Source organism: Kribbella flavida DSM 17836, assembly GCF_000024345.1.
Taxonomy (GTDB): domain Bacteria; phylum Actinomycetota; class Actinomycetes; order Propionibacteriales; family Kribbellaceae; genus Kribbella; species Kribbella flavida.
The window spans coordinates 3,210,183-3,267,482 of the sequence record NC_013729.1 but is presented as its reverse complement, the minus strand read 5'-3'; the positions used below and the strand labels follow the sequence as shown (position 1 = coordinate 3,267,482).

Below are 57,300 nucleotides of genomic sequence, written 5' to 3'. Positions count from 1 at the left end.
TCCAGGCGCGGCCGGCGGTGTAGCCGGCGACGTACAGGGCGAAGGCGCGGCCGTGGCCGAGCCGGAACCGGCGGTCGGCGAGAACGACCAGCGCGACCACGCCGAGGTTCCAGAGCATCTCGTACAGGAACGTCGGGTGGAAGGTGGCGAACTGCTCGAAGCCGGCGACCCGGTGAGCGGGGTCGATCTCCAGGCCGAACCACTGGTCGGTCGGCCGCCCGTACAGCTCCTGGTTCCAGTAGTTGCCGAACCGGCCGAGCACCTGCGCCAGCGCGATGCCCGGCGCCATCGCGTCGGCGACCGCCAGGAACGGAACCTTGTGCCGGCGGCAGGCCAGCCACGCGCCGAGCGCGCCGAACGCGATCGCGCCCCAGATGCCGAGCCCGCCGTTCCAGATCTTCAGCGCGTCGACCGGGTCGGCGCCCTCACCGAAGTACCGCTTCCAGTCGGTCAGCACGTGGTAGATGCGGGCGCCGACCAGGCCGAACGGAACCGCCCACATGATGATGTCGCCCAGCACCTCGGGCGAACCGCCGCGAGCGACCCAGCGTTTCCGGCCGAGCCAGTAGCCGGCGAAGATACCTGCCAGGATGCACAGCGCGTAGGCCCGCAGCGGCAGACCGAACACGTGCCAGACACCCTGGCTGGGACTGGGAATGAAGGCCGGCACGATCACGGCGGGCAGCAGACTAGACATGGCAAGCACGAACGCTACTCGACCGCCCCCACCGCGACCACAAACCCGGGGTCACGATGGGGACTCGGTCGCAGCGGCAGGCACCGGGAATCAGCCGGCCGCGTCGACCGCGGCGGTGATGCCGGCCGGGTTCAGCTGGTCCTCGGGCAGCATCTTGCCGTCGACGAAGACCGCCGGGGTGCCCTCGACCTTGCGATTGGCGGCTTCCTTGCCGACCGACTCCAGCCAGCCGGCGTAGGTGTTGTCCTTCACCGCGGTCTCGAACGCCGCGTCGTCGATGCCGAGCTTCTTGCCCAGCTCGACCAGCTGGTCGGTGGTCCAGGACTTCGCGAAGTCGGCGTACATCTCGTCGGCGTAGCTGCGGGCCTTGCCCTCCGCGGCTGCGGCGGCGAACGCGTTGCCCAGCCGGGGCGAGGCGTCCGCGACGAACGTCAGCGGCCAGTACGTCACCGTCGCGGTGCCGTCGTCGACCAGCTTGTTGATGGCCTCGCCGGACTGGTCCTCGAACTCCTTGCAGTGCGGGCAGCGGAAGTCCAGGAACAGGTCGATGTTCGTCTTCGCGCCGGCCTTGCCGACCGTGACGCCCTTGCCGGCGGTCCCCGGCCCGGTGATCACCGCCGGCTCCGTGCCGCCGGTCGAGGTGACCTCGACGCCGGAGTTGCTGCGCCAGTACTGCACGCCCACGCCCGCGGCGAGGGCGAGCAGCAGGATCGCGACGATGACGACGCCGGGCCCGATCCGGCGCTTCTTCGGCTCCAGCAGCGGGTTCACCCGGGTTTTGTTCTTGCTCACGACGCCGTAACTCCTGTCGATGGATCCGATTCCAGAGGGAACTTACCGAGCGGGCGGACCTGCACCACAGCTCCCGGCACCAGCCGGGTCGCGGTCGAGGCCCACCGGGGCCCGGACCGCTGGTTCACCGGTTCTGCTCCACGAGCTTGCCGAAGTCGTGGGCCAGATCGCCGATGGCGGCGTTCGACAGCCACAGCACGGTGGCCTTGTCGTCCTTGCCGAAGCCGAGCACCTGCGCGCCGTGGCCGACCTCGTAACCGCCCGACGGCAGCTTCTTCATGCCCTCCACCGGTACGCCGACCGCCTTGGCGATGTCCTTGATCGACGTCAGCGAGCCGGTCAGTCCGGTGAACGCCGGGTCGAACCGGTCCAGGTACTTGCGGATCACCGGACCGGTGTCGCGCGCCGGGTCGGTGGTGACGAACAGCAGCTGGACGTCGTCGCGCACGCCCTGGTCGAGCTTGGTCAGCGCCGAGGCGACGTCGGCCATCACGGTCGAGCAGACGTCCGGGCAGTTGGTGTAGCCGAAGAAGACCAGGGTGACCGGCTTCTTGGTCGAGGTCCGCAGGTTGAACTCGTTGCCGCCGGTGTCGGTCAACGATGCCGCCGGCAACGCGTACGGCCGGTCCAGCACCGCGCCGCGCAACCCGTTCGGGTCGGCGGCGGTGGTGCGGATCACGGCGCCGCCGGGGTTGTCGGCCTCCTGCTTGGCTCCGTTGCCGCAGCCCGCGAGGGCCAGCAGCCCCACCGCGGCGAGCAGGACGGCCGCGTTCCTGGTTCGACTCACGGGCGTACTAACGACCGGCGACGGCCGTCGGTTCCCGTCGTACGCCCTCGGCCAGACTTTCGGTCAGCGTCCGGACGCCGGTCGGCCCGCCGTCGCCCATCGCCTTCACCAGCGCCGCTCCGACGATCACCGCGTCCGCGAACGCCGCGATGCCGGCGGCCTGGTCGGCGTTGGAGACGCCGAGGCCGACACCGACCGGCAGCGCGGTGGTCGCCTTGGTCCGGGCGACCAGCGGCGCGGCCAGGTCGGAGGCCTGCTCGCGGGCACCGGTGACCCCCATCACCGCGGTCGCGTAGACGAAGCCCCGGCAGTTCGCCGTGGTCAGCGCGATCCGGGAGTCGGTGGACGACGGTGAGACCAGGAACACCTTGTCCAGGTCCAGCTTGTCGGCCGCCGCGATCCACTCCGCGCCTTCCTCGGGGATCAGGTCGGGCGTGATCAGCCCCGCTCCCCCGGCCGCGGCCAGATCGGTGGCGAACCGGTCGACGCCGTACCGCTCGATCGGGTTCCAGTACGTCATCACCAGCACCGGTACGTCGGAGTACGCCGCGACCTGCTCGACCGTGGCGAGCACGTCGCGGGTGCGCAGGCCACCGGCCAGGGCGGTCTCGGTGGCGCGCTGGATCGTCACGCCGTCCATCACCGGGTCGCTGTACGGCAGGCCGATCTCGAGCACGTCGGCTCCACCGTCGACCAGCGCCTTCAGCCCGTCCACCCCGTCACCGAGCGTCGGGTAGCCGGCCGGCAGGTAGCCGACCAGCGCGGCGCGGCCCTCGTCGCGGGCCTTCCGGATCGCGCGCCCCGCGTTGCCGAGGGCAATCACCTCGTTCATGCCTGCAGGTCCTTCGCGTCGATCAGGCCGAACCACTCGCCGGCGGTGTCCATGTCCTTGTCGCCGCGGCCGGACAGGTTCACCAGCAGCACAGCCTCCGGACCGAGCTCGCGGGCGACCTCCAGCGCACCGGCGATGGCGTGCGCGGACTCGATCGCGGGAATGATGCCCTCGGTCCGGGCCAGCAGCCGCAGCGCCTCCATCGCGGCCGCGTCCGTCACCGGCCGGTACGCCGCCCGGCCGGTCTCGGCCAGCCAGGCGTGCTCCGGGCCGACGCCGGGGTAGTCCAGCCCGGCCGAGATCGAGTGCGACTCGATGGTCTGCCCGTCGTCGTCCTGCAGCAGGTAGGACCGGGCGCCGTGCAGCACGCCGATCTGGCCGGCCGTGATCGTCGCCGCGTGCCGGCCGGTGTCGTAGCCGTCGCCGCCGGCCTCGATGCCGTACAGCTTGACGTCGGTGTCCGGTACGAAGGCGGCGAACAGGCCGATCGCGTTCGAGCCGCCGCCGACGCAGGCGATCGCGGCGTCGGGCAGCCGGCCGAGCAGCTCCAGCGACTGGGCCCGGGCCTCGTCGCCGATGCCGCGGACGAAGTCGCGCACCATCGCCGGGAACGGGTGGCCGCCGGCCGCCGTCCCGAGCAGGTAGTGGGTGTTGTCGACGCTGGCGACCCAGTCGCGCAGCGCCTCGTTGATGGCGTCCTTCAGCGTCCGGCTGCCGGTCTTGACCGGGATCACCTCGGCGCCGAGCAGCTTCATCCGGGCGACGTTGAGGGCCTGCCGCTCGGTGTCGACCTCGCCCATGTAGACCACGCACTCGAGGTCGAGGTAGGCGCAGGCGGTCGCGGTGGCGACGCCGTGCTGACCGGCGCCGGTCTCGGCGATCACCCGGGACTTGCCCATCCGCTTGGTCAGCAGCGCCTGGCCGAGCACGTTGCGGATCTTGTGGGCGCCGGTGTGGTTGAGGTCCTCGCGCTTGAGCAGGATCCGGGCGCCGGCGACGTCGGACAGCCGGGTCGCGTCGTACAGCAGGCTCGGGGTGCCGGCGTACTCGCGCAGCATCCGCTCGAACTCGTCGGTGAAGGTCTTGTCGGCCATCGCGTTCTGCCAGGCGGCCGTCAGCTCGTCCAGCGGGCCGATCAGAGCCTCCGGCATGAACCGGCCGCCGAAACGGCCGAAGTGCCCGAGCTGGTCGGGCAGCAGTGTGGTCATCTCTTCGCCTTCCGATCCCGGCCGGCCCAGGCCCGAAAACCGGTCCGCGGGCCCAACCTGAGTTGAACCCGCGGGACGATCCGGACCCTGCCGAGCAGGGTTCTCCGTCTCAGTGACGCTGCTGGATGGCGGGGTGCGATCCGGCAGCGACCAGATCGGCGACCGAGGAGCGGGGATCGCTGCCGGTCACCAGGGTTTCACCGACGAGGACGACATCGGCCCCGGCGCGCGCGAACTCGATTACATCATGCGGGCCGCGCACGCCCGACTCCGCCACCCGGACCAGGTTGGACGGGATCACCGGCGCCACCCGGGCGAACGTGCTGCGGTCGACCGCGAGCGTCTTCAGGTTGCGGTTGTTCACGCCGATCAGCTGGGCGCCGGCGTCGACCGCGCGCCGGGTCTCCTCCTCGTCGTGCACCTCGACCAGCGGGCACAGGCCGATCGAGTGGGCCCGCTCGATCAGCGAGACCAGCGCCTCCTGCTCCAGCGCCGCCACGATCAGCAGCACCATGTCGGCACCGGCCGCGCGGGCCTCCCACAACTGGTAGGAAGACACCACGAAGTCCTTGCGCAGCACCGGCACGTCGACCTGGCCGCGCACCGCGCGCAGGTCCTCCAGGCTGCCGCCGAAGCGCCGCTTCTCGGTCAGCACCGAGATCGCGGCCGCCCCGCCCTGCTCGTACTCCGAGGCCAGCGCGGCCGGGTCGGAGATCTCGGCCAGCTCGCCCTTGGACGGGCTGGACCGCTTCACCTCGGCGATCACCGCGATCCCGTCGCCACGGAACACCGGCATCGGGTCCTTCGCGTCGGGCTTGCGCTGCGCCTCCAGCTTCAGGTCGTCCAGGCTGACCAGCGCCTGGCGCTCCGCGAGGTCCTCCCGGACCCCGGCGAGAATGTCGTCAAGCACAGTCATGTCGTGGTCCTGTCGTCAGGAACGGTCGCTGGACTTGGCGCCGAAGCCGAGCAGCTGCATGACCTTGCCGACCAGACCGCCCGCTACCGCGATCGCGGCGGAGATCCAGAACAGCACCCAGTTCGGGCCCATCACCATGGCGATGGCTCCGAGGGTGAAGCCCACCAGCACGATGACCACGGCGGTCCAGGCCGCCGGAGTGCTGCCGTGCAGGCCGCCTGCGTGAGCGTCTTCGCTCTCGTACGTCGCCGGTTGATCCGTGCTCGTCTTGTCCATCGCCTGTGCACTCCCTGTCGTCGTCCGTCCTATTGTGGCGGTAGCCCGCCGCGATCAGATCGTCGGGTCCTCACCCGCGTCGATCGCCTTCCACTGATCCGCGGGCGTGGCGGCCGGATCACGTTCGTAACGCCGGGTCGGGCGACGCCAGCGGTGGGCCGTGGCCAGCCCGGTCAGGCCGGCCGCGACGAGCGCGACTCCTCCGGCCAGCGCCAGCCACGGAGCCGGTCCGGTGCTCAGTGCGACGGTGTCGGTCACGGCCTGGCTCAGCTCCGGCCGCAGCCGCCCCAGCTCCTGCAGATCCGGCCGGACCTGCAGGGCGACACCGACGGCGGCGACGCCCATGAGCAGGACCAAGGCCGACAGCACCCGGCGCAGCGCCGTACCGGCGAGCTTGGTGACCACCACGGCCACCAGCGACGCCAGCGCGAGCGTGACCGGCGCGCGGGTGACGCTGTAGCCGGTGAAGCTGACCGCCGGCCGGCCGCTGCCCGGATCCGCCGTCGACCAGGTCAGGTACGCAGACAGCGCGAGCAGCACGAGCGCCACCACGGCGAGCAGGTCGACCAAGCGTTGGGAACGCACTCCCTACACCTCGGTGAAGGTGCCGGCGACGGCGATCGCGTTGAGCACCGCGGCGGCCTTGGTCCGGCACTCGGCGTCCTCGGCGGCCGGGTCGGAGTCCGCGACGATGCCGGCGCCGGCCTGGACGTAGGCGGTCGTGCCGCGCAGCACGGCGGTCCGGATCGCGATCGCGGTGTCCGCGTCGCCGGCGAAGTCGAGGTAGCCGACCACGCCGCCGTACACCCCGCGCCGGGTGACCTCCAGCTTGTCGATGATCTCCATCGCGCGGGGCTTCGGCGCGCCGGACAGCGTGCCCGCCGGGAAGGCCGCGGTGAGCGCGTCGAACGCGGTCTTGCCGGCCGCGAGCCGCCCGGTCACGGTCGACTCCAGGTGCATCACGTGGCTGTAGCGGCGGACGTCCATGAAGTCGACCACCTCGACGGTGCCCGGCGCGCAGACCCGGCCGACGTCGTTGCGGCCGAGGTCGACCAGCATCAGGTGCTCGGCGCGCTCCTTGGCGTCGGCCCGCAGCTCCTCCTCCAGCGCGTGGTCCTCCTCCGGCGTCGAACCGCGGCGACGGGTGCCGGCGATCGGGTGCAGGATCACCTTGTTGTCGGTGACCTTGACCAGCGCCTCGGGGCTGGAGCCGACGATGTCGAAGCCGTCCAGCCGGACCAGGTACATGTACGGGCTCGGGTTCGACCGGCGCAGCACCCGGTAGATGTCCAGCGCGCTCGCGGTGCTCTCCAGCTCGAACCGCTGCGACACCACGATCTGGAACGCCTCGCCCGCCCGGATCTCCTCCTTGGCGTGCTCGACGGCCTCCTGGTACTCCGCGCTGGACCGCTGCCGGTGCGGCTCCGGCTGCGCGTCCCGGTCCGCCCGCACCACGTACGACGGGGTCGGCCGGGCCAGGTCGCGCTCCATCGCGTCCAGCCGGCGGACGGCGTCGGCGTACGACTCGTCCACCCGCTCGTCGGAGTCGTCCCAGTTCACCGCGTTCGCGATCAGCCAGATCTCGCCGGTCTCGTGGTCGAGCGCGGCCAGGTCGGTGGCGAACAGGAAGGTCAGCTCGGGCAGCCCGAGATCGTCGACGGTTGTGTCCGGCAACTTCTCCAGCCGGCGCACGGCGTCGTACCCGAGAAAGCCGACCATGCCGCCGGTCAGCGGGGGCAGGTCGGGCAGCCGCGGGGTGTGCAGGATCTCCAGCGTCTCGCGCAGCGCCCGCAGCGGGTCACCGGTCTGCGGCAGCCCGACCGGCGGGTTGCCGGTCCAGACGGCCTCGCCGTTGCGCTCGGTCAGCGTCGCGGCGCTGCCGACCCCGATGAAGGAGTAGCGCGCCCAGACGCCGCCGTTCTCCGCCGACTCCAGCAGGAAGGTGCCTTCACGCTCGGCCGCGAGCTTGCCGTAGACACCGATCGGCGTCTCCGCGTCGGCCAGCAGCCGCCGGGTGACCGGAATGACCCGGCGGTCCTTCGCGTACTCGCGAAAGGTCTCGAGGTCCGGGGTCGCGCTCATACTGCTACCTCGATCTCGCCGTGCTCGAAGCAGCTGCGGGTGCCGGTGTGGCAGGCCGGGCCCTCCTGGTCGACGAGCACGAGCAGGGTGTCGGCGTCGCAGTCGACGAGGATCTGCTGCACGTGCTGGCGATGACCGCTGGTCTCGCCCTTCACCCAGTACTCCTGCCGGCTGCGCGACCAGAACGTGCTCCGCCCGGTCGCGGCGGTACGGCGGACGGCCTCGGCGTTCATCCAGCCGACCATCAGCACCTCGCGGGTGTCGTACTGCTGCACCACCGCCGGGATCAGCCCGGCTGCGTCGAAGGTCAGCTCCTCGATACTCACCGGCCCATTGTCCCCCAGCCCGGGGACAGAGCTGACCAGCAGGGCCGTCTGCGGACCCGGGCGGGGGCACGGTTTCCCGGCGCGCCGCCGGCCCGGGCCTGACAGGATGTGGGGATGACGACGAGTGTGGCGCGCGTGCAGGCGCTGTTGCAGGAGAATCCGCTGATCGACGGCCACAACGACCTGCCGATCGCGTTCTGGGAGCTGTGCGGCTACGACCTCGACGCCCACGACCTGAGCGTGTCGGTGCCGCAGCTCAACACCGACCTGCCGCGGCTGCGGCTCGGCCAGGTCGCGGCGCAGTTCTGGTCGCTGTGGGTCCCGCAGGACGACGACGCGGTCCGCCGGACCTTCGAGCAGATCGACTTCGTGCACCGGCTGGTCGAGCGGTTCGGGGAGTCGATGGCGCTGACGCCCACCGCGGACGACGTCGAGGCGGCCTTCAAGGAGCGCCGGATCGCGTCGCTGATGGGCATGGAGGGCGGCCACTCGATCGGCGAGTCGCTCGGCGTGCTGCGGATCATGCGCGCGCTCGGTGTGCGTTACATGACCCTGACGCACAACAACAACGTCTCCTGGGCCGACTCCGCCACCGACGAGCCGGTGCTCGGCGGACTGAACGACTTCGGCGAGCAGGTCGTGGCGGAGATGAACCGGATCGGCATGCTGGTCGACCTGTCGCACGTGTCGGCCGACACCATGCGGCACGCGCTGCGGGTCACCTCCGCGCCGGTCATCTTCAGCCACTCCTCCGCGCGCGCCGTGTGCGACGTGCCGCGCAACGTGCCGGACGACGTACTGCAGACCCTGGCCGGCAACGGCGGCGTCTGCATGGTCACCTTCGTCCCGTACTTCGTCTCGCAGGCCTTCGTCGACTGGGTCGCCGGCGCGCGCGAGGCCGCGGCGGACCAGGGGCTCGACCCGTTGAAGCCGGCCGACCGGAAGAAGCTGCGCGAGGCGTACGCCGTACCGGCGCCGAAGGTCACGCTGGACGACGTGGTGACGCACGTCGAGCACGTTCGCGAGGTGGCCGGGATCGACCACGTCGGCATCGGCGGGGACTACGACGGCTGCCCGGAGTTCCCGGTCGGGCTGCCCGACGTCGCGTCGTACCCGTCGCTGTTCTACGCCCTCGCGGACCGCGGGTGGTCCGACCAGGATCTGGCGAAGCTTGCTGGCGGCAACATCCTGCGCGTGCTCCGGGCGGCCGACGAGGCCGGTCCCGCGCGGGCGCGCTGACGCTCCGGGCGCCGAGCGTCAACGGGCCGGTCGCCGCCGATCAGTAGGCCGTCGCCCGCTCGTCGCTTGGCCCCTCGTCGGTGGGCCGCTCGCCGGTCAGCGGGCGGCCGTCGCCGCCTGCCACGGCGCGTGCCACCGGAGGGCGGCGGGCGTCGTACACGGTGAGCGCGCCGAGCAGGAGCAGGATCCAGCCCCCGCCCACCGGTTCCAGGACGGTGTCCAGCCCGCCGATGCCGACCATCCACCACCCCAGCACGGCCGGCAGGGTCCCGGTCACTCGGACCGACCAGCGCGCAACCGCGGCGATCATCAGGGTGGCGAGTCCGCCGATGAAGAACCAGGTCACGTAGTCGCGGTGGATGTCGCTCGACGCGTTCACCACCCCGGCCGTGACCATGTCGCGCATGATGCCGGGCGACTCGACCACGGCGTACACCACGTGGACCACCCCCAGGCCGAAAACCAACCGCGGTACCCACCGGCTCAGCGTCGACATCGCCGTCCCCTTTCGTCGTTCTTCACCCAAACCATACTGTTTGGTATGGTACGCCTCGGCAAGTCACCCGCTGCAGTGGGGGTACGGCGCGCTCAGGTGGTCGCGAGGATGCGGGTCCAGAGCCGCTCGACGTCCTTCAGCGGGACAGGCGGCAGGACGTGGTAGCTGCCCAGCAGCACCAGGTAGACGATTCGGGCCAGATCGGCTGCCTCCGCCCGGCGGCCGGTGATCTCGACCAGGAGCTGCTGCAGATAACCGATTCGGCGGGCGTCGATCCGCTCCAGCGCCTCGCGGGCGACACCGTCCTGGGCGGCCCAGGCGCGTACGGCCCGTTCCAGCGCGGCGCTGTCGTCGGAACCGGCCACCAGCGCCTTCAGGTGGTCCAGCCGGGCCCGGGCGTCGCCGGCCGGCACGGCCTCGGCGGCGGCGACGTAGCGGGCGGTCTCGCGCTCCTCGAAGTACGCGAGCAGCGCCGTGTGATAGCCGCCCGCGCCGCCGAAGTGGTGGTAGAAGCTGCCCTTGCTCAAGCCGATGTCGTCGCAGAGCCGCTCGATCGTGACCGCCTTGATGCCCTCGTCGGCCAGAACGGCGAGCCCGGTCTCCAGCCAACGGTCACGCGACGACATGCGCCATTCCTACCAGAGTCGCCGGGCGGCCGACGGCACGAACCCCGTCGTCGCCCGGCTGACCTCGGAGCCTTCGTCGCCCGGCTGACCTCGGAGCCGTCGTCGCCCGGTTCACCTCGGAGCCGTCGCCGTTCCGGCTACACCGCGTCCGTCGTCCGGTCCGTGGACCGGGCGCGGATCTCGGCCAGCGGCTCGAAGCCCGCGGCGCGGTAGGTGGCGACGGCTCCGACGTTGAAACTGGGCGTGCACACCATCGCCCTCGACGCACCCAGCTCCCGCAGCGCCGCGGCCGCCGCGACGGTGATCGCCTGGCCGTAGCCGCGGCCGCGGTGGTCGCGGTGCACGCCCATCGGCTCGATCAGTCCGATCCGCCCCTCCCCCGCCGACCACACCGTGACCGCCGCCACGGCCTCCCCCTGCGCGTCCCGGCCGAGCAGGCACCGCGCCCGCGCGTACGGCGTACCGGCGGCCATCGTGTGCCAGCGTTCGTCGGTGAAAGTCGACCCGTCGAACGACGCCCGCTGCACCGCGGTCCGCACCGCCGCCGACTCCGCCGTCACCACCTCGACCGCGATGCCCGGGTCCTCCACCGGCGCGGCGAGATCCCGGACCAGCGGCTGCCACGGGTCGTCCGCCTCCCAGCCTGCCGCGGACAGCAACTCCTGCACCCGCGACTCCATCGGCGCGTCCAGGTACACCTTGCCCTCGATCAGTACGCCGCGCGCCGGGTCAGCCGCGTCCGCCACGACCGCCTGCGCCAGGTCGTCGTCCCGCAGCGCGTCCGGCGCGACCGCCAGCCGGAGCATGTCCGGCTCGTCCAGCAGCCCGATCGCGAGGATCTCCCCGTCCCGCTGCCAGGTCCGCACCGCACCCGCCGTGTGCTCCACCCCGAACCGCCAGAACCACCCGAGGTCCCCCGGGTGCAGCTGCACCACACCGTCCACGCCCTGCCACTGCCCCAGCCGCTCCACCACCCGGTCCAGCCCGGCAACGTCCGGCGTACCCGTCTCGATCGTCATGCCCCGATCACACACCACCGACCCGCGATCCGCACCCGACTTACCCGCCCACCACGCCGAGTTCGGTCTAGCCCGACTTTCGGGCCATCAGCCAGAAGCGCTTGCGGGTCACCAGGAGGGGCTCGCCGGCGGCTGGACCTCGGGCGTGCAGGGCGAGAAGAGTGTCGGCGTACCGGTCCACACTGAAGTCGTCCGGCACCTCCCACGGTACGAGCTGCAGATAGGCCACCAACGCCGCGACGTCCGTGAAGACGTAGTGGTCGATGCTCTCCGCGCCATGGAGGACATCGAGGCCTGCTGCGGCCAGAGCGCTGCGGAACCGGGTGTACTGAACGTGCGCCGCGGCCGCCGGTACGCCGAACGCTTCGCGTACCTCGCCGAACTCGTCACCACCGACCTGCTGGGTGAGGAACACCCCGCCCGCTGCGAGGACGCGGGCGACCTCGTCCGGGTGGTACGACTCGTGGCGGTTGACCACCAGATCGAAGCGGCCGGCGGCGAACGGCATCGGCACGGGCCGAGGCTCGTCGTCCGGCTGCCCGAACGCCACCACCTCGATCCCGTACGGCGCCAGTGCTTCCCGGGCGATCGGGAGGTTCGGTGGCCAGCCTTCGGTCGCCGTGGTGTCCGACGGCAACAGCTCGCTGAACCGGAGCAGCCGCTCGCCGCCCCCGGTCCCCATGTCCAGCACCGCGCTCGCCTGCGCAAGGCACTCCCGGGTCACCGCGTCGAAGTCCCACGGCAGCTCCGGCTCCCGCACCCGCCCGTCGAGCGCCGAGAAGTCCCAACCCCCGGGCGGTCCGGTCTCCTCGGCCCGCCAGCGCCGCACCAACTCCTCGGTGTCGTCCATCGCCCGATCCTAGAACCGCCCACGCGGCGGTGAAACGCATTTCCCGGGCGGTCCGGGCGCGACCTGCGCGGCGGGATGTTTGTTGATTCGGGCATCGGGCACGGGGCGGATTCATCGTGTTGTCGATACGAGGAGTTTGTGGTGCTGACCTTGACGGAGAACGCCACCCTGGTCATCAAGACCATCACGGGCGTCGACGGGGCCCCCGAGGGCGCCGGCGTGCGGATCTCCCAGGAGAACCCGACCGACCCCTCCCTGGCGGTGACGACGACCGAGGCGCCGAAGCCGGGTGACCAGGTGCTGGAGGAGAGCGGTGCGCGGGTGTTCCTGGAAGGGAACGCGGCGAACACGCTGGACGACAAGATCCTGGACGCGGCGGTCGACGAGCAGGGCGGGGTCGAGTTCCTGCTGGTGCCGCAGGCGGGCGCCGGACCGGCCTGATCCGAACTGACCGAGGAAGCGGGCCGGAGTCCCGTCCGGCCCGCTTCGTCATGTCCGGGATCCCTCCGGCACCCGTCGGCGTGCCCGCCGCTCCCCTCCGGCACCCGTCCGCGTGCCCGCCGCTCCCCTCCGGCACCCGTCCGCGTGCCCGCCGCTCCCCTCCGGCACCCGTCCGCGTGCCCGCCGCTCCCCTCCGGCACCCGTCCGCGTGCCCGCCGTTCCCCTCCGGTACCCGTCGTCGTGCCCGCGGTTTCCCCGGCACCCGTCGGCGTGCCCGGCTCTGTCCGGCGCGCTTCGTCGTGCCCGGTGGTCAGCCGGCGGAGCGTTGGGCGATCCAGCTGGCGTGCAGGCGGGTGTAGACGCCGCCCAGGGCGACCAGCTCGGCGTGCGCACCGCGCTCGACGACCCGGCCCTGGTCGAAGACGAGCACCTCGTCCGCGGCTTCGGCCGTGGACAGCCGGTGCGCGATCGTCACCGACGTACGACCGGCCATCAACCGCTCGAGGGCCGCGTTGACCCGCACCTCGGTGCCGGGGTCGACCGCGGAGGTCGCCTCGTCCAGCACCAGCAGGTCCGGGTCGGCGATGTTCGCGCGGACCAGCGCGACCAGCTGCCGCTCACCGGCCGACAGAGACTCGCCTCGCTGCCCCACCGGGGAGTTCAGCCCGTCCGGCAACGACTCCAGCCAGTCGGTCAGCCCGAGCGACTCGAACGCGTCCAGCAACTGCTCGTCGGTGACGTCGGGCCGGCCGAACCGCACGTTCTCCGCGAGCGTGGAGTCGAACAGGTACCCGTCCTGCGGCACCATCACGACCCGCTCGCGCAACGAGCTGAACGAGATCGTCCGCGCGTCGGCCCCGTCCAGCAGTACGGCGCCGGAGGTCGGATCCATCAACCGGGTCAGCAGTTTTGCGAACGTCGTCTTGCCGGAGCCGGTCTCGCCGACCACCGCGACCCGCCGGTGCGGCTCCAGCCGGACGTCGACGTCGCGCAGTACGAGCTCGCCCTCGGGATAGGCGAAGTTCACGTCCCGGAACTCGACCGTGATCGGGCCGCGCTGCTGGACCACCCCGTTGTCGCCCGGGTCGACCACGTCGGCCGGGGTGGCGATCACGCCGAGCACCCGGCGCCAGCCGGCGAAGGCGCTCTGCGCGTCGGTCAGCACCTGGGTCGCGATCTGGACCGGGTCGGAGAACAGCGCGACCAGGAACATGAAGGCGAGGATCTCGCCGAGCGTCGCGTCGCCGTCGACGCCGAGCAGCACGCCGGCGGTCAGCACGCCCGCGTTCGCCAGGCCGGCGGCCAGACCACCGATGGAGAAGGTGATACCGGTGATCGCCTGCGCCCGGGTCGCGGTCCGCCGGTAGTCCTCGATCGAGGCGTCGATGCGCTGCTGGGTCCGCCGCTCGATCGCGTACGCGCGCACCACCTGCGCGCCGACGACCGGCTCGGCGATCGCCGACAGCATCTCGCCCACCTTGGACCGGACCACGCCGTACGCCGCGGACATCAGCCGCTGCAGCGACTTGAGACTGGCGAACAGCGGGATGAAGCAGATCAGCACGACCAGCGCGAGCTGCCAGGAGTACACGAACATCACCACGGTCGCGAGCAGCATCTGCCCGAGGCTGACCAGGAAGATGAAGCCACCGAACTGCAGGAACTGCGACACCGTGTCGACGTCGGAGGTCACCCGGCTGACCAGCGCGCCGCGACGCTCCGTGCTTTGGGTCAGCACCGGCAGGTCGTGCACGTGCCGGAAGGCCTTGATCCGCATCGTGGCCAGGCCGCTCTCGGAGTTCACCGCGAGCCGCACCGTGGTCAGGTACGACGCGACGCCGGTGAGCAGGATGCCGCCGGCGCAGACCACGCACATCCAGGCCACGAACGACATGTCCGGGCCGCCGGGACCCGACAGGCCCCTGTCGATGGTCTGCTGGACCGCGATCGGAACGACGATCCGCCCGGCGGTCATGGTCAGCGCCAGCAGGCCGGTGACCCACCAGCCGCGGGCCAGCTCCGGTGAGACCCGGATGCCCTGACGCAGCGTCGCCATCCCACCGGCGTTGTCCCCGTGGTCGACCCTGGTGGCCTCGGCGGCACTCACGCGCTTGCTCCTTCGGTGTCCAGATCGTTCGCTTCGGCCGCGAGCTCGGCCTCTTCCTCACGCCGGGCGGCGTCCTTCTCGTAGGCGTCCACCAGCTCCCGGTACGCCGCGGACTTCTCCTGCAACTCCAGGTGCGTGCCGTGCTCGGTGATCCGGCCGTCGTCCAGGAACAGCACCTCGTCGGCGAGCGAGATCGTCGCCTTCCGGTAGGCGATCACCAGCACGGTGGTGTCCGCGCGGCCACCCTGGACGGCGTTGCGCAGGCCGGCCAGGATCCGCGCCTCGACCTGCGGGTCGACCGCGCTGGTGGCGTCGTCGAGGATCAGCAGCCGCGGCCGGCGGACCAGTGCCCGGGCCAGCGCGATCCGCTGCCGCTGGCCGCCGGACAACGTCGTACCGCGTTCGCCGACCAAGCTGTCGAGGCCGTCGGGCAGCGAGCGGATGAAGCCGTCGCCCTGCGCGATCCGCAGCGCGTCCCAGATGTCGTCGTCGGCGTAGTCGCCGCCGAGTGTGATGTTGCCGCGGATCGTGTCGTCGAACAGGAACGCGGTCTGCGGGACCAGCGCGACCGAGCCGGCGAGCTCGTCGCGGGCCAGCTCGCGCAGGTCGATGCCGTCGATCCGGACCGAGCCCTCCTCGGGGTCGACCAGCCGGGTGAGCAGTGTGGTCAGCGTCGACTTGCCGGCGCCGGTCGGACCGACCACGGCGACCGTACGGCCGGGCTCGACGCTGAAGTCGACACCGGCGAGCACGTCGCGCTCCGGCAGGTAGCCGAAGCGCACGTCGCGGACGTCGAGCCGGGCCGCCTGCACCGACGTCAGTTTCCGGTCGCCGTACTCCATGCCGCCCTCGGCGGTGAGCACCCGCTGGACCCGGTCCCAGCCGACGACCGAGCGCGGCAGCTCACCGAGCACCCAGCCGAGCGCCCGGATCGGGAAGCCGATCAGCATGAACAGGAACGCCACCTGGACCACGTCGCCGGCGTCCGCGGCGCCGGAGCGGACCCGGCCGACGCCGACCAGCAGCACCGCCAGGACACCGACCCGGGGCAGGCCCTCGATCACCGGGTCGAACGCGCCGCGGGCCTTGTTGACCGCGATGTTGGCGTCGCGCAGCGCGTTCGTCGGGCCGGTGAAACGCTCGGTCTCGGCCGCCTCCCGGCCCAGCGTCTTCACCACCAGCGCGCCGTCGAACGACTCGTGCGCGACCTCGGACACGTCGGCGCGCAACTCCTGGGCGCGGGTGGCCAGCGGCTGCAGGACCCGCTGGAAGATCACGTTCGCGACGAAGACCAGCGGGAAGACCAGGCAGCCGACCAGCGCCAGCCAGAAGTCGGCGGCGAACATCGCCGCGATGGCGAAGGCCAGCATCGCGATCACACCGACCGCCATCGGCAGCGGGGCGATCGGGTACCAGGTCGACTCGACGTCGGCGTTCGCGTTGGACAGCAGCTGGCCGGTCGGGTGCCGGTGGTGCCACTCCAGCGGCAGCTTCAGGTACTGCCGGGTGACCCGGCGCCGGTACGTCGCCTGCAGCCGGAACTGCATCACGCCGGCCCCGATCCGGCGGCCGACCACGCCGATCGCGCGCAGCACGGCGATGCCGAGGAACAGCGACACCAGCGACGCGATCGCGCCGACGGTGGTGTCGCCGCGCTCCAGCGCGGGCCGGATCACGTGGTCGGTGGCCCAGCCGAGCGCCCAGCCGTCGGCCACCGTCATCGCGCCGTACAGCATGCTGGCGAGCACCGACAGCGCGAAGACCCAGGGCTCCTCGTGGATCGCGACGCGCAGGACCGCGAACCCGCGCCGGGTCACGCTCCCCTTGCTGGGGACTCTCGGCAACGGCACGGCACATCCTTCGTCGACGACGACACTGTCACGGGCCCCGGCAGCAGCACCGTCAGGGGCGTAGCCAGCCTTGAAGCTGACAACGATCGCCATTCTGCCATTGGGAGCCGACAACTACGATCGAGATGTGACCGACTACAGCCGGGTGGAACGAGTGGCTCTGTGTGACCTCTTCGACCAGCTCGGCCCCGACCGGCCGACGCTGTGCGCGGGCTGGACGACGCACGACCTCGCCGTCCACCTGTACGTGCGGGAGTCGGACCCGATCGCCGGTCCCGGCATCATGATCCCGGCGCTGTCCGACACCACCGAGCGGCGGATGGCCCAGGCGAAGAGCCGCTACAGCTTCGCCGAGGTCGTCGCCAAGGTGCGCTCCGGGCCGCCGACGGTCTCGATCTACTCGCTGCCCAAGATCGGCCGTCAGCTGAACACCACCGAGTACTTCGTGCACCACGAGGACGTCCGCCGGGCGCTGCCCGACTTCCAGGTCCGGGCGCTGCCGGCCGAGCAGCAGGAAGGTCTGTGGAAGCAGGTCCGGCTCGGCGCGAAGTCGATGACGCGCAAAGCCCCCAGCGGCATCGTGCTCCGGCTGCCGGACGGCCGCGAGTCGGTCGCGAAGAAGCCGACGGCGGCCGGTTCGGTCACGGTGACCGGCGAGGCGGCCGAGCTGGTCCTGTTCTGCTTCGGTCGCCAGGCCGTCGCCCAGGTCGACCTGGACGGCGACCCGGAGCTCTCCCGCCGGCTGCTCAGCGCGCGATTCGGAGTCTGAGCCCGCTTCAGTCTGCCGGCGAGGGCTCCGGTCCGGTATCGGTTCCCGGCTGAAACCCGTCCTCGACCGCCTTCTTCCGGCGGTGCCGCTGGACCAGGCTGCTGATCACCGTGGTCAGCACCACCAGCACGATCGCCGCCAGCACGCCCTGCCACGGCTCGTCGAACAGCGCGTAGCCCAGCAGTCCGATCGCCATGTAGACCGCCGCCCACAGCGACGACGCGGTCAGGTCGACCACGGCGAACCGGTGCCACGGATACCCGGCGAGGCCGGCGGCCAGCAGCACCGGGACCCGTCCGCCGGGGATCAGCCGCGAGGTCAGCAGCACGGTGATCTCGTGCTCGGCCAGCCGCACCTTCAACGCCTCGAGCGACGTGTTGTCCCGTAGCCAGCCGATCCGCTGGGCCAGTCGTTCGCCGCCCGCGCGGCACCCGGCGTACACGATCAGGTCGCCGAGGTATGCGCCACCGGCGCCGGCGATCAGGACGCCGACCAGGCCGATCGGGTTGCCGTGCGAGGCGAGCACGGCCCCGGCCGACACTGCCGCGCCGGTCGGCACCACGGGCAGCACAGCGCCGAGCAGCACCGCCCCGGCGAGCACCACCAGGTACCAGATGTCGAAGTGCGGCTCACCGCTCACGGCCGCACCACCTCCGTCGACTGCCCGGGCATCAGGACTTTCACCTCGACCGCGGCGTCCAGCTCGGCCATCGCGGCCTTGAAGCGGTCCCCGGGCGGAAGGAACAGGTCCGGCTTCAGCCAGTCGCAGCCGATCGGCCAGAACGTGCCGAAGTGCACCGGTACGGCGTACCGCGCGCCGACGCGACGAACCGCCTCGGCCGCTTTGACCGGGTCCAGGTGGCCGAGCCCGAGCGATGGCCCCCAGCCGCCGACCGGAACCAGCGCCACGTCCACGGGTCCCGCCTCGGCCGCCAGCCCGTCGTACAGGTCGGTGTCACCGGCGAACCACACGCTCGGCGACCCTTCCACCCGGTACCCCAGCGCCGGAGCGGTGTACGCCGACCAGGGCAGCCGGCGGCCGTCGTGGTCCGCGGTGACCGCGGTGATCTCGAGCGCGCCGATCCGCACCTGGTTGCCCGGAGCAACCTCGATGCACCGGTCCGAGTACGCCGTACCGAGCTCGGCACGGATCAGCTTCGCCGCGCCCCGCGGTACGACGAGCGCCGCGTCCGGCGCGACCAGCGGCAGCGATGTCAGGTGCAGGTGGTCGGCATGCAGGTGTGAGACCAGGACCGCGTCGCACTCCCCCGCGACCGGGGCCGGCACGGGGCCGCGACGCCTGCGCAGGTGCGCGATCCGGGCCGTCAGCACCGGATCGGTGAGCAACCGCGTGCCGTTCTGCTCGATGGTGGTGGTGGCATGCCCCCACCAGGTGATCCGCACGCGTCAGGCCTCCACACTCGCGTCCTTGGGGCTGTCCACCCGGCCGGCCTCGGCCGGCTCGTCGACCGTCGGGGTCTCGGGGCGCCGGCGCTGACCGAGCTGGTCGAGCCAGCCGATCAGCAGCTCGTGGACCGCGTCGGAGCCTACGGGAGCCTGCTCGACCACCCACCGGCGCGGGTGCACCAGCACCGCCTCGGTCTGCCAGCCGCCGATGCCGCCGTGGCAGCCGACTAGCTCCTCGAAGGCCGCCACCTCGTCGGTGAACTCGTCCAGCCGGCTGACCACCACCACGTCGCCGTTGTGCGGCATCTCGGCCTGCCGCAGCATCGACGCCGCCGCCAACGGCCCGTACGGCGCGAGCGGGTCGACACCCTCGATCCGGCCGGAGCGCAGCACGTGCACGCCGGCGCGGCCGATCGCGACCGGGCCTTCGGCCAGCGTGTCGACGACCAGGAAGCCGATGCCCGGATGCGTCGCGAGCCCGGGAACCAGCCGCGGGTGCAGCAGCTCGATCTCCTCCAGCGGGACGCGGCCCGGCGTGGTGGCCAGGTAGATCAGCGCGAGATTGCCCGACGCGGTGACCACCATCTGCTCGTCGGGGGCGACCGGCGGCTCGCAGTCCCGCGGACCGAGCTCGACCTCGCCGCGGGACGCCTTGCCGTGCAGCGCCTTGCGGGTGACGGAGCCGGCGACGCTGCGGCGCAGGCTCAGCTCGGTCAGGAACGCGTTGACCGGCCCCCAGCCCTCCGACCGGGCGGTCGCCTCGACCGGGTGCTTGGTGGTGTCGACCAGCTCGTCGACCACCTGGGTGAGCGTGCGCCCGTACCGCTGCAGGAAGGTGGAGCCCTGGCTCTGCCCGTGGTCCGACAGCACCACGATCTCGTACGAGTGCGGCAGCAGGTCGATGATGCGCTGCAGCGCGCCGAGCACCCGGTCCAGCCCTTCCAGCGTCTGCAGCGACTCCGGGCGGGTCGGGCCGGCGTGGTGGGCCACCTCGTCGTAGTCGACGAAGTCGCAGTAGATCACCGGCGTGCCCTTGACCAGCTCGTCGGTGATCAGCGAGACGTTGAGGTCGCGCAGCAGCACGTTCGAGATCGCGCGCAGGAAGATGTACGAGCCGCCGCGGTTGACCCGCGGGACGAGTTGGCGGCGGCGCTGGCGGCGGGCCTGGTGCAGCTCCTTGACCATCTCCCCGACCGACAGCACCAGGCCCCGGGCGGCGCCCTGCGGGCTGGAGAAGAACCGGACGTAGCCGCGGCTGCGGGTGGTCGGCAGCGCCGCGCGGCTGAAGACGAGCACCGAGTTCGGGGCGTCGCCGGACCAGTTGTTGCTGATGCTGACGCCACCATCGGCGAGCAGACCGCGGCCGGTGGAGATCCGGGCCTCGATCTCGGCGGCGTCGCGGGACCGGTTGGTCACCATCACCCGGCCGGTCTCCTTCTCGTACCACCGGAAGGCCGGGATCTGCCCGGAGCCGCCGTGCAGGATGCCCGCCTGGCTGGCCGGAGTCGTCGCCGGGACGCCGGTGTGCCAGCCGAGCATCGAGTGGCTGCCGTCGCGGATCCAGCCGCCGAGGTGCGGCAGGTTGCCCGACATCACCATCCAGTTCAGCAGCGGCGCCGAGAGCCCGTCGATCTGGACGATCAGCAGGCCCGTCCTGGGGGCCGGCTGGATCCGGCGCGCCCGGCGGCGGACCCCGCGCATCACCTCCGCGACGTACGCGTCGTCGCTGCCGGCGTACGCGATCCAGCCGACGAAGGCGCTCGCCGACGACATCACGACCGAGACCAGCAGCGGCGCCTCGACCCCGCCGTGCAGGTTCACGCCGGGGTCGAGGGTGACGCCGAGGTAGACCACCCCGAACTGCGACAGCAGGCCGCCGACCAGGACGCCGACCGAGCCGATCAGGATGGCCAGCCCGGCCAGCAGCCAGCGCATCAGCAGCCCGATCACGGCCAGCAGCACGACCAGGCGCAGCACCGGCAGCGTGCCGTCGCTGCTGATCTGAGGCAACGTCCAGAAGGTGATCACCAGCGAGACCAGCGACGCCAGGCCGCCGAGCAGCATCGCCTGCAGACCCCTGGTGGTGCGGCGCAGGTCGATCCAGATCGGACCCCGGCGCCGGCCGCCGGAGACCTGTTCAGGTGGTTTTACCAACCGTCGGACTCCCCGTTCGCGTAGCAGTTCACTCCTGGAACGAGCCTACGAGGCCGCACCGACCAGGTGAGCACCGCGCCACGCGACCAGCGGGTGCTTCCCGGGTGAACCCTGAACCCGAGCGGGGTGAACCCTCACTGCAACTCGAGGTAGTCCACCTCCGCGTAGGAGTTGCCCTTGGTCAGCCGGATCGTGTTCCAGCCTTCCGTGAGCGTGACGCCGACCGAGCTCTGCCGCCAGTTGTCCCAGCCGGTGACCGGGTAGCTGACCGATCCCTGGCTGTTGCCGTTGACAACCACGCCGTGACTGCCGGTGCTGCCGGTGCCGTTCGCGTAGGCGACCCACAGCGTGTAGCTGCCCGCCCGCGGCGCGTACACGCTGGTCTGCACCCAGGAGTCCGCGAAGTCGATGTACGCCGCGACGGCGCCACCGGACGCCCCGGCCGCACCGGTGCGGACCCGGGCGTTGTTCAGCGTGCCCCGCTCGGCCTCGGTCCGAACCCGGCTACCGCGGACGACGGGGTAGTCGTTGGCCCAGCCGAGGTCGGCGACGTACAGGTGACGGGAGCCGTTGACCCAGCCGTGCAGGAAGACCTTGTCGTTGGTGAAGTCCGCGCCACCGGGGCCGCAGACGCGGTTGTCGAACGTCGCAGTCGTCATCAGCGGCCGGTAGGCGACGGTCCACGGGCCGCTCAGCGTCGGGGCGGTGGCGTAGGAGGTGAGGTAGTTGCAGTCGGTGTAGCCGCCGCCGGAGTAGAAGAGCACGAACTGGCTGCCGCGCTGGACGAGGTCCGGCGCCTCGATCACGCTGCTGGACGAGAGCAGCGCGGTGTTGCCACCGGTCAGGGCGGTCCCGTTGTTCGTGGTGCGGGTCAGCCAGAGGGTGGAGTTGGCGCCGATCGCGTTGCCGTCGTTCTTCCACAGCAGGTAGCGGGTGCCGTCCGCGGCGACGAACGTGTTCGCGTCGATCGCGCCGCCGAGGTTGAGCGGGCAGATCAGCGGCTGACTGCCGACCGGCTGGAACGGGCCGAGCGGCGAGCCGGCCGTCGCGACGCCGATGCACTGCCGGCCGGAGGTCCGGTGCCACGCGGTGTAGGTGAGGGTGAAGCTGCCGTCCGGGTTCGGGTGCACGTCGGGCGCCCAGGTCCGGCCGGCCTGTGCCCAGCCCGCCGACGGGCCGCCGGGCATCGCGTCGCCGCGGATCGTCCACGGGCCGTTCGGGCTGGGTGCGGAGGCGGCCGGGACGTGGCCGCGGCCGTTGTTGGTCGAGTACGCGTACCAGGTGCCGTTCACCTGGATCACGTCCGGATCGGGAAAGTCCTCGGTGATCACGGGACTCGGGAAGACCGCGGCGGCGACCCGCTGCTCGGCGGCGTACGCCGGGGTGATCGAGCCGGCGACGGCCGCCACGACGGCCAGCGCGGCCAGGATTCGTCTGCGCATCAGTACTCCTCAGGTGGGGCGGAACCTGCGCGCACCACTTTTCCATCGATTCACCTGGAAGACGAGAGCCCGGATTCTTTCCGTGCCGATCGCTGGACCCGGCGGCGTGCGGGGTGTTGACTCCGGGGTGTTGGTTTCCGCCTGAGGGGTTGGAGTTCTTGTGAAGTTCTTACCAAAGATGTCGCCTCGGGGGTTCGTGGCCGTCGCCGCCGCGGTGGCGGCCACGGCCGGCCTGGTGAGCCAGTCGATCGCGGCGCCCGCGCAGGCGCCCGCCCAGGTGCAGGCGACCGGTCTGCAGCAACAGCTGGACACCCTGCTCGGTGACCCGCGGTTCCAGGGCTCGCAGGTCGGCCTGCTCGTGCGCGACGCGACCACCGGCGAGACGCTGTACGACCGCAACGGCGGCACCCGGCTGCTGCCCGCCTCGAACACGAAGCTGTTCTCGTCCGCCGCCGCGATGGAGACGCTCGGCGCGGACTACCGCTTCCACACCGACGTCCTGGCCACGGCCCCGGTCCGCGACGGCAAGCTGCGCGGCGACCTCTACCTCAAGGGGTACGGTGACCCGACCTCGCTGGAGAGCGACTACGTCGCACTGGCCAAGCAGGTCGCGCAGTCCGGCGTACGGCGGATCGACGGGGACCTGGTCGCCGACGACACCTACTTCGACCACGTCCGCCTCGGCGACAGCTGGGCCTGGGACGACGAGCCGTTCTACTACGCCGCCCAGATCTCCGCGCTGACGCTGGCCCCGAACGCCGACTACGACTCCGGCACGGCGATCGTCGAGAGCCGGCCCGGCAGCACGGTCGGCGCACCGGTGGACCTCAAGCTGGTCCCGGCCACCAGCGTGCTCAAGCTGGTCAGCACCGCGACGACCGGCGCGGCCGGCTCCGCCAACACCCTGAGCATCGAGCGCGACCACGGCACCAACATCGTCCGGGTCACCGGCTCCGTGCCGGCCGGCAGCAGCGTCGGCACCGAGTGGGTCACGGTCTGGGAGCCGCAGGTCTACGCGGCCGACGTGTTCCGCCGCGCGCTCGCCGCCCAGGGCGTCCGGGTCGACGGCCGGATCAAGGTCGCCGCGACACCGGCCGCCGGCACCCGTCGGCTGGCCCGGGACGAGTCGATGACCGTCGGCCAGCTGATGAACCCGTTCATGAAGCTGTCGAACAACATGCACGCCGAGACCCTGGTCAAGGCGATGGGTGCGGTCGCCGCGGCCAACGGCAGCTGGCCGGCCGGGCTGGGCGTCGTCACGCAGTACGCGAAGAGCGTCGGCGTCGACACCGGCACGATCCGGCTGTCCGACGGCTCCGGCCTGTCCCGCAAGGTGAACGTGACCCCGAAGAGCGTCACGGACCTGCTGGTCGCCGTCCAGAAGGAGCCATGGTTCCAGCAGTGGTACGACGCGCTGCCGATCGCGGGCAACCCGGACCGGTTCACCGGCGGCACCCTGCGCAACCGGATGGCCGGCACCCCGGCCGCGAACAACGTGCACGCGAAGACCGGTTCGCTGACCGGGGTCACCGCACTGTCGGGCTACGTCTCCACCAAGGACGGCCGCAAGCTGGTCTTCTCGATGATCAGCAACAACTACCTGGTCAGCCCGCGCGCGGTCGAGGACGCCGTCGGCGTCACGCTCGCCTCCTGGTCCGACCAGGCCCCGCCGGCCGCCGTCGCTCCCTCTACCAAGCGCGTCGCGCTCACCGACGACGTCTGCACCGAGTGGACCAAGGCCTGCTGACGCACTGAACAGCCAACCCGATGGACAGCGCGGCGGCCGGTCTCCACGATGGAGCAATGACCGCCGCGCTGCTCCCCGTCCGGCCGAGAGTCCGGGTCACCGCGTGACCGCCGAATTGCCCGCCGGGCTGACGGTCCGGCCGGCCCGCCCGGACGACGACGCGGCGATCGCGGCGCAGTTGGCGGCGTACACGTCGGCGCTGATCGGGTTCCCCAAGCACAGCGCCGAGGACGTCGCGAACTACCTGCGCGATCCGAAGCTGCGGCTCGCCACCGACAGCTGGCTGGTGCACGACGGCGACCGGCTGGTCGGGACAGCGACCGCGCTCGCCCACAACGTGCCGGGCCAGGTCGACGTCGACGTGTTCTCGGCCGACCCGGCGGTCGCCGCCTGGTTGCTCGACCGAGCGTGCGCGCATGCCGTCGACCGAGCCCGCGGGGCCGACCTGGCCGAGGTGAAGCTGCGGGTCGGCGTACTGCGGGAGGACACCGCGCTGCCCGAACTGCTGGCTGGCTTCACCCTGGAGACGTCGATCCAGCGGATGCGGATCGACCACCCGGAGCCCCCGCCGGTCCCAGAGCCGCCTGCGGGTGTGGTGCTGCGCCGGGGCGCTTTCGACGACGCGACCAGACGAGCCGCGCACGCGGTGATCGCCGGCGCCTTCGCCGACCAGCCCGGCGCCGTCCCGCGCCCGTACGACGACTGGCTGGCGTCGCGGGAAGCCCGGTCGACGTTCGACTGGTCCCAGCTGACGGTCGCCGAGCTGGACGGCCGGGCGGTCGCCGTCCAGGAGTGCAACGACAACCTGGTGAGGTCCGACCGGTGCGGCTACATCGGCCGGCTCGGGGTGCTGCCGGGCGCGCGCGGTCGCGGGCTGGCGAAGTACCTGCTGCTGGACCAGTTCGCCCAGGACGCCGCGGCCGGTCTGACCGGCACGATGCTGCACGTCGACAGCTCGAACCCGACCCCGGCGGTAGCGCTCTACCGGGGCGTGGGGATGCGGCCGAACGCGGTCAGCGACCTCTGGTCGAAGGTCGTACCGCTCGGTTGAGCGCTCACCGCGCCCGTCAGCGGAAGCGGTGGTGCGGCGCCCTCGCCGGGCCGGTCGCGGTCCGTCCCGGCGAGGGCGTCAGTTCAGCACCACCCGCTGCCCCGTACTGCCGGCCAGCACGGTCCGGCTGCCGAGGGGACTGCGGAGGTCGAGCTGGACCTGTGCCGGTCCGGTCTCGGGCCTCACGCACTCGCCGCTGCCCGGCTCGTCCGGCGCCACCACGTAGCGGTACGCGGCGATCCGGACCGTGGTCGCGTCCTGATCGAGGATGCGGACCATCGTGTGCGGGTGGCAGCCTTCGCCGGCCGCGGAACCCCGGGCCGCCTCGACCACCAGCAGGGACGCAGACTCGACCGACGGCCGCACAGCCGTCACCGGAATCTCCCCCTGCAGCAGCATCAGGGTGGTACCGAACGTGAACTGGGCCGGCGGCGGGCCGTCGTCGAGCAACCCGGCCGTCGGCGTACTGATCGGGGCGGCCGGCTCGGCGTCGGAGCCGAGGTCCGTCGTCGTCGCCACGGCGGCGGTCGCGACTGCCACCACAGCCGCGACGGCCAGCAGGTTGCGCCGCCGCCGGCGCCGGCGGACCACCGCCTCCACCCGGGTGAAGGGTGGCGCGTGGTCGGGGGTCTGCTGGTCGACGTACTCGACCAGCAACTCGGTTCTGACCTCAGGCATAGGGCACCTCCTCCTGGACGGCGAGCAGCGGAGCCAGCGCTTGCCGGGCCCTGGCCAGCCGGGACTTCACGGTGCCCTGCGGCACCTGCAGTTCGTCGGCGATCTGGTCGATCGGCAGATCCATCACGTGGTGCAGCACCACCGCGGCCCGCTGAGCCGGCGGGATTCTGGCCAGCGCCGCCGCCACGTCGAGCGCGTCCCCGTCCGGCTCACGAACCTCACCTGTTCTCCCGAGCAGCTTGGCCGACGCCTTCGCCGCCACCTGCTGCCTGCGCAGCCGGCTGACCAGCGTGCGGACAGCGACCGCCCGCACCCAGGCCTCCGGATCGTCGTACCGGCGGATGCTGTCCCAGCGGCCGAGCAGCTTGACGTAGGCGTCCTGCGCGACCTCCTCGGCGTCGGCCCGGGACCCTCCGATGGACACCAGGACGCCGATCAGCCGCGGCCAGGTCCGGGCGTAGAGCGCCGCGACCTCCGCGTTCGGATCGGGATCGATGTGCCTCACACCGCTAACACGCGCCAGCACCGGATCAGGTTCCATCCAGTTTCCGCAGTTGGCAACGGGAAGACCCGGAACCGACGGCGCCTCAGCTCAGGAGGGCGTCGGCGGACCGGAAGGGCCGCGTCAGCTCAAGTCGGCGTTGAGGCGGCCTAGCAGGCGGGCCAGATCGGTCAGATCGGCGCTGTCCCAGCGGTCCAGAATGGCCCGGAACTTCACCTGCCGCTGGGCCCGCATCGCGTTGAAGCCCTCGGTCCCGGCCTCGGTCAGGCGGAGCAGGCGCGCCCGGCCGTCGTCGGGGTCGCCGACGCGCTCGATCAGACCGAGGGACTCCAGCTGCGACAGGCCGCGGCTGACCGTGGACTTGTCCAGGCCGAGAGCCTGCGCCACGTCGGAAGCACGCACCCCGGCGCGGCCGGCCGACGTACCGAGCTCGATCTGGGAGATGAGCGCGTAGCCGGCCGCGTCCATCTCCGGGTGCACCCGGCGGGCCAGCAGCATCTGCGCGGATCGCGCGCGTCGCAGCAGGATCGACAACTCCTGCTCGACGTCGGCGATCAGAGCGGTGGAGTCCTCCGAGCGCTGCTCCGGGTGGTGGGCGACCACCTTGCTCACCGGACCACGATGCCGGCGTCGCGCAGCGCCTTCTTGACGTCGGCGATGCGCAGGTCGCCGAAGTGGAAGACACTGGCCGCCAGCACGGCGTCCGCCCCGGCCTCGACCGCCGGCGGGAAGTGCTCGGGCGCACCCGCTCCCCCGCTGGCGATCAGCGGTACGTCGACCACCGCGCGAACCGCCCGGATCAGTTCCAGGTCGAAGCCCTGCTTGGTGCCGTCGGCATCCATCGAGTTCAGCAGGATCTCCCCCGCACCGAGCTCGGCGCCCTTGCGGGCCCACTCGATCGCGTCGAGCCCGGCGGACTTGCGGCCGCCGTGCGTGGTCACCTCGAACCCGCTCGGCTGCTCCGCCGAACGCCGGACGTCGAGCGACAGCACCAGCACCTGGTTGCCGAAGCGGTGCGCGATCTGCTCGATCACGGCCGGCCGCGCGATCGCGCCGGTGTTGATGCCGACCTTGTCGGCGCCGGCCCGCAGCAGCCGGTCCACGTCCGCGGCCTCCCGGACGCCGCCGCCGACGGTGAGCGGGATGAAGACCTGCTCGGCCGTCCGCCGGACCACCTCGTACGTCGTCTCGCGCGACCCCGACGAGGCGGTGATGTCGAGAAAGGTCAGCTCGTCGGCGCCCTCGGCGTCGTACAGCTTGGCCATCTCGACCGGGTCACCGGCGTCGCGCAGGTCGACGAAGTTGACGCCCTTGACCACCCGCCCGGCATCCACGTCCAGGCAGGGAATCACACGCACGGCAAGGCTCACGCCCCCAGGCTATCGATCAGACGGCGTCCGGATCACATCTGCCCACGGATTGCACCTGCCGGCGGTCCGCACCGCCGGCACTGACCGACCGACGCACGGGCCCACCGCTGGGAAGGCGCCGAGCGCGGAAGGCCTGGCGGCAGGCCTTCCGCGCTCGGTTGCCGAGTGCTGGACGTTCACTTCCAGGCGCGGCGTCTGCTCTCGGCCGGGACGACGGGGGCGGTCGACTCCCAGACCCGGCGCCAGCGGGCGGCGTCCGGGCCGGACTGGGACGGCGAGGCGCCGGCCGCGACCCGCCGACGGGCCTCGTACCAGGTGGTCGACTCCTCGTCCAGCAGTGCCGACACGGCCGCGGCGATCCGGGGCGCGAAGTCGCGAGCGCTCTGGCCCTCGGCCGGCCACAGCGGGTCGCCGTACCGGACCGCCACCGTCGGGCGGCCCGGCACCGGCCAGCCCCGCCCGCGCGGCATCGCGGCGAACGAGCCCTTGATGCCGACCGGGATCACCGGTACGCCGTGCTCGACCGCCAGGTACGCCGCGCCCATCCGGAACCGCTCCATCCAGCCGTCGGGCGAGCGGGTGCCCTCCGGGAAGACCACCACGTTCCAGCCGTCGGCGAGCAGGTCGCCGGGCGTCGCGCTGAGCTTGCCGCCGCGGCGCTCGATCGGGAACGTGTTGAACACGATCGCCGACGCGGTCGCCCGCCACCAGGTGTCGAAGAAGTAGTCGGCGGCCGCGGCCACCGCGGTCTTGCGGCGCATCCCGTCCGGCAGCGTGCAGAGCAGCAGCGGGGTGTCCAGGTGCGACGAGTGGTTCGCCACGATCAGCGCCGGGCCGTCGACCTTGAGCAGCGAGTCGAGCCCGCTGACCTGCGGGTTCACCTCGAACCGCAGCACCGAGTTGAGCGCGCCCTTCTGCAGCACCTCGCGGACCGCGATCGCGGCCGGCGTCCGGGCCCACCTGGTCGGGAAGACCGAGCTCTCCTGGGGGATCACGTACGGCTCCGCCGAGCGCGGCACCTGCGGGCGGCGTCCCCAGCGCCAGCCGCGCGCGACCTGCTTGACGTCGCGCGCGGTGTCCCGGCCGAACTTCACCAGGTTCGTGCCCATCAGCGAACGTCCGCGAGCAGGTGGGGCGGGTTGTGCAGGTAGGTGATCGACGGCGACCGGCCGACCGAGTGGCTGACCATCTCCAGCGCGTCCTGCAGCGTCGAGGCGGACCGGAAGCCCATCCGCTCGACGGTCTTGCGGTTCGCGCCGACCCAGACGATGTCGCCGCAGTGGTCCAGCGCGTGCGAGATCCAGTACCACATGTAGAACGGGTGCACGCCGTGGTACGCGTACGACGTCCGGTACAGGTGGATGTACCACGGGTCCTCGGCGTACTGCTTCTCGAACTTCGCCTCGATGGTGGCCGGGTCGGTCGACTCCGACAGCACCTCCTCGAAGAAGTCCACGTACGACGGATGGTGCAGCTGGCTGAACTCGTAGTCCACCGGGTGGTACAGGATCACCGCGCCGTCCTTGCGGACGACCGGGTTGCCCCGGTAGGAGTTGAAGTAGTAGCCCAGCCCCATGCAGGCGGCCAGGATCGGGTTCATCACCGAGTTCACGTTGTACGGGCCGACGAACGGCACGCCCATGATCGCGACGTCGGACTGGCCCTGCACCTCGACCAGGTGTTGGCGGTGCACGTTGTCGATCGTCTTCTCGTGCACCGGCTCGATCTTGCCGGCGTGAATGCCGGTCAGACCGTAGTTCGACCGGACGTCGGTGAAGATCTTGTGCCGCAGCTTGGCCGGGGCCAGGTCGAGGCCGCGCTTGGTGGCCAGCATCGAGGCCTGGTCCTTGATCGACCACTCCCACTCGCGCTTCTGAAGGAACTCCAGCGGGCCGCCGAAGATGTCGTTGTTCAGCGTGGTCTCGATCTGGAAGACCTTGACGTGCTCGGTCAGCACCGCGCCCATCCGCCAGGCCGAGTGGTGCATCTTCGAGGCCTTGTGGTCCATGAACGAGCGCGAGTGGATCATCGTGTGGCTGTTGTGGTGGTGCTTCAGCGACTTGTACGACGCCAGCCCGATCGACGTCGACTTGTGGCCGCCGTCCATCGCCACCAGGTTCACGTTCACGTAGACCAGCAGGTCGGACTCGGCCGCCCGCCGGGAGATCTCGACGTCCTCGCCGTGCTCGGTCTGGCCCAGGTGGGTCAGGTTCTCGGTGTCCTCGGCGTCGAAGTTGTACAGCTTGCCGTCGGGGAAGAACGACCGGAAGACCCGCTCGCCGACGATCTCGCGCAGCTCGTTCGGGGTCAGCCGGCGGTGCAGCGCGTTGGCCGAGATCAGCTCGACGTCGTCGACGCCGGCGTCCGCGGCCATCGTCAGCACGGCCTCGATCACCCGCTGGCGGATGTCGGGCTTCTTCATCGGCGGCAGCGGCAGCGAGATGTCGTCGAAGGCGATCGTCAGCCGCATCCCGGGCCGCAGCAGCTCCGGCAGCGGCTCGGACTCGATCGGGTGCAGCAGCGCGTTCTGGATCGCCTCCTCGACGTCGCGCACCGGCGGCAGCGCCTCCGGCGGGTACACCACCCGGGTGCCCAGCGGGAACCGCTCCAGCAGGAAGCCCTCACCGTTGTGCACGAGCAGCGGCGGCGTCCGGTCGTCCACCTCAAGCACAAACCCTGGCCGAGCCATGTCAGAACCTCTCTCGTCGTACGTTCAACGGCCTACCCGCTCGCGCGGTCCTGCTGATGTGCCCTGTCACGAGGCCCTCACATCGAATGCCACCTTCACGGTGCCCAGCCGGCCGGCGGACTGCGCGTGGTCCAGCGCCTCACGCCAGCGGTACAGCGGGTACCGCGCCCCGACGACCCCGTCCAGCGGAGCCTTCGCGGCGATCTCCAGCGCCGTCTCGAACGCGGGCCGCCCGTTCGGCTCCTGCCGCGACGACGCGTAGGTGCCGGACAGCTGCAGCTCCCGGAACCACACCGGCGACAGGTCCGCACCGGTCGACGGCATGCCGGACAGCACCACCCGGCCACCGGCCTTGGTGACCCGCAGCACGGTGTCGATCGAGTCCTTGCTGCCGACCGCGTCGACGGCGACGTCGACGCCGCCGAGCAGGAACTCCTTGGCGTTCAGCTCCGGCTTCACCCGGAACGCGCCGGTGGACCGGCGCACGCCGCGGAAGACCTCGTCGGGCGCGACCACGTCGCTGGCACCGAACGCCTTGGCCAGCTCGCGCTGCTTGGGGTGCTTGGCCACGACGGTGATCCGGCCGGCCTGGGTCAGCTCGCGCAGCGCGAGGGTGGCGAACAACCCGACCGCTCCGGCGCCGCTGACCAGGACCGACTGCCCCGCCTCGACCTTCGCCCCGAGCGCGGCGTGCACCGCTCCCGCCAGCGGCTCGGCCAGCACCGCCCGCTCGTCGGACAGCCCGTCCGGTACGGCGTACAGCTGGCTGCGGTGGGCGACCATGACGTTGCCCCAGCCGCCGCCGGTGTCCTGGCAGAAACCGGTCTGCAGCCCGGGGGCCACGTGCCCGACGGTGATCCGGTCGCACCGGTTGGTGGTGCCCGAGGCGCAGCCCTGGCAGGGCTCGACACCGCGAGCCGCGCAGGTCAGGACGCTGTCCATCACCACCCTGGTGCCCTTCGGCAGGTCCTCGCAGTCCTCGAGCAGCTCGCCGACGATCTCGTGGCCGGGCACGAACGGCAGCGACACCAGGGCCGAGAAGTACAGCTTGGTGTGGCCGGTGACCATGCCGAGGTCGGAGCCGCAGATGCCGGACAGGATCGGCCGGATCCTCGCCCAGCCGGCCCGGTCCGCCTTCGGCTCCTCGATCGTGACCAGGCGCAGCGGGGCCGCCGGGCCGGTCAGGATGCCGGGGATCCGGCTGCCCATCGCCCTGGCGGCCAGGTACTTGGCCGGCGAGCGGTACATCTCCAGTGCGAGCATCATCGAGCGTTCACCCCCGGGATCTCCAGTCGGGACGAGGTGGACGGGGTCTTCCAGTCGACGATCTGCCAGCGCGCGGCCCGGGCGGCCCGGAACAGCGACACGTCCGGCGACACCGCGACCGGGTTGCCGACGGTGGTCAGCATCGGCAGGTCGGAGTGGCTGTCGGCGTAGGCGTAGGACTTCGACAGGTCGATGTTCGTCCCGCGCGCGCGGTGCTTGATCCACGCCGCCCGGGACTCGCCGACCAGCGGCGGTCCGGTCAGGAAGCCGGTGCAGCGGCCGCGGTCGTCGACGGCCAGGTCGGCTGCGACGATCTCGTCGAACAGCGGCCGCAGCGGGCGGGTCAGCGGCCGGACCGCGCCGGTGATGAGGATCGTCCGGTGCCCGGCCGCCTTGTGCTCGCGGATCCGCCGGACCGCGTCGCCGCTGAGCCGTTCGAGCACGTGCTCGGCGAGCACCTCGTCGACGATCCGGTTCAGCTCCTCCAGGTCGGCGCCCTCGTAGCGGCGGTAGATCGTGCGCAGGAAGGTGCCGCGGTCCTTGCGCTCGGCCGCGATCAGCTTCGGCAGCTTGCGCAGCATCGCGCCGATCTCGCCGTAGCGCTGGTGGCTGTCCAGCTCGGGCAGCCGCATCCACAGGTAGGTCTCGATCACGTTCGACGACAGCAGCGTGCCGTCCATGTCGAACGCGGCGATGATCTCCGCGTCGTCGGCCGGGGTGACCTTCTTCAGCGTTCCGGCCGACTCGGCCAGCGCCTTGTTGCGCTTCTTGCGGACCACGTCGAGGCGGCGCAGCGAGTCGGTCACGCTCGGGCAGTGCACTTCCTGCAGGTAGTGCTGCCAGTCCACGATCGAGGTGTCGCACCAGAACTTCTCCCGGTCGTCACCCTCGAGCGCGTTGTGCAGCGCCAGCACGTTGTCGTCGATGAACTGCAGCTCGGCCTGCGCGTACTCCGAGTACAGGTCCATGTAGCGGCGGAGGAAGTCGATCCGGCGCTTCTGCACGTCCAGCTCGCGGGCGTACTTGCGGGTCCGCTCGCCGCGCGGCACGTGCGTGATGATGTGGTCGGCGATCTTGTGCGCACGTTCGCCGTAGCGCAGCATGCTCTCCACCGAGTCCCCGCCGGGGAACTTCCAGACCGGCAGCCGGACCGCGCCGCGCTCGCCCAGGTCGAAGGGATGCTGGGAGAAGTACGCGCGGACGCCGGCGTACAGCTGCTCGAAGGTCAGCGGGTTCCGGGCGCCGGAGCTGACGTGGTAGTACTCCGGCTTCGACAGCTCCGGCTCGGTCGCCATCACGGCGCAGATCGCGCCGACGACATGGTCGACCGGGATGATCTCGACCACCGAGTCGGGACTGGCCGGGAACTCCGGCAGTTCGCCGCGCCCGTACGCCAGGATCAGCGGCTCAGCCATCTTGAAGCCCTCGATCCAGCCCGGGTGCGGGCTCTGCACCGCGGACTCGATGATGGCCGGCCGCACGATCGAGGTCGGCAGCTTGCCGGCGAACTCCTCGACGACGCGCTCGCCGAGCGCCTTGGTGAACGTGTAGCAGTCGGTCCAGCCGAGGCTGCGGGCCCGCTCGGTGCCGGTCTCCACCAGCTTCTTCGCGACCCACTCGGTACGCCGCCGCTCGGTGTCGGCCGCCGCGGTCAGGTGACCGGCCCGGCGGTGCAGCTTCTCGGAGTCCTTGCGGAACTTGGCCAGCATCGCCGACGAGCGGGACATGCCCTCGACCCGGGCCTTCATCGCCATCCCGGCCTCGGCCTCGGTGCGCCAGTCGACGGTGTGGTCGACCGGGGCCTCCGGGATCGCGCCGCGCCGGCGGCCGGCGGTGTAGGCGGTGGAGATGTGCACGTAGTGGATCCGGCGGTCCGAGCCCTGGCGGCTCTCGTCGATCCGCTCCAGCAGGCTCTTGGTGCCGAGCACGTTGGTCGTGAACGCCTCGTGGATCGGCGGGTCGAAGCTCACGTCGCCGGCGCAGTGCACGACGATGTCGAGATCGGTCGGCAGCGCCGGGACGTCGGCCAGGTCGCCCTCGACGACCTGGACCCGGGCCGCGCTGAGCGCCTCGGCGTCGGCGTACGGGGTGCCCTCGCCGTAGAACGGCTTGAAGATGTCCTTCTTCAGCAGCTGCGCCATCCGGTCGGTGCCCTTGAGCGAGCCCTTCGGCCGGATGATCGCGACCACGGTGGTGCCCGGCAGCTCGCCGATGATGCGGTGCAGCAGGGCCTCACCGACGAACCCGGTCACCCCGGTGACCAGGACCTTCTTGCCGTTGAGCTTGTCGGCAAGCCTCACTTGTCGCCTCCACGGGTGAGTTCGAGTGCCTCGGTCAAGGTGAACGCGCCGGCGTAGAGCGCCTTGCCGACGATGACGCCCTCGACGCCGTCCGGGACCAGGGTGGCCAGCGCGCGCAGGTCGTCCAGGCTGGACACGCCGCCGGAGGCAACGATCGGCTTGGCGGTCCGGGCGCACAGGTCGCGGTAGAGGTCCAGGTTCGGGCCCTGCAGCATGCCGTCCTTGGTCACGTCGGTGACGACGTAGCGCTCGCAGCCGGCCCGCTCGAGCCGCTCGAGCACCTCGTAGAGGTCGCCGCCCTCCTTGGTCCAGCCGCGGGCCGCCAGGGTCCGGCCGCGCACGTCCAGGCCGATCGCGACCCGGTCGCCGTAGGTCTGGATGACCCGGTCACACCACTCGGGGTCTTCCAGCGCCGCGGTGCCGATGTTGACCCGGCGGGCGCCGGTGGCCAGCGCCGCCTCCAGCGACTCGTCGTCGCGGATCCCGCCGGACAGCTCCACCTGCACGTCCAGCCGGCCGGTCACGTCGGCGAGCAGCTCACGGTTGCTGCCGCGGCCGAAGGCGGCGTCCAGGTCGACCAGGTGGATCCACTCGGCGCCGGCTTCCTGCCACGCCGTCGCGGCGGCCAGCGGGTCGCCGTACGAGGTCTCGCTGCCGGCCTCTCCCTGCACCAGCCGGACCGCCTGCCCGTCCGCCACGTCGACGGCAGGCAGCAGCACCAGGTTCGGCCGGGGCGGTGGGGTGGGGAAAGAATCCAACGCAGACATGGGGCACACCCTAGATGGCGGAGGTTCGCGATTCGTAACCCACTGCCTCGCTGAGTCGCATGGATCGAATCTGTCTCAGCAATACCAGTAATACCAGTGGTCCGGCCGGCGAATCAGTCCCGCCAGGCCTGGTGCCAGTACGCCGCGACGTCCGCGGTCTGCCGGCGGATCCGGTCCGGCTGCGGGAAATCCGGCCACAGCTGCAGCAGGTACCGATCGAGTGGTGGTTCGTCGCCGGTCACCACGTCGGCGGCGGACGCCGCGTCCATGCCGGTCGCGCAGTACCGGACCCGGTAGTACTGCACCGGGAGCAGGAACGGGTAGCTCGCCTGTCCCGCCCACTCGACCAGGCTGACGAGCTCGTCGTCCGGCCGGAACGACACCTCGACGATCTCCTCCCACGCGTCGTCGAGGGCAGGCTCCTCGTCGTACTGCTCGATGGTGAGGTGGGTGGCACCGGTGTGCAGGCCGGTGGTGAGGAAGAGCATGCCCGGCACGGCCGCGCCACAGAGTCCGTTCACCTGGCCCTTGTTCGCCTGGTCCGGGTCGGTGGCGAAGCCGCTGCCGCTCATCACGTAGAGCTGCATGTACGCGACGTGGACCCGGCCGGCGAACAGGGTGGCGGTCGGCCGGGGCGTCAGCGGCGGCGTCGGCATGAGGCGACCTTAGGACACGGTCAGGTGCGCGCGGGCAGGCCGTCCGGAGTCAGCACGACGGTGGCTCCGGACTCGCCGGCCGCCTGGACCAGACGCAGGGTGGCGAGCGCCGGGTGGTCGTCGAGCAGCTTGGCCGAGTTGGCGAGCGAACGCAGCGCCGCCGCCTCGCCGCGGGCGCGTTCGAGGGCCGCCCGGCCGCGCTGACGTTCCAGGGCGGTCTCGGCCAGCGCTGCACGCAGTTCACCGACGACGCCGAGGTCGCGGATCGCGGCGCCGAGCACGGTGATGCCGAGGCCGGCGACCTGCGCCTGGACGGGTTCGGCCAGGGCCGCGGTGACCGCGTCGCGGCCTTCGGCCCGCAGCAGGTCGTCCAGCTCGTGCCGGCCGATCGCGTCGCGCACAGCAAGCTGGAGGGCGACGTGCAGCAGTTCCTCGGGGGCCGCCGCCTGCTCGACGAAGGCGCGCGGGTCACTCACCCGCCAGCGAACGATCGCGGTCACCCGGACCGTCACGCCGTCCGCGGTGAAGATTTCCTGCCCGGTGACGGACAGCTGGCGCAGCCGCAGGTCGATCCGCTCCTGCCGGGTACGGCGGGACTGGCGGACGGTCGACCGGCCGGGCTCCAGCTGCGCCTCGAAGACGCCGTCGCGGTACACGAGCACCCGCTCGTGCGCCTGCACGGTGATCTTCGCCATCGTCCCTCCCCTGTGTCGACCGGCCACTGCGGCCGGCACATCCTCCTCGACCGGTCGCTGCCGATCACAGCACTGTTCGGCCGGTTGCTTCCGGCCCCTGTTGTTCGTTGCCCGGTCCGGCCCGGTGCGCACCCCGGCTCGCGGCGGAGGAACCGGCTCGTGACGAGCAGCCGGGCCTGCAGGGCCGTGGGCCGGGACAGCGTGCGCACCGGGACAGACCTTGGTGTGGAGCCTTGTCCGTTGCAAAGCCGCATCCATTGGCCAGGTACAACGCGCAGAACTGTCCCGGCAACTGCCGGTCCCACTGCTGATCTGGCCGTGCGTGCATCAGTGTGCGGTCAGAACACCCGGGGCAGCAACTGCTTTGCGACCCGGTGGGCACCGGCGTTGCCTAGGGCAAGCAGACTCCGGCCGGAGCGATCGGGCGGTAGCCGGTGGACTGCTGCAGGTCGGCTGCTTCGGCGGCGTAGCGGTTGGCGTCGTCCGAATGGCCGGCCAGTCGGCTGGTCTCGGCGAGCAGCAGCAGGGCGCGGCACTGCACGATCCGCTGCTGCAGTTCGGAGGCGAGGCCGCGTGCCTGCCGGCCGAGCTCCAGCGCATCGGCGAGTTGCCGCCGGGCCAACGCGACGCCTGCCAGTCCGAGCAGTGCTTCGGCTTCCGTCGCGCGATGTCCCAGCCGGACGGCGATGTCGCGAGCCGCGGAGTGGTGCCGGACCGCCTCGTCCCACTGCCCTTTCCCCCGGCAGGCGATCCCGAGCACGTTCAGCGCACTGGCCTCGTGCCACTCCAGGCCGTCCCGTCGGCTGATCTCCAGCGACCTGCGGGCCTGTGCCTCCGCCTCGTCGTACCGGCCGAGATCGGCGAGCAGCAACCCGAACTCGTAGTACGCCGCCACCGGGGTCCGCTCCGACAGCGCAATCGCTGCCGCGAAGTCCCGCTCTGCCAGCTCCGCCTCGCCCTGCAGCCGGCGGATCGTGGCGCGGTTGAGCAGCGCGATGCTGCCCGGCCGGCCGGCCGGCTCGATCTGCAGCGCCTCGTTGGCCGCCGCCAGAGCTGCGTCCAGCTCGCCCAGGTTCCAGCGGACGTTGCTCAGGCTGTGCAGTGCGGGCGCGAGGCTGCTTCCCCGCCCCAGCGCGCGGAAGATCGCGATCCCGCGCTGCAGCAGCTCGGCCGCCCGCGTCGACTCACCGAGGTCGTCGTGCGCCATGCCGAGATTGCACAGCAGCGCGGCCTCACCGAGCCGGAAGCCGACCTCCGCGTAGCACTCGCTGGCAGCGGTCAGCTGCTCGATCGAGGCCAGGTTGTCGCCGGTTGCGGCAAGCAGGACCCCGAGGCTGTGCCGCATCGCCCCCTCACCGGCCCGGTCGCCGCTCGCGAGGGCGGCCCGCAACCCCGCGGCGGCCGCGGGTCGCCACGCACCCACCAAATCGTCGGTGTTGAAGTAGTGCCGCAGGACGTCGACCAACCGCCACGCCTGCTCGTACGGTCCGCACTCGGCCGCGGCCATGACGCACTCGACCAGGTTCGGCAGCTCGGCGGCGAGCCATGCGTCGGCCTGCTGCGCCCGATCGAACGGATTTTCGTCGAACAGCCGACCGGTGAGCTGCACGTACCCGCGGTAACGGAAGTCAACGGCCGCATCGGCTGTGCGCAGGTACCAGTCGACGACCCTCGTCCAGGCCTGCTCGGCACCCGGCTCCCCCTCGGCCCGGCGGACGGCGTACAGGCGGATGAGGTCGTGCATGCCGTACCGGCTGTGCTGCCGCTGGAGCAGGTTGACGCCGACCAGAAGGTCGAGCAGGCGGCCCGCGTCCGGGGACGGGCAGTCCAGCAGCGCGGCGGCCACGGGCGCGGTGAAGTCTCCGCACGGCAGGACCCCGAGCAGGGCGAACAGCCGCCGGGCCGGCCGCGGCAGGGATTCGTACGAGAGCGCGAAGGCGGCGGCCACGGCGGTGTCCGGGCCGTCGCCGATTGCGAGCTCTTCGAGCCGGTCACCGGTCCGCAGCAGCTCGACGTACTGCGCGATGGGCTGGTCCGGGTAGCTGACGAGGTGACCTGCGGCGATACGCAGCGCGAGAGGGAGGCGTCCGCACACCTCGGCCAGGTCGGCGGCGGCCTGCCGTTCGGCGGCGACCCGCTCGGCGCCGAGCATGCAGCTCAGGAGGTCGGCGGCCTCGTGCTCGCCGAGCATGCCGAGCCGCGTCGTCCGGGCTCCGACCGTGACCATGAGCGCGGTGAGCTCGTTGCGGCTCGTGACCAGGACGGCGTTGCCGGCGGTCCCCGGCAGCAACGGCCTGACCTGGCCGGCGTCGCGGGCGTCGTCCAGAACGATCAGCACCCGGCGGTCGGCCAGGGTGGAGCGCAGCAACGCTGCCCGGGCTTCCAGGTCGGCGGGCACCGCGTACGGATCGATCCCGGCCAGGCCGAGCAGTTCGCCGAGGACCTCTGCCGGGTCTCGCGGCGCTGCGCTCGCACCGGCGAGCCGGACGTGCCACTGGCCGTCGGGAAACCGGTCGCGCAGCCGATGCGCGACATGCACGGCGAGCGCCGACTTGCCGACGCCGGGAGGACCGGACACGACCATCACCGGCAGGGCGGCGTCCTGCGACAGCCGCTCGGTGAGCTGGCCGATCGCCTCCTCGCGCCCGACGAAGTCCGCCAGATCCATCGGCAGCTGCCGGTGCTCCCGCCAGGCCTCGCCCGGGTCATCGTCCGGCCCGGGATCAGCCTCATCGGTCCGTGCACCACCTTGCCCCGCAGACCCGGCGGCGAGCGCCTCCCCGGCGAGGATTGCCTGCCGTACTTCGCGGGTCTCGGCGCCGGGATCCACTCCGAGCTCCTCGGCCAGCCGGGTCTCCAGCCGGCGGTACGCCGCGAGTGCGTCGGCTTGGCGGCCGGCGCGGTACAGCGCGATCATGTGCTGAATCCAGAACCGCTCACGCAGCGGGTACTGCTGGGTCAGCTTCGCCAGCTCGGCGAGCAGCGCGCTGTGCTCCCCCAGCGCCAGTCTGACGTCGATCAGCCGCTCGATCGCCTGCAACCGCTCCTCGATCAGCCAGGGCCGCCCCTCGAGCGCCTCCACCCCGGTCCCGGACAGCGGCACGTCCCGCCACAGCGCCAGCGCCTCGTCCAGCATCTTTGCTTTTGGCAACAGCTTTTCCTCGGCGGCCGCCGAGTCCACCAACGCGCGGAACTCGGCCAGGTCGAGCTGCTCAGGCTCCACCGCGATCAGATAGCCGCCCGGAACGGTCCTGATCACCGAGGCCGCCGGCCCCAAGGCGGCGCGCAGCCGCGACACCGCGGTCTGCAACGCCCGCTCGGGACCTGCGGGCAGGTCGGCACCCCAGAGCGCCTCGACCAGCTCCGCCGTCGGAACCACGCGGTGGGGCTGGATCAGCAGGGCGATCAGCAGCGTCCGCAGCCGGCGGGCCCGCAGCGGGATCTCGGCGCCGGCACGGCGTACCCCGACGGGCCCGAGGATGCGGAAGCGCAGCTCCTCCACTTCGTCGCCTCACCTTCACGCGTCGGCAGCACCGGCAACCACAGCGTGACCGTACTGGACCGCATCGACAGTTCTCTGCGGTTGTCCACACGCTGATCACGTGGGCCGGACGCCGGCTGACGACGTCTTCCGGGTCAGGGCCGGACGGCGGCTCAGAGCCAGAAGACGTCGTAGGCGAGGCGGAGGATGAGGGCGCTGACGACGACCAGGAAGATGATCCGGACGAACCGGCTGCCCCGAGCGACCGCCGTCCGGGCGCCGAGCAGGCCGCCCAGCATGTTGGCGGCGCCCATGATCAGGCCGAGGCGCCACAACGGCGCGCCGCCGGCGGCGAAGACCGCGATCGCGCCGAGATTGGTGGCGACGTTGGCGATCTTGGCCTTCGCGCTCGCCTGGAGGAAGTTGTAGCCGAGCAGCCCGACCAGCGCGAAGATCAGGAACGACCCGGTGCCCGGGCCGACCGCGCCGTCGTAGAAGCCGATCAGCAGGCCGACCGCCCCGGCCGCGACGTAGTGGTTCCGGCCGTCGAACCGCAGGGCCGTCAGGGCACCGAGTGTCGGCTTCACCGCGGTGTAGACGGCCACGGCGATCAGCAGCACCAGCACGATCGGCTTGAACCACGCCATCGGGATCTTCGTCGCCACCAACGCTCCGGCCGCGGCGCCGAGCCCGGCCAGCAGCGCCAGCGGCACCACCGTGCGCCGGTCCGGCCGCACTTTGACGCCGAACGTGACAGCGCTGGTCGCCGTACCGCACAGCGAGGAGATCTTGTTGGTCGACAGGATCTGCGCCGGCGAGGCGTTCGGCAGGCCCAGCAGCATCGCGGGCAGCTGAATCAGCCCGCCACCGCCGACGACCGCGTCGATCCAGCCGGCCGAGAACGCCGCGATCACCAGGAAGACGATCGTCCACAACGAAACGTCAGGCACGACGCCACCCTGAGCGCGCGGCACGAGGCGAAGAAGTCACGGGCCAAGGATCAGGTCATGACATTGTTCCGCTCAACCATTACCGCAGCGGACGAGACGAAGCCCACAGCCGGACCTGGGCGGTGTCCGTACCGCACACGGCTCGCGGCAGCGGTCCGTGTGGTTCCGTACCGCACGCCGCTGGCGCTCGCCAGCGCGGGGTGCCGGCGGTCGTCAGCGCGGGTTGCCGGCGCGCCACGCGACGTAGTCGGTGACCGCCGTGGCTACGTGGAAGGCCGGCTCGAAGCCGGTGTCCCGGGTGAGCCGCGTGATGTCGAGGTACGGATCGGGGCCAGGGTCGTGCTGCCGTCCGGGCAGGACGTCCAGCTGCAGGCCGGGCGTGATCTCCTGCAGGGCGTCGGCGAACTCGCGGTTGGTGACCGGCCGGCCGCTGGACACGTTGTAGGTGCTGTGCGCCAGCGTCTCGGTGGTGATCAGGGACGCGATCGCGCGCCCGGCGTCCGGTGCGTAGCAGCAGTCGCCGCCGTCGTCGGCGTACAGCGGGTTCGGCTTCTCACCCCGCAGCACGGCGCTGATGTACGGCGGAATGTGGAAGAACGGCGATTCCGGGTCGACCAGCGGTCCCCAGATCGTCCCGATCCGGAGCAGGACCGGCTGGACGCCGCTGCCCTGGAGGCTGTGGGTGGCGAGTGGTTCGACGGCCTTCTTGAAGGCGATGATCAGGTGCGGCAGCTCTGCGGTGGGCAGGGCGAGCTCCTCGTGCCAGGGGATCTCGCTCCGGCCGATGTACACGCCGAGGCTGCTGGCGACGGCGAACCTGCGCACCCCCCAGGTCCGGGCGGCGTCGAGCGCGTTGAGCAGGCCGGTCAGGTCCGTACGGAAGAAGCTGACCGGATCCTCACCGGGGATGCTGCCGGCCAGGTGGACGATGTCGCTGATCTGGTGGCGTTCGCCGAGGGCGAGAAACGCGTCCCGGTCGGTGACGTCGAGCGATGCGACGGTGACCTTGCCCGCAAGCAACGGCGGGACCTCGGCCCGGCGGTGGGAGGTGACGAGGACCTCCTGCCCGAGGTCGGCGAGCGCGCGAGCGGTGTGGGCGCCGATCATGCCCAGCCCACCGGTGACGAGGATCATCGGACCACCTCGTAGTGGAGGTGGGTCACGCCGGGTGCCGGGATGGCCGCGACCAGCCGGAGTTGCACGTGCTGGGGAACCTCCTGGAAGAAGCTGCGTCCGCCGCCCAGCAGGACGGGCACCTGGTGCAGGACCACCTCGTCGAGCAGGCCGGCGGCCAGCGCCGACGTCACCACGCCGCCGCCCATCAGCGCGACGTCCTTGTCACCGGCAACCTCTCGGGCCGCCGCGATCGCGTCCGCGATGCCGGTGGTGACGAGCGTCTGCCGCTCGCTGATCTCGGGAGCCGGCCGGTGACTCAGCACGAACAGAGGCGCCGTCGGATGCGGACTCCCGCCACCGAAGTGCCCGGAGTGCTCGTACGTCGTACGCCCGGCAACCGTCGCTCCCACCCGCGCCGCCAGGGTGTCGAAGAACCGGGCACTCGGCGCGCTGAGCTTGAACCCGGCGAACGCCTGGCTCTGCGTGTCGCCGTCCAGGTACCAGTCGAAGAGCGTGGCCGCGTCGCCGAGACCGCGACCGAACTCCTCCCCGCCGTCCGGCGTACGGCCGCTGATGTAGCCGTCGACCGAGACGGCGTGCGCGGTGAGAACCTTGCTCATGTCGCTCCTTCACTGGGTTTCCGATGGCGTGCGGGAACTCCGGGCCGTACACCCTCTTGATGACGATCAGCCGTGGAAGGTTGCTTGCGGGGATACGCGGCGGCCGGGTCGTCGAGGGTGGTGAACCCGCGCGCGTTCAAGCTACGAGCGGCGAGGCGGCGGCGTCTTGAACAAATCGCGCAGGGTCAGACCCGGACCAGCAGCCTGTCCCGGGTCGCGAGGAGCGGGCGGTAGGACGCCGAGTGGTCGTGCCCGCAGGCACACCGGTCGAGGCTGCCACCGAGCAGCTGCCGCGGGGTGAGGCCGGTCAGGCGGAGACATTCCCGGCCGAGGTGAGCCTGGTCGGCGTACCCGACGTCGGCCGCCAGTCCGGTCATACCGTCCGCGCCACGCCGCCCCGTCGCCGTAACGCCGGCCTGAGCCAGCGCGAGAAATCCTTGGAACCGCAAGGTCCGCTGCAGCACCTTCGGGGTCATCCCCACCGCCTGCAGGCAGCGCCGCCGCAGCTGACTTCCCGACAGCGCCAGACGACTCGCCAAGCTGTCGATGTCGACCGGCTGCCAGGGCATCAACGCCCGCACCGCCGCACCGATCAGCCGATCCCCGTCCTCCGTCCGCCGAATCTCCTGCACGAGGTGGACCTGCAGCAGCGCCAGCGCCCGCTCCGGCGTCGCCGCCGCGGCCGTCGTCTCCGCGAGCCGGTCCGCCGCACTCCCCCACAGCTCGGCCAGCTCCAGCCGCTGGTCCACCAGCTCATTCAGCACCGCCGCCCGCATCGGCGGCGCGGCTCCCGGGTGAAATCGCACGCCGAGCATGGTCGTCTGCGCCGGAATCACCTCGACCTGCGGCCCGGTCAACGGACCTAGCAACTGAGCCGGCCCACCGATCGGAAAGTGCAGCTCTACACCGCCGGTGGGCAGATGCCGCTGGACGTACGCGGAGTCGCCGGTGCGCTGGATCCACACCGTGCGCACCGTTCCCGCGAGCCCCGGCAGGGGCGGACGCTCGAGGTAGGACTCCCCGCTGACCACCACTCGACTGAACCGCTTGGGCGGTTCGGGGTCAAGGGTTTTCGTTGTGGGGCAAGAGGTTGGGGGGTGGGACGGTGTGCTGGGGGTTGCCCGAGCACTCGGCTGCGCGCGTCAGCCGTTCACTGGCCGGCGCGCAGCGCCCCGACCAACCTTCCGCCACCGCGCAGCGCCAACCACGATGACCGCGCACAGCGCCAAACCCCGGGCAGTGCCGCACGAACAAACCACCCGCCACCGCGCAGCGCACCCCCGGGGTCGCCGATCACCGTGCCCGCCCCACACCTCAGGGCGGGTGGGCGCGACACGCAGCACCACGAACCATTTCGGGGGTCAACCCCAACCACCCGCGACAAGGTGAGCCACCACCTACCGGCAGCAGACACCAGCACACGATGTGGAGCCACCTGCCCCCATCCCACTTCTTCGCAGCGGAGCCGGCAAAGCCAGAAGCCTCCGTCGGAAGGACGGAGGCTTCTGACCAACGGGACGAATCAGCCGCGAACGACCTCGACCAGCTTGTCGACGACCTCGGTGACAGCGACGTCGGTGCGGTCGCCGGAGCGGCGGTCCTTGACCTCGATGGTGCCGTCGGCGAGGCCCTTGCCGACGACGGCGATGGTCGGGATGCCGAGCAGTTCGGCGTCCTTGAACTTCACGCCGGGCGACACCTTCTCGCGGTCGTCGTACAGCACGGTCAGCCCGCGGGACTCCAGCTCGGTGGCGAGCTCGGCGGCCTTGGCGAAGACCTCGGTCTCCTTGCCGGTGGCAACCAGGTGGACGTCCGCCGGGGTGATCTCGCGCGGCCAGATCAGGCCGAGCTCGTCGTGGTTGCCCTCGGCGATCGCGGCGACGGCGCGGGTCACGCCGACGCCGTACGAACCCATCGTGACGGTGACGAGCTTGCCGTTCTGGTCGAGCACCTTGAGGTCGAGCGCCTCGGCGTACTTCTGGCCGAGCTGGAAGATGTGTCCCATCTCGATGCCGCGCGCGCTCTGCAGCGGGCCGGAGCCGTCCGGCGCCTCGTCGCCGTCGTGGACCTCGGCGGCCTGGATCGTGCCGTCGGCGGTGAAGTCGCGGCCGTGCACCAGGTTGATCACGTGGAAGCCGGTCTTGTTCGCGCCGGTCACCCACGCCGAGCCCTCGGCGACGCGCGGGTCGAGCAGGTACCGGATGCCGGACTCGCTGTCCTTGCCGAGCGCGCCGGGGCCGATGTAGCCCCTGGCCAGCGCCGGGTTCTTGGCGAACTCGGCGTCGTCGAACGCGACCACCTCGGCCGGCTCGACCTGCGCGCCGAGCCGCTTCTCGTCGATCGCGCGGTCACCCGGTACGCCGATCGCCAGCGGCTCGCGCGTCCCGTCCGGGTGCACCAGCGTGACCAGCACGTTCTTCAGCGTGTCGGCGGCGGTCCACTGCCGGCCGTCGGTGCGCGGGTGCTTGGCGTTCAGCGTCTCGACCAGGGTGTCGATGGTCGGCGTGTCCGGGGTGTCGACCACCTCGGCGGCCGGCACCGCCGACGCGTCGACGGGCGGCGACTGCGGCACCACGACCGCCTCGACGTTGGCCGCGTAGCCACCCGGCGAGCGGACGAAGGTGTCCTCGCCGTTCTCCGCGACGGCCAGGAACTCCTCCGACGCCGAGCCGCCCATCGCGCCGGACATCGCCTGCACGATCACGTAGTCGAAGCCGAGCCGGTCGAAGATCCGGATGTAGGCCTTGCGGTGCAGGTCGTACGACGCCTGCAGGCCGGCCTGGTCGACGTCGAAGGAGTAGGAGTCCTTCATCACGAACTCACGCCCGCGCAGCACGCCGGCCCGCGGCCGCGCCTCGTCGCGGTACTTGTTCTGGATCTGGTAGATCGACAGCGGCAGGTCCTTGTACGACGAGTACAGGTCCTTCACCGCCAGGGTGAACATCTCCTCGTGCGTCGGCCCGAGCAGCATGTCGGCGCCCTTGCGGTCCTTCAGCCGGAACAGGTTCGGCCCGTACTCCGTCCACCGGCCGGTCGCCTCGTAGGGCTCGCGCGGCAGCAGCGCCGGGAAGACCAGCTCCTGCGCCCCGATCGCGTCCATCTCCTCGCGCACGATCTTCTCGACGTTGCGCAGCACCCGCAGCCCCAGCGGCAGCCAGGTGTACATCCCCGGTGCCGTGCGGCGGATGTAGCCGGCGCGGACGAGCAGCTTGTGGCTCGGGACCTCCGCGTCCGCCGGATCCTCGCGAAGGGTGCGGAGGAACAACGACGACATGCGCAGAATCACGGGAGTCTCCAGGCGAATACCAGTAGGAAAGTGGAACAACTGTCGACCAAGAGGATATCCGTCCCGGCGCAGTGCTTCCGCCTACTTTTCCACACCCTCGGTCCGCCGGGCCGCGCGGGACGGGTCAGGTCGTCTCGCGCGCCGCCTTCAGCGCGGCCCGGATCAGCGGTAGCTGCAGCGGCAGCCGGGCGAACGCGACCGCCTTGGCGCGCGGCGATCCCTTCCGGTTCAGGTCCAGCGCCAGCTGCACGTTCGCCGGGAACACCCCGGTCAGCAGGGCGGCGCTCGCCAGCCCGGCGACCCGCCGCGTCCGCGGGTGCAGCAGCCCCGCCGCGCAGGCGAGCTCGGCCACCCCGGAGGCGTAGACCAGTTCCTTCTTGGCCGGCAACGCCTTCGGCACGATCCGCTCGAACGGCTTCGGCTTGACGAAGTGCAGCACACCCATCACCGCGAACAAGCCCGCCAGCCCCGTGGTGCTCCTGCTCCGTCCAGTCATGAGCAGCACCTTATTACCTGGCGGTAGCCACCGTCAGGGCAGCGTGCCGTACGGCGCCGCGGCCGCCTTCGCCGCGTACAGGAAAGCGGCCTTGTTCTTGGGCCAGAAGGTGGAGTCGACGCAGCGGTACGCCGGCAGGAAGCCACCGCAGGTCCCGGACAGGTCGCCCACCTCGAACGTGTACGACGCGACCCCGCGGGTGCCGTACAACCAGTCGTCGGTCGCCCCCGGCGCGAAGTAGCCGACTCCGCCGTCACCGGTGGACACCGGGTACCCGTTCAGCGCACCCATCTTCTTGCCCAGGGCAATCAACGCGGCCCGGTTCGGCGCCGCGGTGTTGGTGTAGCCGTACGGCGCGAGGATGTCGTTGCCGTAGCTGTGCAGCGACAGGAAGACGCCGGTCGTGTCGGCCGCAGCCGGTTCGCCGACGTCGCCCTTGGTGTCGCGGAACAGCTTGTCGAGCAGGCCCTGAACGGCGATCGTCTCCGGCTCCGAGACCGCCTTCGCGCCGGGATAGGTCTCGTCGCACGGGCCGCCCTGCCGCGGATCCCACTGGAAGCCGGAGTTCCGGTTCAGGTCGACGCCGGCCTCGGCTGCGGGACATCCGCCCACGGAGTCGTTCACGTTCTTGCGCTGCAGCACCGGCCGGGACGGCGATGAGGCGACCACGTCGACGCCGTCCGGGTTCGCCATCGGCACCACCCACAGCTCCCGGGTGTCCATCAGCGAAGTGATCGCCGGATCCTTGCCGTACGACGAGACGAGCAGGTCGATCCAGCGGTAGGCCAGCTCCCCGGTGACCACCTCACGGGCGTGGATCTGCGCGTGCAGCACGAACTTCGGCTTCTGCCCGGTGCTGCTCAGCGCGCAGTCGCCGGCGACGAGCTTGCTGATGCAGAGCGCCTGGATGTCGTGGCCGCCGTGACCCTTTGTCTTCTTCCACGAGTCGCCGATGTCGTAGAGCCGGACCAGGTCCGGGTGCGCTGCAGCGACTTCCGCGTTGTGCTGCTCATGGCCGGCCGAGGTGTGGTAGCCGCCGTAGTATGTCGTACCGGCTGCGTCCGTTGCTGGGGAGACCGGCCGGTACACAGTGCCGACCTTGCCGAGCGTGATCCCGCGATCGCGCAACCGGGCGGCCTCCTCCGGCGTCGCGACCACCATCGGCCGGGATCGGTGACCGTGACCGATGTCGTAGCCCGCGCGGACCAGGTCGGCCACCGTCACTCCGGCCGGCAGCACGAGCGAGTAGTAGGCGGGTTCGGCGGGAGTGGTGGCCGCGACCGGCTCAGGGGCCGCGCTTCCCGCCGGGGCGGCGACGACGGCCGCGGCGAGAACCAGGCAGGCCAAGGGGACAGCAATTCTTCGCATCGACCTTTCCTTCCACAGGCGGGGCGGCGCTGCGGATCAGCAAACCTCACTCAGGGTCGACAGGCCATCACAGTGAGCACTCAGCCTCAGAACAGGATCGTCGCGAACGTCTCGATGGTCCGGAACCCGACCCGCTCGTACGCCGCCCGGGCGGGCGTGTTGAACGCGTTCACGTACAGCGTCACCACCGGTGCGATCTGCCGGGCGAGCTCCACCACGGCGGCCATCCCGGGCGCGGCCAGCCCTTCGCCACGGCGTTCCGGATCGACCCACACCCCCTGGATCTGGCACACGCCGGTGCCGACCGAGCCGACCTCGGCCTTGAACACGACCTTGCCGTCCTCGATCCGCGCGAACGCCCGGCCGGCCCGGATCAGCTCGGCGACCCGGGACCGGTAGAAGGTGCCGTCCGGGCCGGTCTGCGGCGGGACGCCGACCTCCTCGGTGTACATCGCGACGCAGGCCGGGTAAAGAATCGGCAGCTCGACCGGTTCCACCGCGCGGACCAGCGGGTCCGGTGCCACCGCCGGCGCCGTCTCGATCACCATGAACGGCTGCTCGTCGCGGACCTCCCGGGCCGGCCCCCAGTGCGGCTCGAGCGCGGTCCACAGCACGTCGACCGCGCGAGCCGGACCGAGGATCTGGAAGCACGTCCGGCCGCGCCGCAGCGCGTAGGCGGCGAAGGCCCTCAGCGCGGCCTCGTCGGCGCCGACCGGGACCATGTTGCCGCCGGCGTGGCACAGCGACTCGAGCACGCCCTTCTCGACGTACCCCCAGACCTCCGCACCCCGGCGAGGATCCAGTCCCGAGGCCTGCACGAGACTGTCCACGAACACGTTCACGACCGGATCGCGGGCGATGACGGCCCGCGCGGCTGAGAGGTCGCGAGGACCGAGAACCCGTACGCCCACGCGCAGAACCTAGCCGATCGTGCCCCGTCAGGCGCGCAACGGGTCACCGCTCGCCGCGAGTCGGCGCAGGGGCGAGGTCCAGGCGACCAGCACCCCGGTGAAGGAGAAGACGCCCAGCGCCACCATCGCCGGCCGGATCCCCAGCTGGCTGCCGATCACGCCGCCGACGATCGATCCCGTCGTCCACCCGACACCCCACGACAGCATCCGGCCGGCCGTGTTCACCCGGCCGAGCAGGTGCTCCGGGGTGACCTGCTGGCGGTAGGAGATGGAGTTCACGATCACCAGCACGTACGCCGAACCCCAGACCAGCAACGCGATCGCGGCCAGCGGCCAGGTCGGCATCAGCGCGGTGACGACGCCGAGCGCGGCCGACACCGGGATCGCGTACAGCGTGATCGCGGCCGGCTGCAGCCGCCGGAGCAGCCGCGGAAGGCCGAGCGCCGCCACCAGGCCGCCGATCCCCCAGGCACCGAACACGAGGCCGAACCGCAGCCCCGACGTACCGACGCCCAGCACGCGGTCGCACCAGACCACCATCAGCGCGACGAAGCCGCCGCCGGCGAACGACTGGATGGCGCCGACGATGGTCATCGTGCGCACACCCGCGTGGTTGACCAGGAACCGCACACCCTCGGCGATGTCGGCGAACACCACCTTCGGCCGCAGCGGGGCCCTGGCGTCCCGCCGGTGCGACATCGCCCGGACGATGCCGCGCACCGCCAGCGCCGAGGCGGCGAAGCTCAGTGCGTCCAGGACCAGCAGCGAGGCCGGGTTCATCACCGCGAGCGCGAGGCCGGCCAGGGGCGGGACGAACAGCTCCACCAAGCTGGACGCCGTCCAGACCGCGGCGTTCGCCTGGGCGACGCGGGCGCGACCGACGAGCACCGGCAGGGCGCCGAAGTTGGCGCCGTCGAAGAACGTCGCGACCCCCTGGACCAGGAAGCCGATCACCAGCACCTGTGCGACCGTGAGCACGTCGAGCCAGTACGCGAGCGGGATCGAGGCGATCAGCACGGCGTTGACGAAGTCGGCGACGACCATCACCCGGCGCCGGTTCCAGCGGTCGGCCAACGCTCCGGCGAAGAGCCCGGCCAGCAGGTACGGCGCTGCTTCGAGCGCGGTCACCAACGCGGTCAGGAACGGCGAGCCGCTCAGCCGGTAGACGAGCACCGGCAACGCGACGAGCGTGACCATCGACCCGGTCGTCGACAACGCCCGCGCCAGCCAGTACCGGCGGAAGTCCGGGTCGTCCCGCAACCGCACCGGCTCCTGCGGGCCTTCCTGCGGGCTTCCCTGCGGCCGGGGCACGTTCACCACCTCGGGATCATCCGGCGGCACGGCTCATCCAGGCCATCTCCGCGCCGACGCCGCAATTCGTCACCCGCACATCCAACGTCCACAGCACTCAGAACCCCTCCTCTTACCTGAACCCCGCCGGCCCAACGGACGCTACTGGCGAGGTCTCGTGGCCGAACGGGCAGCTCCGCCGACGTTCTCGACGGTGCCCGGCGTATGATCACCGACTCGCTCAGCAGCGGATCCGCAGCGGCCGGCCGTCCGGGTCGACGACGGTCAGGCCTTCCTCGTCCCGCGACGGCTCGAAGCCCGCGGCCGACAACCGGTCGCTCACGGCGGCCGGGTCCTCGGTCGCGGTGAGCTCGACCCGTACGTCGAAATCGCCGGGGCCGTAGTGCAGCCGGGCACCGGTCGCGAGCTGCTCCAGGAACCGCTGCCAGTCCTTCGGCTCCGCACCGGTCAGGTACGGGGTGACCGACCAGCGCCGGTCCGGATCGGCGTCGTGCAGCTTGTAGCCGTAGAGATCCCGGCTCCGCTCGTCGATCCACACCGGCGCGCCACCGGGCCCGCTCACCGTCAACGCTCGACCGAAGGCCTCGTCGATGATCGTCGCGTCGGTGTGGCCCGCGTCGAGCAACCGCTGCTTCAGCCCGTCGATCTCGTCGGCTTCGAAGCACAGCCGGGTCTCCCCCGGCCGCCCGCCGGTCGCCGAGGTCGCCGCGTCGTGCAGCGCGACCATGCCGCTGCCGGCCACCATGTCGATCCAGCCGCCGCGCTCGGACTCCACTCGCGAGCGCAGGCCGAGCAACTCGTAGAACTTCCGCATCGCCTCGATGTCCGCGCTGAACCGCAACGGACGGACCACCACCTGGCCGCTCATCCCCTCGCCTCCCCGTGCTTGTCCAGATACTCGGCGAGCGCCTGCTCGACCAGCGCCGACAGACTCGCCCCTTCGTCGATCGCCTTGTGCTTGACCCGTCGAATCAGCTCCGGCGGCAGGTACACGTTGAACTGCGCCTTCTTGCCCCTGTCCTCGACCATGGCTATATTGCTAGCATTCTAGACCGCTACCGGTCAACCGCAGCTCTCGATCCGGAGGGGCAAACGACTGCGGCGGCCGGGTCACGTTCGACCCGGCCGCCACGGCGAGGACCTGCCTGGCTCACACCGTCGTGAGCAGGGCGTCGTCCAGGTTCTTGAGGAGCCACGCCTTGGGGCGGGCGCCGACGACGGACCAGATCTGTTCGCCGTGGTGGAACAGGATCAGAGTCGGCAGAGCCATCACCCGGTAGCTGGACGAGATCACGGGGTTCTCGTCGGCGTTGAGCTTGACGATGCTCAGGCGGTCCGCGCGTTCGGCGGCGATCTGCTCCAGGACGGGCAGGACCTGGTGGCACGGCGGGCACCACTGGGCCCAGAAATCGACCAGGACCGGCTTGTCCGCGCCCAGTACCACCTCGGCGAAGTTGCTTTCGTCAACTATCTGCAGCGTGCTCATGCGGTTCTCCTTCTCCAGCTCTCGGCATCGGCGAGGAGGCCGGTGAGCTTGCCGCGCAGGGTGGTCAGCTCGGCGATCCGCCGATCCACCTCGGCGATCCGGGTCCGGTACGCCGTCAGCGAGGCCGGGCACACGTCGGCCCGGTCGTTGCCGGCGCGCAGGCACTCGATGAACGGGTAGGTCTGCTCCGCGGTCAGCCCGAGCGACAGCAACGCCTTCACCTCGCGGACCACCACCACGTCCGCCTGGGTGTAACGCCGGTACCCGTTCGCCTCCCGTTCGGGCTTCAGCAGCCCCTGCGACTCGTAGTACCGCACCGCCTTGACCGTCACTCCGGCTTCGGCCGCCAGCTCCCCGATCTGCATCCCGCCTCCTCGTCACCGACGCTAAACCCTGCCCTTGGGGTCAAGGTCAAGCCAGCGTAGCCGCCGGGATCCGGGCGGCCCGGGCCAGCGGCCGGGTGAGGACGGCGGAGGCGAGCAGCGAGAGGGCGGCCAGCGCCGTGATGGTCGACCTGGAGCCGGCCAGGTCGGCGACCGCGCCGGCGGCGACGGCAACGACGCCGAACGTCGTCATCCGCAGCGCGGACTCCAAACCGAGGACCTGCCCGCGCAGTTCCAGCGGCGTCGCGTCGACCAGCATCTCCTGCTGGGCCAGCGAGGCCGCGTAGCCGACGCAGGCCAGGGCGACCAGACCGGCGAGCACCCCCAGCGGCAGGTCGAAGGCGAACCCGAGGAACGGTACGGCGAGCAGGTACCGCAGGTAGGCGCTGGCGATCCGGCGCGACGAGCGGGAGAGGAAGCGGCCGACCACCAGATCTCCGGTCATCATGCCCGCGGCTCCGGCAGCCAGCAGCAGGCCGGCGCCAGTACCGGCGTACGGCACGAAAAGGGCTTCGCAGCCGACGATGAGCCCGTTCGGCACGCAGAGCGCGACCAGCAGGGGGCGGGTGGCCGACTGCGACAGCAGCACCCGGTTGCCGCGCCAGGTCTCGCGCAGGCTGGTCCGGCCGACTCTGCGCGGCGGCCGGTTCGACAGCCCGTACCGGAGGACCGGAATGGTCAGTGCTGAGCAGGCAGTGGCCAGCCAGAAGACCTCGGCCGGGTCGAAGACCTGCAGCAGCAGACCGGCCGCGCCGAAGCCCGCGATCTGCATCGCGCCGACGGACAGGTTCATCGCCGACCGGCCGAGCACGAACTGGTCGCGGTCCACCACCTCGTTCAGCAGACCCCACCGCACTCCGGCTCCGATCGAGAGACCGTAGGCCACCGCCAGGGTGAGCAGCAGCCGGACAGCGGGCGCCAGGTCGAACATCGCCTGGACGGCCACCGCACAGGTGGACAGGATTGCCAGCAGGACGAGGACGCGCCGCGGCCGGGCGGTGTCGGCCGCCGACATCAGCGTCGACGCGCCGACCACCTGCGCCAGCGACGGGCCGAACATGATGGCAGCGGACAGCAGCGCCGAGCCGGTCCGCTCGTTCACGACGATCGCCAGGGTGAGGCTGGTCATCGTCGCCGCCGCGTTGCTCAACGCGCTGCTGATCCAGAGGTTGCGGAACTCGGCCCGGCGAAAGATCGCGGTGTAGGTGCTCATGCCCACCAGGCTCGCGGCGACCGCGGCGACGACCTACAGTTTCGGTTGGAGGCGAAACAATGTCCGAGTTCATCGTCGACGCCGAGGTGCTGGTCAACGCGCGGTTCGGGACCTCACAGCTGACCGAGACGGTCTCGGCGCTGAAGATGCTGAGAGTGCCGTCCGAGCCGTGGTACCGCGCCTGGCGGGACGCCCACCGCCCTGCGCTGGAGGCACACTTCGCGGAGCATCCGCTCCAGGCCGCGATCGTGGAGAGCGCGTTCGGCCCGCGGTGGACCGCCGACTTCCTCACCGTTCCCCCGCTGGCGCCCGACTTGGCGCTGGAGGACGAACTGGAGTCGATGATCGCCCTGACCGACGACCAGATCCGAGCCGATCTCCGGGTGGCGCGCTCGTCGCTGTCCGCAGCGGTTGTCGAGGGCAGCGGACTCGCCGCCGAGGCCGCTGACTTGCTGCGCTGGATCTGGACCACCACCATCGCGCCGGACTGGGCTCGCCGCTATCGGGTCCTCCAGGGCGACATCGTCTCCCGGACGTCGAGCCTCAGCGAGCGCGGCTGGTCCGGCGTACTGCGGGGCCTCGGTCCGGACATCCGCTGGCTCGGCAACGGACGGTTGCAGGTCAATCGCGCCGACTTCCCGCCGACGGACATCCGCGGCCGGGACCTGATGTTCATCGCCACCCACAGCCGTGGCTCCAGCGTGAGCTGGCGGCTGCCCGACCGCTTCGCCGTCAGTTATCCGGTGGCCGGCGTCTTCGCCGGGGTGCAGCCGCTCGCCGAGCCGCTCGTCCGGCTGCTCGGCCGCAACCGCGCCCGCATCCTGGTCGAGGCGGCCGCCCCGATCAGTACGACGGCGCTGGTGGCGACAACCTCGTTGCCGTTGGCCACGGTCGCCGACCACCTGCGGGTCCTGTCCGACGCCGGTCTGCTGCACCGTCGCCGCAGCGGCCGCCAGGTCCTGTACTGGCAGAGCAGCACCGGCCGCGCCGTCGCGACCACCGAAGACAGCGCTCCACCCAAACTCTGAGCTCAGAGCTGGGCGCGGACCCACTCCCCCAGAACCTTCGCGCTGGCATCGACCAGAGCGGGCCAGTCCATCGCCGACTCGTCCGCCGAGTCCGAGACATGCTTCACCAGCCGCACCGGTACGCCGTACTCACGGCACGCGAAGGCGACTCCGTAGGCCTCCATGTCGACCAGATGAGCGCGCTCCGCCAGCCGGGCACGCAGCACCGGGTCCGTGACGAACACGTCGCCGGACGCGAGCACCGTCCCGTCACCGCCGTCGATCGCGATCGACTCCCGCGGGTCCAGGCCGAGCGCCCGGATCGCGTCGGCGTTGACGTCGTGGTTGACCACCTCGCTGGGCAGGAACACCCCGGTCAGCCCGTCGCGCAGCGCGCCCGTCGTACCGACGTTGAGCACCACCAGGTCCGACGTGTCCATGCCCGCGAGCGCCCGGGCGGTGGCCACCGCGGCCGCGGTCTTGCCGATGCCGGTGATCACCACCGGCAGGTTGCCGGGCACGTACTTGGCCTCGCCCGCGATCGCGCTGACCACCAGATACCGAGTCACCCGCGGAAGACTATCCGCCGCCGGCGCTCAGGGCAGGTTCACGTACGGCGCCAGGAAGGTCCGGGCCGAGACGGTGTCGAGCCGGTACGTCACATTCGTGGCGTAGCAGGGGACGTCGCCGGTGATGGTGGTGGCGGCGAGCACGAGCCGGCCGTTCAGGGTGACGTAGTTCGGTCCGCCGGAGTCGCCGTAGCAGGCGCCGCCGTTGCCCTGCGGCGCGGTCATCGCGAGCCGGACCCAGGTCTTGTTCAGCGCGTTGAAGTCCTCCGGAGCCTTCAGCCGGACCCCGCCACCGGGATGCGTGTGACCGCCCGGCCCACGGACCGCCTCCTGCGTGCCGTAGCCGACAACCAGCCACTGCGCGGCGTCCAGCGCGCGGTTGCCGAGCGCATCCAACTGGCCGGCGGTCGGCAACGTGGCCGGGGTGAAGTCCCAGACGTCGGCCGGAGTGACCTGTCGGTGGGCGAAGTCCAGCACGCCGATGTCGTGGGAGTCGGCCGAGTTGCCGGGGTACGCCGGGTCCTGGTGCGGGTCGCCCTCGACGGCGTGGCCGTCCGCGAGGAAGTCGGCCGCCGTCTGTGCGGGCGTGAGACCGGCCGCGGCGGCGCGGTCCAGCAGCGTCTGCACGTCCTGCTCGAGCGAGACGAAGAACCGCGTTCCGGCCGGCCAGTCGTCGGTGCAGTGCGCGGCGGTGAGGTAGGTGTCGCCGTCGATCATCGTGCCACTGCAGACCCAGTCGAACCGGTCGGGCACCGCGTCGCCGGTGGTGTCCCACAGGGCCAGGAAGGCACCGACCTCGGTCCGTTCCGGCGCCGGGCCGGCGTTGTAGGAGTTGATCGCCGCGGCGGGCAGTGTGGCAGCGCAGGCGGCGGCGCCGATGGCGAGCAGGGCGAGGATGTTGCGCTTCATGATCTGCCTCCCGACGACCCGCCGGGGAAGGCGGGTTCGGTCGCAGACTATGCCGACTCCGGAAGCGGGGGAAGCGCCCGCGACGCCGCGGCGGGACCTCGAACAGGAAGCCGGTACTGCGAACAGGGAACCGGGACCCCGAACAAGGCAGGACGTGTTCAAGGTCCCAAGATCCTGTGCCCGGTCACACCGGGCGCCCACCCGCGGCACGCCGGGCGACCGTGGGGTCGTCAGCCGACGGTGACGGTGGGCTCGCCGCCCTCGACCGGCTCGCCCATCTCCTCGGCGATGCGCATCGCCTCCTCGATCAGGGTCTCCACGATCTGCGACTCCGGCACGGTCTTGATCACCTCGCCCTTGACGAAGATCTGGCCCTTGCCGTTGCCGGACGCAACGCCGAGGTCGGCCTCCCGGGCCTCGCCCGGACCGTTCACCACGCAGCCCATCACGGCGACCCGCAGCGGCACCTCCATGCCCTCCAGGCCGGCGGTGACCTGCTCGGCCAGCGTGTACACGTCGACCTGGGCGCGGCCGCACGACGGGCAGGAGACGATCTCCAGCTTGCGCTCGCGCAGGTTCAGCGACTGCAGGATCTGCAGGCCGACCTTGACCTCCTCGACCGGCGGCGCGGACAGCGAGACCCGGATCGTGTCGCCGATGCCCTTGGACAGCAGCGCACCGAACGCGACCGACGACTTGATCGTGCCCTGGAAGGCCGGGCCCGCCTCGGTGACGCCGAGGTGCAGCGGCCAGTCGCCGCGCTCGGCCAGCAACTCGTAGGCCTTCACCATCACGACCGGGTCGTTGTGCTTCACCGAGATCTTGAAGTCGTGGAAGTCGTGCTCCTCGAACAGCGACGCCTCCCAGACCGCCGACTCGACCAGCGCCTCGGGCGTGGCCTTGCCGTACTTCTTCAGCAGCCGCGGGTCCAGCGAGCCGGCGTTGACGCCGATCCGGATCGAGGTGCCGTGGTCCTTCGCGGCGGCGGCGATCTCCTTGACCTGGTCGTCGAACTTGCGGATGTTGCCCGGGTTGACCCGGACCGCCGCGCAGCCGGCCTCGATCGCCGCGAACACGTACTTGGGCTGGAAGTGGATGTCGGCGATCACCGGGATCTGCGAGTGCTGCGCGATCTGCGGCAGCGCGTCGGCGTCGTCCTGCGACGGGCAGGCGACCCGGACGATGTCGCAGCCCGCGGCGGTCAGCTCGGCGATCTGCTGCAGCGTGCTGTTCACGTCGGACGTCAGCGTCGTCGTCATCGACTGCACCGACACCGGCGCGTCGCCACCGACCAGCACCTTGCCGACCTTGATCTGGCGGGTCTTGCGGCGCGGGGCGAGGGTCGGGGGAGGCAGCGCGGGCATGCCCAGGTTGATGCTCATTTTTCCTTGTCCGTTGAGGAGGGTCATCCGTTGAACAGCCGGATCGGGTTGACGATGTCGGCGATGACGAGCAGCACGCCCATCACCACGATGACGCTGGCCGCCACGTAGGCGATCGGCAGCAGCTTGGCGACGTCCACGTAGCCGGGGTCCGGGCGGCCGAGCAGCTTGGCGACACCGCGCTTGATGCCCTCCCAGATCGCGCCGACCATGTGCCCGCCGTCCAGCGGCAGCAGCGGGATGAAGTTGAACAGGGCCAGGAACAGGTTCAGCGAGGCGAGCAGCGAGACCAGGAAGGCGACCCGCTCGCCGCCGGTCAGGTCGTTGTTCGAGGCCACTTCGCCGGCCACCCGGCTGGCGCCGACGACGCTCATCGGGCTGTCCTGGTCGCGGTCCCCGCCGACGATCGACTTGGCGACGCCGACCAGCTTCTCCGGGAAGTTGGCGAGCGCCTTGAGCGTGGCCACCGTCAGCTCGCCCATCTTGTCGACCACGAAGCCGAAGTCCTGCCGCTCGACCTTCTGCTCCGGCGAGACGCCGAGGAAGCCGACCGAGACGAACTTGTCCGAGCCGGCGTCCTCGCGGACCTGGTTCACGATCGTCGTGGTCTGCAGCGTGGCCTGCCGGCCGTCGCGCTCGACCACGATGGTGGCGGGCTTGTCGGTGTTCGCCCGGATCAGCGGGGTCAGCTGGTCCCAGCTGTCGATCGCGGTGCCGTTGAAGGAGACGATCCGGTCGCCGACCTGGAAGCCGGCCTGCTTGGCCGGGGACACCT

The 57,300-nt window shown here is 71.3% G+C and carries 56 protein-coding genes (2 of these 56 running past the window's edge); 6 read left to right on the top strand and 50 right to left on the bottom strand.

The annotated features are described in order from the left end of the window. The 10 genes from lgt to hisI form a co-directional block, all read right to left on the bottom strand. Positions 1–697: the 5' portion of a prolipoprotein diacylglyceryl transferase gene (gene lgt, locus KFLA_RS15205; protein ID WP_012920690.1), read on the bottom strand. Its footprint begins 668 nt before the window's first position; 697 of the gene's 1,365 nt are visible here — the first part of the coding sequence; the start codon lies at positions 695–697; the stop codon falls past the left edge of the window. Between the two features lie 90 nt (positions 698–787). Further along, a complete protein-coding gene (locus tag KFLA_RS15200; RefSeq protein ID WP_012920689.1) occupies positions 788–1,489 on the bottom strand; it encodes a DsbA family protein in 702 nt (233 codons plus the stop codon). Between the two features lie 124 nt (positions 1,490–1,613). Then, on the bottom strand, positions 1,614–2,276 hold the full coding sequence (locus KFLA_RS15195) for an SCO family protein (protein WP_012920688.1): 663 nt from the start codon (positions 2,274–2,276) through the stop codon (positions 1,614–1,616). A 7-nt stretch (positions 2,277–2,283) separates the two neighbouring features. Then, on the bottom strand, positions 2,284–3,108 hold the full coding sequence (trpA, locus tag KFLA_RS15190; protein ID WP_012920687.1) for a tryptophan synthase subunit alpha: 825 nt from the start codon (positions 3,106–3,108) through the stop codon (positions 2,284–2,286). Continuing rightward, the gene (trpB, locus tag KFLA_RS15185) at positions 3,105–4,316 is read right to left on the bottom strand and encodes a tryptophan synthase subunit beta (RefSeq protein ID WP_012920686.1); all 1,212 of its coding nucleotides are present in this window, start codon (positions 4,314–4,316) and stop codon (positions 3,105–3,107) included. The genes trpA and trpB overlap by 4 nt, the downstream gene beginning before the upstream one ends. Before the next feature lie 109 nt (positions 4,317–4,425). Then, positions 4,426–5,232, bottom strand: a complete 807-nt coding sequence (gene trpC, locus KFLA_RS15180; protein ID WP_012920685.1) for an indole-3-glycerol phosphate synthase TrpC — start codon at positions 5,230–5,232, stop codon at positions 4,426–4,428. Between the two features lie 15 nt (positions 5,233–5,247). Beyond that, on the bottom strand, positions 5,248–5,508 hold the full coding sequence (locus tag KFLA_RS15175; protein ID WP_012920684.1) for an HGxxPAAW family protein: 261 nt from the start codon (positions 5,506–5,508) through the stop codon (positions 5,248–5,250). 54 nt (positions 5,509–5,562) lie between these two features. Beyond that, positions 5,563–6,093 (bottom strand): Trp biosynthesis-associated membrane protein, encoded by a 531-nt coding sequence (locus tag KFLA_RS15170; RefSeq protein WP_012920683.1) that lies wholly within the window; start codon positions 6,091–6,093, stop codon positions 5,563–5,565. A gap of 3 nt (positions 6,094–6,096) precedes the next feature. After that, positions 6,097–7,590, bottom strand: a complete 1,494-nt coding sequence (locus KFLA_RS15165) for an anthranilate synthase component I (RefSeq protein ID WP_012920682.1) — start codon at positions 7,588–7,590, stop codon at positions 6,097–6,099. Then, positions 7,587–7,916 (bottom strand): phosphoribosyl-AMP cyclohydrolase, encoded by a 330-nt coding sequence (gene hisI, locus KFLA_RS15160; RefSeq protein ID WP_012920681.1) that lies wholly within the window; start codon positions 7,914–7,916, stop codon positions 7,587–7,589. The genes KFLA_RS15165 and hisI overlap by 4 nt, the downstream gene beginning before the upstream one ends. 114 nt (positions 7,917–8,030) lie before the next feature. Here hisI and KFLA_RS15155 point away from each other — a divergent pair, with 114 nt between their 5' ends. Further along, the gene (locus KFLA_RS15155) at positions 8,031–9,155 is read left to right on the top strand and encodes a dipeptidase (protein ID WP_012920680.1); all 1,125 of its coding nucleotides are present in this window, start codon (positions 8,031–8,033) and stop codon (positions 9,153–9,155) included. Between the two features lie 40 nt (positions 9,156–9,195). Here the strand turns inward: KFLA_RS15155 and KFLA_RS15150 are convergent, their stop codons facing one another. The 4 genes from KFLA_RS15150 to KFLA_RS15135 all read right to left on the bottom strand — a co-directional run bounded on the left by KFLA_RS15150 (position 9,196) and on the right by KFLA_RS15135 (position 12,146). Further along, positions 9,196–9,651 carry a DUF6463 family protein gene (locus KFLA_RS15150; protein ID WP_012920679.1) on the bottom strand — a complete coding sequence of 152 codons (456 nt, stop codon included), beginning with the start codon at positions 9,649–9,651 and terminating at the stop codon, positions 9,196–9,198. Positions 9,652–9,743: 92 nt separating this feature from the next. Beyond that, positions 9,744–10,277, bottom strand: a complete 534-nt coding sequence (locus tag KFLA_RS15145) for a TetR/AcrR family transcriptional regulator (RefSeq protein ID WP_012920678.1) — start codon at positions 10,275–10,277, stop codon at positions 9,744–9,746. Between the two features lie 137 nt (positions 10,278–10,414). Beyond that, positions 10,415–11,296: a GNAT family N-acetyltransferase gene (locus KFLA_RS15140; RefSeq protein WP_012920677.1), complete on the bottom strand. Its 882-nt coding sequence runs from the start codon at positions 11,294–11,296 to the stop codon at positions 10,415–10,417. 67 nt (positions 11,297–11,363) lie between these two features. Continuing rightward, positions 11,364–12,146, bottom strand: coding sequence for a class I SAM-dependent methyltransferase (locus KFLA_RS15135; RefSeq protein ID WP_012920676.1), 783 nt, complete (start codon positions 12,144–12,146; stop codon positions 11,364–11,366). A 141-nt stretch (positions 12,147–12,287) separates the two neighbouring features. On the opposite strand from KFLA_RS15135, the gene KFLA_RS15130 reads away from it, so the two are divergent. Further along, the gene (locus KFLA_RS15130) at positions 12,288–12,587 is read left to right on the top strand and encodes a (Fe-S)-cluster assembly protein (protein ID WP_012920675.1); all 300 of its coding nucleotides are present in this window, start codon (positions 12,288–12,290) and stop codon (positions 12,585–12,587) included. A gap of 310 nt (positions 12,588–12,897) precedes the next feature. Here the strand turns inward: KFLA_RS15130 and KFLA_RS15125 are convergent, their stop codons facing one another. Together KFLA_RS15125 and KFLA_RS15120 are read right to left on the bottom strand one after the other, a co-directional pair. Continuing rightward, on the bottom strand, positions 12,898–14,694 hold the full coding sequence (locus KFLA_RS15125; protein WP_012920674.1) for an ABC transporter ATP-binding protein: 1,797 nt from the start codon (positions 14,692–14,694) through the stop codon (positions 12,898–12,900). Then, complete coding sequence (locus KFLA_RS15120; RefSeq protein WP_012920673.1) at positions 14,691–16,544, bottom strand: ABC transporter ATP-binding protein; 1,854 nt, start codon at positions 16,542–16,544, stop codon at positions 14,691–14,693. Before KFLA_RS15120 ends, KFLA_RS15125 begins: the two co-directional genes overlap by 4 nt. A gap of 127 nt (positions 16,545–16,671) precedes the next feature. Between KFLA_RS15120 and KFLA_RS15115 the strand changes: the two genes are divergently transcribed. Further along, positions 16,672–17,313 (top strand): TIGR03085 family metal-binding protein, encoded by a 642-nt coding sequence (locus tag KFLA_RS15115; protein WP_012920672.1) that lies wholly within the window; start codon positions 16,672–16,674, stop codon positions 17,311–17,313. 7 nt (positions 17,314–17,320) lie between these two features. Here the strand turns inward: KFLA_RS15115 and KFLA_RS15110 are convergent, their stop codons facing one another. From KFLA_RS15110 to KFLA_RS15095, 4 genes are all read right to left on the bottom strand, one after another. After that, positions 17,321–17,953: a DedA family protein gene (locus tag KFLA_RS15110; protein WP_012920671.1), complete on the bottom strand. Its 633-nt coding sequence runs from the start codon at positions 17,951–17,953 to the stop codon at positions 17,321–17,323. Further along, positions 17,950–18,717, bottom strand: coding sequence for an MBL fold metallo-hydrolase (locus tag KFLA_RS15105; RefSeq protein ID WP_012920670.1), 768 nt, complete (start codon positions 18,715–18,717; stop codon positions 17,950–17,952). The genes KFLA_RS15110 and KFLA_RS15105 overlap by 4 nt, the downstream gene beginning before the upstream one ends. A 3-nt stretch (positions 18,718–18,720) precedes the next feature. Then, entirely contained in the window at positions 18,721–20,874 is a 2,154-nt protein-coding gene (locus KFLA_RS15100; protein ID WP_049797348.1) for an alkaline phosphatase family protein, read from the bottom strand. Between the two features lie 134 nt (positions 20,875–21,008). After that, entirely contained in the window at positions 21,009–22,316 is a 1,308-nt protein-coding gene (locus KFLA_RS15095; protein WP_012920668.1) for a family 43 glycosylhydrolase, read from the bottom strand. Positions 22,317–22,476: 160 nt separating this feature from the next. Between KFLA_RS15095 and dacB the strand changes: the two genes are divergently transcribed. Both dacB and KFLA_RS15085 read left to right on the top strand, forming a co-directional pair. Beyond that, positions 22,477–24,063, top strand: a complete 1,587-nt coding sequence (gene dacB / locus KFLA_RS15090; RefSeq protein WP_012920667.1) for a D-alanyl-D-alanine carboxypeptidase/D-alanyl-D-alanine endopeptidase — start codon at positions 22,477–22,479, stop codon at positions 24,061–24,063. Between the two features lie 103 nt (positions 24,064–24,166). Continuing rightward, the gene (locus KFLA_RS15085) at positions 24,167–25,114 is read left to right on the top strand and encodes a GNAT family N-acetyltransferase (RefSeq protein ID WP_012920666.1); all 948 of its coding nucleotides are present in this window, start codon (positions 24,167–24,169) and stop codon (positions 25,112–25,114) included. A 78-nt stretch (positions 25,115–25,192) separates the two neighbouring features. On the opposite strand, the gene KFLA_RS15080 is transcribed toward KFLA_RS15085, so the two are convergent. The 26 genes from KFLA_RS15080 to KFLA_RS14955 form a co-directional block, all read right to left on the bottom strand. Beyond that, a complete protein-coding gene (locus KFLA_RS15080) occupies positions 25,193–25,792 on the bottom strand; it encodes a hypothetical protein (protein ID WP_012920665.1) in 600 nt (199 codons plus the stop codon). Further along, positions 25,785–26,297, bottom strand: coding sequence for an RNA polymerase sigma factor (locus KFLA_RS15075; RefSeq protein ID WP_158307283.1), 513 nt, complete (start codon positions 26,295–26,297; stop codon positions 25,785–25,787). The genes KFLA_RS15080 and KFLA_RS15075 overlap by 8 nt, the downstream gene beginning before the upstream one ends. 120 nt (positions 26,298–26,417) lie before the next feature. Next, positions 26,418–26,906 carry a MarR family winged helix-turn-helix transcriptional regulator gene (locus tag KFLA_RS15070; RefSeq protein ID WP_012920663.1) on the bottom strand — a complete coding sequence of 163 codons (489 nt, stop codon included), beginning with the start codon at positions 26,904–26,906 and terminating at the stop codon, positions 26,418–26,420. Next, positions 26,903–27,664, bottom strand: coding sequence for an imidazole glycerol phosphate synthase subunit HisF (hisF, locus tag KFLA_RS15065; RefSeq protein WP_041289333.1), 762 nt, complete (start codon positions 27,662–27,664; stop codon positions 26,903–26,905). The genes KFLA_RS15070 and hisF overlap by 4 nt, the downstream gene beginning before the upstream one ends. Positions 27,665–27,840: 176 nt before the next feature. Continuing rightward, on the bottom strand, positions 27,841–28,773 hold the full coding sequence (locus KFLA_RS15060) for a lysophospholipid acyltransferase family protein (RefSeq protein ID WP_012920661.1): 933 nt from the start codon (positions 28,771–28,773) through the stop codon (positions 27,841–27,843). Next, the gene (larAH, locus tag KFLA_RS15055; protein ID WP_237706811.1) at positions 28,773–30,326 is read right to left on the bottom strand and encodes an NPN-dependent hydroxyacid isomerase, LarAH14/15/16 family; all 1,554 of its coding nucleotides are present in this window, start codon (positions 30,324–30,326) and stop codon (positions 28,773–28,775) included. Before larAH ends, KFLA_RS15060 begins: the two co-directional genes overlap by 1 nt. A gap of 93 nt (positions 30,327–30,419) precedes the next feature. Further along, positions 30,420–31,619, bottom strand: a complete 1,200-nt coding sequence (locus KFLA_RS15050; protein ID WP_012920659.1) for a zinc-dependent alcohol dehydrogenase — start codon at positions 31,617–31,619, stop codon at positions 30,420–30,422. Further along, positions 31,616–33,919, bottom strand: a complete 2,304-nt coding sequence (locus KFLA_RS15045) for an HAD-IB family hydrolase (RefSeq protein ID WP_012920658.1) — start codon at positions 33,917–33,919, stop codon at positions 31,616–31,618. The genes KFLA_RS15050 and KFLA_RS15045 overlap by 4 nt, the downstream gene beginning before the upstream one ends. After that, positions 33,916–34,686, bottom strand: a complete 771-nt coding sequence (priA, locus tag KFLA_RS15040; protein WP_012920657.1) for a bifunctional 1-(5-phosphoribosyl)-5-((5-phosphoribosylamino)methylideneamino)imidazole-4-carboxamide isomerase/phosphoribosylanthranilate isomerase PriA — start codon at positions 34,684–34,686, stop codon at positions 33,916–33,918. Before priA ends, KFLA_RS15045 begins: the two co-directional genes overlap by 4 nt. 113 nt (positions 34,687–34,799) lie before the next feature. After that, a complete protein-coding gene (locus KFLA_RS15035) occupies positions 34,800–35,342 on the bottom strand; it encodes a hypothetical protein (protein ID WP_012920656.1) in 543 nt (180 codons plus the stop codon). 20 nt (positions 35,343–35,362) lie between these two features. After that, positions 35,363–36,037 (bottom strand): slipin family protein, encoded by a 675-nt coding sequence (locus tag KFLA_RS15030; RefSeq protein ID WP_041289331.1) that lies wholly within the window; start codon positions 36,035–36,037, stop codon positions 35,363–35,365. Between the two features lie 391 nt (positions 36,038–36,428). Next, positions 36,429–39,539, bottom strand: a complete 3,111-nt coding sequence (locus tag KFLA_RS15025; RefSeq protein ID WP_012920654.1) for an AfsR/SARP family transcriptional regulator — start codon at positions 39,537–39,539, stop codon at positions 36,429–36,431. A gap of 152 nt (positions 39,540–39,691) precedes the next feature. Then, the gene (locus tag KFLA_RS15020) at positions 39,692–40,468 is read right to left on the bottom strand and encodes a sulfite exporter TauE/SafE family protein (protein ID WP_012920653.1); all 777 of its coding nucleotides are present in this window, start codon (positions 40,466–40,468) and stop codon (positions 39,692–39,694) included. A 213-nt stretch (positions 40,469–40,681) separates the two neighbouring features. Beyond that, positions 40,682–41,602 carry an NAD-dependent epimerase/dehydratase family protein gene (locus tag KFLA_RS15015; RefSeq protein WP_012920652.1) on the bottom strand — a complete coding sequence of 307 codons (921 nt, stop codon included), beginning with the start codon at positions 41,600–41,602 and terminating at the stop codon, positions 40,682–40,684. Continuing rightward, complete coding sequence (locus KFLA_RS15010) at positions 41,599–42,204, bottom strand: dihydrofolate reductase family protein (RefSeq protein ID WP_012920651.1); 606 nt, start codon at positions 42,202–42,204, stop codon at positions 41,599–41,601. Before KFLA_RS15010 ends, KFLA_RS15015 begins: the two co-directional genes overlap by 4 nt. A 185-nt stretch (positions 42,205–42,389) precedes the next feature. Beyond that, positions 42,390–43,235: a DUF6597 domain-containing transcriptional factor gene (locus tag KFLA_RS15005; protein WP_148256642.1), complete on the bottom strand. Its 846-nt coding sequence runs from the start codon at positions 43,233–43,235 to the stop codon at positions 42,390–42,392. A gap of 491 nt (positions 43,236–43,726) precedes the next feature. Beyond that, positions 43,727–45,490, bottom strand: a complete 1,764-nt coding sequence (locus KFLA_RS15000) for a proline--tRNA ligase (protein WP_012920649.1) — start codon at positions 45,488–45,490, stop codon at positions 43,727–43,729. A 124-nt stretch (positions 45,491–45,614) separates the two neighbouring features. Beyond that, a complete protein-coding gene (locus KFLA_RS14995; RefSeq protein ID WP_012920648.1) occupies positions 45,615–45,986 on the bottom strand; it encodes a DoxX family protein in 372 nt (123 codons plus the stop codon). 33 nt (positions 45,987–46,019) lie between these two features. After that, positions 46,020–47,354 carry a M14 family zinc carboxypeptidase gene (locus KFLA_RS14990; RefSeq protein ID WP_012920647.1) on the bottom strand — a complete coding sequence of 445 codons (1,335 nt, stop codon included), beginning with the start codon at positions 47,352–47,354 and terminating at the stop codon, positions 46,020–46,022. Between the two features lie 86 nt (positions 47,355–47,440). Then, a complete protein-coding gene (locus KFLA_RS14985; RefSeq protein ID WP_012920646.1) occupies positions 47,441–48,265 on the bottom strand; it encodes a GNAT family N-acetyltransferase in 825 nt (274 codons plus the stop codon). Positions 48,266–48,292: 27 nt separating this feature from the next. Continuing rightward, complete coding sequence (locus tag KFLA_RS14980; protein ID WP_158307282.1) at positions 48,293–49,585, bottom strand: MFS transporter; 1,293 nt, start codon at positions 49,583–49,585, stop codon at positions 48,293–48,295. 211 nt (positions 49,586–49,796) lie between these two features. Then, positions 49,797–50,444, bottom strand: a complete 648-nt coding sequence (locus KFLA_RS14975) for a VOC family protein (RefSeq protein WP_012920644.1) — start codon at positions 50,442–50,444, stop codon at positions 49,797–49,799. Further along, a complete protein-coding gene (locus KFLA_RS14970; protein ID WP_012920643.1) occupies positions 50,441–50,605 on the bottom strand; it encodes a ribbon-helix-helix domain-containing protein in 165 nt (54 codons plus the stop codon). Before KFLA_RS14970 ends, KFLA_RS14975 begins: the two co-directional genes overlap by 4 nt. Before the next feature lie 121 nt (positions 50,606–50,726). Continuing rightward, positions 50,727–51,062 (bottom strand): thioredoxin, encoded by a 336-nt coding sequence (trxA, locus tag KFLA_RS14965; RefSeq protein ID WP_012920642.1) that lies wholly within the window; start codon positions 51,060–51,062, stop codon positions 50,727–50,729. Then, positions 51,059–51,427, bottom strand: coding sequence for a MerR family transcriptional regulator (locus tag KFLA_RS14960; RefSeq protein WP_012920641.1), 369 nt, complete (start codon positions 51,425–51,427; stop codon positions 51,059–51,061). The genes trxA and KFLA_RS14960 overlap by 4 nt, the downstream gene beginning before the upstream one ends. Positions 51,428–51,473: 46 nt before the next feature. Then, positions 51,474–52,658 (bottom strand): MFS transporter, encoded by a 1,185-nt coding sequence (locus tag KFLA_RS14955; protein ID WP_012920640.1) that lies wholly within the window; start codon positions 52,656–52,658, stop codon positions 51,474–51,476. A 59-nt stretch (positions 52,659–52,717) separates the two neighbouring features. Here KFLA_RS14955 and KFLA_RS14950 point away from each other — a divergent pair, with 59 nt between their 5' ends. After that, positions 52,718–53,686 (top strand): ArsR/SmtB family transcription factor, encoded by a 969-nt coding sequence (locus KFLA_RS14950; protein ID WP_012920639.1) that lies wholly within the window; start codon positions 52,718–52,720, stop codon positions 53,684–53,686. Positions 53,687–53,688: 2 nt separating this feature from the next. Here KFLA_RS14950 and KFLA_RS14945 read toward each other — a convergent pair whose 3' ends face one another. The 4 genes from KFLA_RS14945 to KFLA_RS14930 all read right to left on the bottom strand — a co-directional run. After that, the gene (locus KFLA_RS14945) at positions 53,689–54,234 is read right to left on the bottom strand and encodes a nucleosidase (RefSeq protein ID WP_012920638.1); all 546 of its coding nucleotides are present in this window, start codon (positions 54,232–54,234) and stop codon (positions 53,689–53,691) included. Between the two features lie 27 nt (positions 54,235–54,261). Further along, positions 54,262–55,143, bottom strand: a complete 882-nt coding sequence (locus tag KFLA_RS14940) for a trypsin-like serine protease (RefSeq protein WP_012920637.1) — start codon at positions 55,141–55,143, stop codon at positions 54,262–54,264. A 230-nt stretch (positions 55,144–55,373) separates the two neighbouring features. Then, positions 55,374–56,525 (bottom strand): flavodoxin-dependent (E)-4-hydroxy-3-methylbut-2-enyl-diphosphate synthase, encoded by a 1,152-nt coding sequence (gene ispG, locus KFLA_RS14935; RefSeq protein ID WP_012920636.1) that lies wholly within the window; start codon positions 56,523–56,525, stop codon positions 55,374–55,376. A gap of 23 nt (positions 56,526–56,548) precedes the next feature. Further along, a protein-coding gene (locus KFLA_RS14930; RefSeq protein ID WP_012920635.1) for a M50 family metallopeptidase crosses the window boundary here: on the bottom strand, positions 56,549–57,300 show its 3' portion. It continues 559 nt past the right edge of the window; only the last 752 of its 1,311 coding nucleotides appear in the window; the start codon falls outside the window, past its right edge — the gene reads right to left on this strand; it ends in the stop codon at positions 56,549–56,551.

Coding starts and splice junctions, on each gene's coding strand:
- trpA (WP_012920687.1), bottom strand. CDS start 3,108: ATGAACGAGGTGATTGCCCTCGGCAACGCGGGGCGCGCGATCCGGAAG.
- trpB (WP_012920686.1), bottom strand. CDS start 4,316: ATGACCACACTGCTGCCCGACCAGCTCGGGCACTTCGGCCGTTTCGGC.
- trpC (WP_012920685.1), bottom strand. CDS start 5,232: ATGACTGTGCTTGACGACATTCTCGCCGGGGTCCGGGAGGACCTCGCG.
- KFLA_RS15175 (WP_012920684.1), bottom strand. CDS start 5,508: ATGGACAAGACGAGCACGGATCAACCGGCGACGTACGAGAGCGAAGAC.
- KFLA_RS15165 (WP_012920682.1), bottom strand. CDS start 7,590: ATGAGCGCGACCCCGGACCTCGAGACCTTTCGCGAGTACGCGAAGGAC.
- KFLA_RS15155 (WP_012920680.1), top strand. CDS start 8,031: ATGACGACGAGTGTGGCGCGCGTGCAGGCGCTGTTGCAGGAGAATCCG.
- KFLA_RS15150 (WP_012920679.1), bottom strand. CDS start 9,651: ATGTCGACGCTGAGCCGGTGGGTACCGCGGTTGGTTTTCGGCCTGGGG.
- KFLA_RS15145 (WP_012920678.1), bottom strand. CDS start 10,277: ATGTCGTCGCGTGACCGTTGGCTGGAGACCGGGCTCGCCGTTCTGGCC.
- KFLA_RS15140 (WP_012920677.1), bottom strand. CDS start 11,296: ATGACGATCGAGACGGGTACGCCGGACGTTGCCGGGCTGGACCGGGTG.
- KFLA_RS15135 (WP_012920676.1), bottom strand. CDS start 12,146: ATGGACGACACCGAGGAGTTGGTGCGGCGCTGGCGGGCCGAGGAGACC.
- KFLA_RS15095 (WP_012920668.1), bottom strand. CDS start 22,316: ATGCGCAGACGAATCCTGGCCGCGCTGGCCGTCGTGGCGGCCGTCGCC.
- KFLA_RS15080 (WP_012920665.1), bottom strand. CDS start 25,792: ATGCCTGAGGTCAGAACCGAGTTGCTGGTCGAGTACGTCGACCAGCAG.
- KFLA_RS15060 (WP_012920661.1), bottom strand. CDS start 28,773: ATGGGCACGAACCTGGTGAAGTTCGGCCGGGACACCGCGCGCGACGTC.
- KFLA_RS15050 (WP_012920659.1), bottom strand. CDS start 31,619: ATGATGCTCGCACTGGAGATGTACCGCTCGCCGGCCAAGTACCTGGCC.
- priA (WP_012920657.1), bottom strand. CDS start 34,686: ATGTCTGCGTTGGATTCTTTCCCCACCCCACCGCCCCGGCCGAACCTG.
- KFLA_RS15035 (WP_012920656.1), bottom strand. CDS start 35,342: ATGCCGACGCCGCCGCTGACGCCCCGGCCGACCGCCACCCTGTTCGCC.
- KFLA_RS15030 (WP_041289331.1), bottom strand. CDS start 36,037: ATGGCGAAGATCACCGTGCAGGCGCACGAGCGGGTGCTCGTGTACCGC.
- KFLA_RS15015 (WP_012920652.1), bottom strand. CDS start 41,602: ATGATCCTCGTCACCGGTGGGCTGGGCATGATCGGCGCCCACACCGCT.
- KFLA_RS15010 (WP_012920651.1), bottom strand. CDS start 42,204: ATGAGCAAGGTTCTCACCGCGCACGCCGTCTCGGTCGACGGCTACATC.
- KFLA_RS14995 (WP_012920648.1), bottom strand. CDS start 45,986: ATGACTGGACGGAGCAGGAGCACCACGGGGCTGGCGGGCTTGTTCGCG.
- KFLA_RS14990 (WP_012920647.1), bottom strand. CDS start 47,354: ATGCGAAGAATTGCTGTCCCCTTGGCCTGCCTGGTTCTCGCCGCGGCC.
- KFLA_RS14975 (WP_012920644.1), bottom strand. CDS start 50,444: ATGAGCGGCCAGGTGGTGGTCCGTCCGTTGCGGTTCAGCGCGGACATC.
- KFLA_RS14970 (WP_012920643.1), bottom strand. CDS start 50,605: ATGGTCGAGGACAGGGGCAAGAAGGCGCAGTTCAACGTGTACCTGCCG.
- trxA (WP_012920642.1), bottom strand. CDS start 51,062: ATGAGCACGCTGCAGATAGTTGACGAAAGCAACTTCGCCGAGGTGGTA.
- KFLA_RS14960 (WP_012920641.1), bottom strand. CDS start 51,427: ATGCAGATCGGGGAGCTGGCGGCCGAAGCCGGAGTGACGGTCAAGGCG.
- KFLA_RS14955 (WP_012920640.1), bottom strand. CDS start 52,658: ATGAGCACCTACACCGCGATCTTTCGCCGGGCCGAGTTCCGCAACCTC.
- KFLA_RS14950 (WP_012920639.1), top strand. CDS start 52,718: ATGTCCGAGTTCATCGTCGACGCCGAGGTGCTGGTCAACGCGCGGTTC.
- KFLA_RS14940 (WP_012920637.1), bottom strand. CDS start 55,143: ATGAAGCGCAACATCCTCGCCCTGCTCGCCATCGGCGCCGCCGCCTGC.
- ispG (WP_012920636.1), bottom strand. CDS start 56,525: ATGAGCATCAACCTGGGCATGCCCGCGCTGCCTCCCCCGACCCTCGCC.